The 57,671-nt window shown below is 73.6% G+C and carries 45 protein-coding genes and 3 tRNA genes (1 of these 48 running past the window's edge); 30 read left to right on the plus strand and 18 right to left on the minus strand.

The features are described from left to right. Positions 1–256 precede the first annotated feature (256 nt). Both ABZ659_RS10985 and ABZ659_RS10990 read right to left on the minus strand, forming a co-directional pair. Entirely contained in the window at positions 257–1,099 is an 843-nt protein-coding gene (locus ABZ659_RS10985) for an SMP-30/gluconolactonase/LRE family protein (protein WP_360216354.1), read from the minus strand. After that, complete coding sequence (locus ABZ659_RS10990) at positions 1,096–1,869, minus strand: IclR family transcriptional regulator (RefSeq protein ID WP_360216357.1); 774 nt, start codon at positions 1,867–1,869, stop codon at positions 1,096–1,098. Before ABZ659_RS10990 ends, ABZ659_RS10985 begins: the two co-directional genes overlap by 4 nt. 296 nt (positions 1,870–2,165) lie before the next feature. On the opposite strand from ABZ659_RS10990, the gene ABZ659_RS10995 reads away from it, so the two are divergent. Together ABZ659_RS10995 and ABZ659_RS11000 are read left to right on the plus strand one after the other, a co-directional pair. Then, positions 2,166–2,786: a hypothetical protein gene (locus tag ABZ659_RS10995; protein WP_360216360.1), complete on the plus strand. Its 621-nt coding sequence runs from the start codon at positions 2,166–2,168 to the stop codon at positions 2,784–2,786. A 271-nt stretch (positions 2,787–3,057) separates the two neighbouring features. Further along, a complete protein-coding gene (locus tag ABZ659_RS11000) occupies positions 3,058–3,672 on the plus strand; it encodes a response regulator (RefSeq protein ID WP_360216885.1) in 615 nt (204 codons plus the stop codon). Here the strand turns inward: ABZ659_RS11000 and ABZ659_RS11005 are convergent. Then, the gene (locus ABZ659_RS11005) at positions 3,616–4,485 is read right to left on the minus strand and encodes a hypothetical protein (RefSeq protein WP_360216362.1); all 870 of its coding nucleotides are present in this window, start codon (positions 4,483–4,485) and stop codon (positions 3,616–3,618) included. The genes ABZ659_RS11000 and ABZ659_RS11005 overlap by 57 nt on opposite strands. Before the next feature lie 92 nt (positions 4,486–4,577). Continuing rightward, positions 4,578–4,937: a DoxX family protein gene (locus ABZ659_RS11010; protein WP_360216365.1), complete on the minus strand. Its 360-nt coding sequence runs from the start codon at positions 4,935–4,937 to the stop codon at positions 4,578–4,580. An 82-nt stretch (positions 4,938–5,019) separates the two neighbouring features. Between ABZ659_RS11010 and ABZ659_RS11015 the strand changes: the two genes are divergently transcribed. Genes ABZ659_RS11015 through ABZ659_RS11025 form a run of 3 tightly spaced genes read left to right on the plus strand, consistent with a single transcriptional unit; the run spans position 5,020 to position 8,751 of the window. Then, a complete protein-coding gene (locus ABZ659_RS11015; RefSeq protein ID WP_360216368.1) occupies positions 5,020–5,982 on the plus strand; it encodes a LysR family transcriptional regulator in 963 nt (320 codons plus the stop codon). Further along, positions 5,958–7,415 carry an acyl-CoA synthetase gene (locus ABZ659_RS11020; protein ID WP_360216371.1) on the plus strand — a complete coding sequence of 486 codons (1,458 nt, stop codon included), beginning with the start codon at positions 5,958–5,960 and terminating at the stop codon, positions 7,413–7,415. Before ABZ659_RS11015 ends, ABZ659_RS11020 begins: the two co-directional genes overlap by 25 nt. After that, positions 7,408–8,751, plus strand: coding sequence for a carboxyl transferase domain-containing protein (locus ABZ659_RS11025; protein WP_360216374.1), 1,344 nt, complete (start codon positions 7,408–7,410; stop codon positions 8,749–8,751). The genes ABZ659_RS11020 and ABZ659_RS11025 overlap by 8 nt, the downstream gene beginning before the upstream one ends. 60 nt (positions 8,752–8,811) lie before the next feature. On the opposite strand, the gene ABZ659_RS11030 is transcribed toward ABZ659_RS11025, so the two are convergent. After that, entirely contained in the window at positions 8,812–12,444 is a 3,633-nt protein-coding gene (locus ABZ659_RS11030) for a S8 family serine peptidase (RefSeq protein WP_360216377.1), read from the minus strand. A 236-nt stretch (positions 12,445–12,680) separates the two neighbouring features. Between ABZ659_RS11030 and ABZ659_RS11035 the strand changes: the two genes are divergently transcribed. The 5 genes from ABZ659_RS11035 to ABZ659_RS11055 all read left to right on the plus strand — a co-directional run bounded on the left by ABZ659_RS11035 (position 12,681) and on the right by ABZ659_RS11055 (position 21,627). Further along, positions 12,681–13,052: a CU044_2847 family protein gene (locus tag ABZ659_RS11035; protein WP_360216380.1), complete on the plus strand. Its 372-nt coding sequence runs from the start codon at positions 12,681–12,683 to the stop codon at positions 13,050–13,052. Beyond that, positions 13,049–14,803, plus strand: coding sequence for a trypsin-like peptidase domain-containing protein (locus ABZ659_RS11040; RefSeq protein WP_360216383.1), 1,755 nt, complete (start codon positions 13,049–13,051; stop codon positions 14,801–14,803). Before ABZ659_RS11035 ends, ABZ659_RS11040 begins: the two co-directional genes overlap by 4 nt. 48 nt (positions 14,804–14,851) lie before the next feature. Next, the gene (locus ABZ659_RS11045; RefSeq protein WP_360216386.1) at positions 14,852–15,871 is read left to right on the plus strand and encodes a MoxR family ATPase; all 1,020 of its coding nucleotides are present in this window, start codon (positions 14,852–14,854) and stop codon (positions 15,869–15,871) included. Next, positions 15,861–20,447: an SAV_2336 N-terminal domain-related protein gene (locus ABZ659_RS11050; RefSeq protein ID WP_360216389.1), complete on the plus strand. Its 4,587-nt coding sequence runs from the start codon at positions 15,861–15,863 to the stop codon at positions 20,445–20,447. The genes ABZ659_RS11045 and ABZ659_RS11050 overlap by 11 nt, the downstream gene beginning before the upstream one ends. Positions 20,448–20,586: 139 nt before the next feature. Further along, on the plus strand, positions 20,587–21,627 hold the full coding sequence (locus ABZ659_RS11055) for a rod shape-determining protein (protein WP_360216391.1): 1,041 nt from the start codon (positions 20,587–20,589) through the stop codon (positions 21,625–21,627). Between the two features lie 12 nt (positions 21,628–21,639). Here ABZ659_RS11055 and ABZ659_RS11060 read toward each other — a convergent pair whose 3' ends face one another. Then, complete coding sequence (locus ABZ659_RS11060; protein ID WP_360216394.1) at positions 21,640–22,596, minus strand: anti-sigma factor RsbA family regulatory protein; 957 nt, start codon at positions 22,594–22,596, stop codon at positions 21,640–21,642. Positions 22,597–22,900: 304 nt separating this feature from the next. Here ABZ659_RS11060 and ABZ659_RS11065 point away from each other — a divergent pair, with 304 nt between their 5' ends. Then, positions 22,901–23,593, plus strand: a complete 693-nt coding sequence (locus tag ABZ659_RS11065; protein ID WP_360216397.1) for an ANTAR domain-containing protein — start codon at positions 22,901–22,903, stop codon at positions 23,591–23,593. 51 nt (positions 23,594–23,644) lie between these two features. On the opposite strand, the gene ABZ659_RS11070 is transcribed toward ABZ659_RS11065, so the two are convergent. The 3 genes from ABZ659_RS11070 to ABZ659_RS11080 all read right to left on the minus strand — a co-directional run bounded on the left by ABZ659_RS11070 (position 23,645) and on the right by ABZ659_RS11080 (position 27,944). Next, entirely contained in the window at positions 23,645–25,078 is a 1,434-nt protein-coding gene (locus ABZ659_RS11070; RefSeq protein ID WP_360216400.1) for an SPFH domain-containing protein, read from the minus strand. An 81-nt stretch (positions 25,079–25,159) separates the two neighbouring features. Beyond that, complete coding sequence (locus ABZ659_RS11075; RefSeq protein ID WP_360216403.1) at positions 25,160–25,672, minus strand: hypothetical protein; 513 nt, start codon at positions 25,670–25,672, stop codon at positions 25,160–25,162. 205 nt (positions 25,673–25,877) lie between these two features. Beyond that, positions 25,878–27,944 (minus strand): flotillin family protein, encoded by a 2,067-nt coding sequence (locus ABZ659_RS11080; protein WP_360216888.1) that lies wholly within the window; start codon positions 27,942–27,944, stop codon positions 25,878–25,880. Between the two features lie 228 nt (positions 27,945–28,172). Here ABZ659_RS11080 and ABZ659_RS11085 point away from each other — a divergent pair, with 228 nt between their 5' ends. The 10 genes from ABZ659_RS11085 (at position 28,173) to ABZ659_RS11130 (ending at position 35,890) form a co-directional block, all read left to right on the plus strand. Further along, the gene (locus ABZ659_RS11085) at positions 28,173–29,204 is read left to right on the plus strand and encodes a YihY/virulence factor BrkB family protein (RefSeq protein WP_360216406.1); all 1,032 of its coding nucleotides are present in this window, start codon (positions 28,173–28,175) and stop codon (positions 29,202–29,204) included. Positions 29,205–29,241: 37 nt separating this feature from the next. Further along, positions 29,242–29,685, plus strand: a complete 444-nt coding sequence (locus ABZ659_RS11090; protein WP_360216409.1) for a phage holin family protein — start codon at positions 29,242–29,244, stop codon at positions 29,683–29,685. Then, the gene (locus ABZ659_RS11095; RefSeq protein WP_360216412.1) at positions 29,682–30,149 is read left to right on the plus strand and encodes a DUF3618 domain-containing protein; all 468 of its coding nucleotides are present in this window, start codon (positions 29,682–29,684) and stop codon (positions 30,147–30,149) included. The genes ABZ659_RS11090 and ABZ659_RS11095 overlap by 4 nt, the downstream gene beginning before the upstream one ends. A gap of 4 nt (positions 30,150–30,153) precedes the next feature. Further along, a complete protein-coding gene (locus ABZ659_RS11100; RefSeq protein ID WP_360216415.1) occupies positions 30,154–30,420 on the plus strand; it encodes a DUF4235 domain-containing protein in 267 nt (88 codons plus the stop codon). 166 nt (positions 30,421–30,586) lie between these two features. Next, on the plus strand, positions 30,587–32,164 hold the full coding sequence (locus ABZ659_RS11105; RefSeq protein ID WP_360216418.1) for a molybdopterin-dependent oxidoreductase: 1,578 nt from the start codon (positions 30,587–30,589) through the stop codon (positions 32,162–32,164). Positions 32,165–32,223: 59 nt separating this feature from the next. Then, positions 32,224–32,886 carry a fasciclin domain-containing protein gene (locus ABZ659_RS11110; protein WP_360216421.1) on the plus strand — a complete coding sequence of 221 codons (663 nt, stop codon included), beginning with the start codon at positions 32,224–32,226 and terminating at the stop codon, positions 32,884–32,886. A gap of 70 nt (positions 32,887–32,956) precedes the next feature. After that, positions 32,957–33,541, plus strand: coding sequence for a sigma-70 family RNA polymerase sigma factor (locus ABZ659_RS11115; RefSeq protein ID WP_360216424.1), 585 nt, complete (start codon positions 32,957–32,959; stop codon positions 33,539–33,541). Next, the gene (locus ABZ659_RS11120) at positions 33,538–34,284 is read left to right on the plus strand and encodes an anti-sigma factor (protein WP_360216427.1); all 747 of its coding nucleotides are present in this window, start codon (positions 33,538–33,540) and stop codon (positions 34,282–34,284) included. The genes ABZ659_RS11115 and ABZ659_RS11120 overlap by 4 nt, the downstream gene beginning before the upstream one ends. Positions 34,285–34,381: 97 nt before the next feature. Further along, on the plus strand, positions 34,382–34,978 hold the full coding sequence (locus ABZ659_RS11125; RefSeq protein WP_360216430.1) for a TetR/AcrR family transcriptional regulator: 597 nt from the start codon (positions 34,382–34,384) through the stop codon (positions 34,976–34,978). 93 nt (positions 34,979–35,071) lie between these two features. After that, a complete protein-coding gene (locus ABZ659_RS11130) occupies positions 35,072–35,890 on the plus strand; it encodes a TlpA disulfide reductase family protein (protein ID WP_360216433.1) in 819 nt (272 codons plus the stop codon). Between the two features lie 408 nt (positions 35,891–36,298). Here the strand turns inward: ABZ659_RS11130 and ABZ659_RS11135 are convergent, their stop codons facing one another. From ABZ659_RS11135 to ABZ659_RS11150, 4 genes are read right to left on the minus strand one after another with little or no spacing between them, the layout of a single operon-like run. Continuing rightward, the gene (locus ABZ659_RS11135; RefSeq protein ID WP_360216436.1) at positions 36,299–37,564 is read right to left on the minus strand and encodes a TIGR02679 family protein; all 1,266 of its coding nucleotides are present in this window, start codon (positions 37,562–37,564) and stop codon (positions 36,299–36,301) included. Next, positions 37,561–41,676, minus strand: a complete 4,116-nt coding sequence (locus ABZ659_RS11140; protein WP_360216439.1) for a TIGR02680 family protein — start codon at positions 41,674–41,676, stop codon at positions 37,561–37,563. The genes ABZ659_RS11135 and ABZ659_RS11140 overlap by 4 nt, the downstream gene beginning before the upstream one ends. Further along, on the minus strand, positions 41,673–42,923 hold the full coding sequence (locus tag ABZ659_RS11145; RefSeq protein ID WP_360216442.1) for a TIGR02678 family protein: 1,251 nt from the start codon (positions 42,921–42,923) through the stop codon (positions 41,673–41,675). Before ABZ659_RS11145 ends, ABZ659_RS11140 begins: the two co-directional genes overlap by 4 nt. Then, a complete protein-coding gene (locus ABZ659_RS11150; RefSeq protein WP_360216445.1) occupies positions 42,920–44,602 on the minus strand; it encodes a TIGR02677 family protein in 1,683 nt (560 codons plus the stop codon). Before ABZ659_RS11150 ends, ABZ659_RS11145 begins: the two co-directional genes overlap by 4 nt. A 297-nt stretch (positions 44,603–44,899) precedes the next feature. On the opposite strand from ABZ659_RS11150, the gene ABZ659_RS11155 reads away from it, so the two are divergent. Further along, complete coding sequence (locus ABZ659_RS11155; RefSeq protein ID WP_360216448.1) at positions 44,900–45,115, plus strand: type II toxin-antitoxin system VapB family antitoxin; 216 nt, start codon at positions 44,900–44,902, stop codon at positions 45,113–45,115. Next, positions 45,112–45,525: a PIN domain nuclease gene (locus tag ABZ659_RS11160; protein ID WP_360216451.1), complete on the plus strand. Its 414-nt coding sequence runs from the start codon at positions 45,112–45,114 to the stop codon at positions 45,523–45,525. The genes ABZ659_RS11155 and ABZ659_RS11160 overlap by 4 nt, the downstream gene beginning before the upstream one ends. Before the next feature lie 172 nt (positions 45,526–45,697). Here ABZ659_RS11160 and ABZ659_RS11165 read toward each other — a convergent pair whose 3' ends face one another. Then, a complete protein-coding gene (locus tag ABZ659_RS11165; RefSeq protein ID WP_360216454.1) occupies positions 45,698–46,147 on the minus strand; it encodes a hypothetical protein in 450 nt (149 codons plus the stop codon). Positions 46,148–46,761: 614 nt separating this feature from the next. On the opposite strand from ABZ659_RS11165, the gene ABZ659_RS11170 reads away from it, so the two are divergent. From ABZ659_RS11170 to ABZ659_RS11180, 3 genes are all read left to right on the plus strand, one after another. After that, positions 46,762–49,179: a helicase C-terminal domain-containing protein gene (locus ABZ659_RS11170; protein WP_360216457.1), complete on the plus strand. Its 2,418-nt coding sequence runs from the start codon at positions 46,762–46,764 to the stop codon at positions 49,177–49,179. Between the two features lie 143 nt (positions 49,180–49,322). Beyond that, positions 49,323–49,565, plus strand: coding sequence for a type II toxin-antitoxin system Phd/YefM family antitoxin (locus ABZ659_RS11175; RefSeq protein WP_097222963.1), 243 nt, complete (start codon positions 49,323–49,325; stop codon positions 49,563–49,565). Beyond that, entirely contained in the window at positions 49,562–50,008 is a 447-nt protein-coding gene (locus ABZ659_RS11180; RefSeq protein WP_360216461.1) for a PIN domain-containing protein, read from the plus strand. Before ABZ659_RS11175 ends, ABZ659_RS11180 begins: the two co-directional genes overlap by 4 nt. Positions 50,009–50,415: 407 nt before the next feature. Here the strand turns inward: ABZ659_RS11180 and ABZ659_RS11185 are convergent. The 3 genes from ABZ659_RS11185 to ABZ659_RS11195 all read right to left on the minus strand — a co-directional run bounded on the left by ABZ659_RS11185 (position 50,416) and on the right by ABZ659_RS11195 (position 50,829). Continuing rightward, a tRNA-Ile gene (locus ABZ659_RS11185) sits at positions 50,416–50,489 on the minus strand. A gap of 188 nt (positions 50,490–50,677) precedes the next feature. Then, positions 50,678–50,750, minus strand: a tRNA-Asn gene (locus tag ABZ659_RS11190). 6 nt (positions 50,751–50,756) lie between these two features. Beyond that, positions 50,757–50,829 (minus strand) — tRNA-Asn (locus ABZ659_RS11195). Between the two features lie 147 nt (positions 50,830–50,976). Between ABZ659_RS11195 and ABZ659_RS11200 the strand changes: the two genes are divergently transcribed. From ABZ659_RS11200 to ABZ659_RS11215, 4 genes are all read left to right on the plus strand, one after another. Continuing rightward, positions 50,977–51,282: a YtxH domain-containing protein gene (locus ABZ659_RS11200; RefSeq protein ID WP_360216464.1), complete on the plus strand. Its 306-nt coding sequence runs from the start codon at positions 50,977–50,979 to the stop codon at positions 51,280–51,282. A gap of 48 nt (positions 51,283–51,330) precedes the next feature. After that, a complete protein-coding gene (locus ABZ659_RS11205) occupies positions 51,331–52,785 on the plus strand; it encodes an FGGY family carbohydrate kinase (RefSeq protein ID WP_360216467.1) in 1,455 nt (484 codons plus the stop codon). Positions 52,786–52,902: 117 nt separating this feature from the next. After that, positions 52,903–54,636 carry an ABC transporter ATP-binding protein gene (locus ABZ659_RS11210; protein WP_360216470.1) on the plus strand — a complete coding sequence of 578 codons (1,734 nt, stop codon included), beginning with the start codon at positions 52,903–52,905 and terminating at the stop codon, positions 54,634–54,636. Continuing rightward, complete coding sequence (locus ABZ659_RS11215) at positions 54,636–56,564, plus strand: ABC transporter ATP-binding protein (RefSeq protein WP_360216473.1); 1,929 nt, start codon at positions 54,636–54,638, stop codon at positions 56,562–56,564. The genes ABZ659_RS11210 and ABZ659_RS11215 overlap by 1 nt, the downstream gene beginning before the upstream one ends. 94 nt (positions 56,565–56,658) lie before the next feature. On the opposite strand, the gene ABZ659_RS11220 is transcribed toward ABZ659_RS11215, so the two are convergent. Then, a protein-coding gene (locus ABZ659_RS11220; RefSeq protein WP_360216476.1) for an RNA polymerase sigma factor crosses the window boundary here: on the minus strand, positions 56,659–57,671 show its 3' portion. The gene runs 301 nt beyond the window's last position; only the last 1,013 of its 1,314 coding nucleotides appear in the window; the start codon falls outside the window, past its right edge — the gene reads right to left on this strand; its stop codon occupies positions 56,659–56,661.

Consider the following 57,671-nt stretch of genomic DNA (forward strand, 5'->3'; position numbering starts at 1 on the left):
CTGGAGTTCGTCGTCGTAGCCCGCCAGGCCGAAGTCCCAGGCGTTCCACGTCCATTCGCCCCAGCTGACGGAGACCACGCGGTGGCCGTCCTGGGGCCCGCAGTGGTTCGCGCGGAAAACCCCGCACACCCCGCACCCCACAGCCCGCGCGGTTCCGAGGACGGACACCCCCCGGCGCGGCCCCGACCCACCCCCCGGCAGACAGCGCTACCCCAGCCACCCACCAAACAGCCACAGGCCGCCGCAGGCAGCGTGGTCAGCCCGCGAAGGCGGGTTGGGGGAGGCCCTTGCCCGCACCCGGGGAGACCAGGAGGGAGCCTGCCAAGGGGTGAGGAGAGGTCAGGCCCACGCGGGCCGTGGTGATGTAGAGGTCGGTCAGGTCCGGTCCGCCGAAGGCGCAGGCCGTGACGCGGGGGACGGGGAGAGGGAGGACCTGGTCCAGCTCGCCCGTCGGGCCGTAGCGCCGGATCGCCGCACCGTCCCACAGGGCCACCCACACACAGCCCTCCGCGTCGACCGTCAGGCCGTCCGGGTAGCCCGCGCCCTCCTCGACCTCCACCAGCGGGCGGCGGTTCGTCGCGACGCCGTCCTCGAAGTCGAAGACGTCGATACGGCGGGTCGGGGTGTCGACGTAGTACATCAGCCGCCCGTCCGGGCTCCAGCCCGTGCCGTTGCTGACCGTCACGTCGTCCAGGACCGCCGTCACCGCCCCGTCCCCGCCGAAGCGGCTCAGCGTCCCGCCCCCCACCGCCTCGTCGTACCGCATCGTGCCCGCCCACAACGCCCCGTCCGGCGCCACCGCCGCGTCGTTCCCCCGACGCCCCGGCACCACCTCACGGTGCAGCCACCGGAACCCGTCATCGGGGTCGACCAGCCCCACCCCGTCACGGAGGTTGAGGACCAGCCCTCCACCCACCCGCGGCTTCACCGCACCCACGTGCTGTCCCGTGCGCCGCACCGAACGGGCGCCGGAAACGGGGTCGTACCCGTACACCCGCGACCCCAGGATGTCGATCCACAGCAGGCGGCCCGCCGACGCGTCCCACGTCGGCCCCTCCCCCAGCTGCGCCTCCGCCCGTACCGCCACCTCGTACCTCATGCCACGCTCCGATAGCCGAGCCGCTCCGACAGATCCACGGCGCCCTTGGCGGCGAGGTGCTCCAACTCCACCCGCCGCTCGTCGCTCCAGCGGATCATCGGCACCGAGATGGACAACGCGGCGACGACCCGCCCGGTACGGTCCCGAACGGGCGCGGCCACGCAGGAGACGTCCGGGTTGGACTCCCGGTTCTCCACCGCGATCCCCCGCTGCCTGATCCCGGCCAGGGTCTCGCGCAGATCGACCGGGTCGGTGATGCTGTTCGGAGTCATCGCGACCAGCTCGACCCCGTCGGGGATCCGGGCGGCGAGTTCCGGTTCGGGAAGGGAGGCCAGCAGCATCTTGCCCACCGAGGTGCAGTGCGCCGGAAGCCTGCGGCCCGCCGCGGAGACCATGCGCACGGCGTGCGTGGAGTCCACCTTGGCGATGTAGATGACGTCGGTGCCCTCGAGTATCGCCACGTGCACCGTCTCGTCGCAGGTCTCGGCGACGGAGCGGGCGACCTGCTGCCCCTCGGCCGCGAGGTCGAGCTGTTCGGCGTAGCGGCTGCCGAGCTGGTACGGGCGTACACCGAGCCGGTAGCGGCCGGGCTGGCCGGGGACCGGGGCGATGTACCCGCGGGCGGCGAGCGTGGTGACCAGTTCGTGCACGGTCGTACGCGGCAGTTGCAGCTTGCGCACGATGTCGGGGGCGGACAGCGTGCCGTCCCCGTCCAGGAAGAGCTCAAGGATGTCGAGAGCCCGGGTCACGGCGGGTACGAGGCGTCCCACAGACCGGCACCCCCTTCTGTCAGGTCGAATCGTTCGATATTTCAACAGGTGGTCGGAATAACGAACAGGCTACTCGTGAAGGCTTTGCCGGGGCAATGGCCCCGCGGGCGGCGGGATGCGCTCGCGCCCTTCCCCCTGGCGGCCCACCAGGCGCGGACGACGCACGTCGCCGGGCACGGGCCGCTCCGCCCGGTGCCGCCGTTCCGGGCGGGCGGCCCTCGGTGCGTCGACTCCGTGCCGTTCCTGCCGGACGGCCACCGCCCGCGCCGGCGCCCGCGTGGACGACGATGGGTGCCATGCCACCCCGCTCGAAGCTCCCCCCCAGCCCCTTCACCCCCCTGCAGTTCCAGCTCGTCCTGCTGCGCCGGATGGCCGACCACAACCCGGACCTGGTGGCCGCGGCCCGTCGGGAGCTGGGCGCGTCCCTCACCGACATGCGGGAGGCCAACAAGCGTTGGCAGGCGATGCTGCGCTCCCCGCACGCCCGCGCCGCCGCGACCCGCTACCGCTCGGTCCTCGGCGCCCCCGAGTCCACCGTCCCGCGCCGCGTCGGTGACCTGGACTGCGAGGCCCTGCGGTGGGCGGTCCCCCTCTGGCCCGACCTCCGCTTCGAGATCCTGCTCGCCCCGGGCGGCGCCCTGTGGAACGAGTGGCTGGTCCGCGCCCCCGACGCCCGGCCTCCCGCCCTCCGTTCGCTGGCGGACCTCACCCCCTGGTCCTGCACGGTAGACGAGGCCGCCCGCGCCTTCGCCCCCGCCCGCCCCCTGGAGGGCACCGCGCCCACCCGCTGGGGACTGGCGTTCACGGCACCGGACCAGCGGGGGGTACGGCACCGGGTGACGGCGGAGTTCACCTGGGGCCTGCTCCAGCGGACGGCGGTCAGTGACGCCCCGGAAGCCGCGCGGGACCGCCACTGAGGCTGACGTGGAGGCGTCATGCGCACGCCGTTCCCTGGTCGGGTCGTCGGATCGTCGGATCGTCGGATCCGGATGTCCCAGCCAGGTTGGCGAAGGCGTGCGAGCGGAACGTTCGCCGCGTGTTCGGGGAGCGTAAGGATCGGCGTCACGGGCTGGGCGGCGCCCCTTTCGGCAGAGGGCTCTGACTAGAGTCAACTCCATGCCGGAGCACAGGGGGCTCGTCCTGATCGCCGAGGACGAGCGGCACATCGCCGACGTCCAGCGGCGCTAGCTGAGCCGGGAGGGGTTCGGCGTCCACGTGGAGGCCGACGGCACGGCCGCGCTGGCCGCCGCCCGCAGGCTGCGCCCGGTGGCGATCGTGCTGGACATCGCCCTGCCCGGGATGGACGGCGTGACGGTGTGCCGCAGGCTGCGGGAGGGCGACGACTGGACGCCGGTGGTGTTCGTGACGGCGCGCGACGAGGTGGCCGACCGCATCCTCGGCCTGGAGCTGGGCGCCGACGACTACCTGACGAAGCGCTTCTCGCCGCACGAGCTGGTGGCCCGGGTGAAGAGCGTGCTGCGCCGCACGGCGGGCCCCGGCCAGGACTCCGTACGCCGGGTGGGCCGTCTGACCCTGGACACGTCCCGCCGCACCTTGCACGTCGACGGGGACACGCCGCTGGACCGGTACGCGCCAGGACGGCGAGTCCAGGGGCAATTGGCCCCTTTGGCTCACGCTCCCCTGACCAGCGGGGAAGAAGGGCAGGTGCAACGGGAGGCGGGCGGGCGAGCCATGAGCCGAAGTCACCCATCGCCCCCACGACGAGGACGAGGGCGTCCGGGATCGTCAGGCCTCCGCCAGCACCGCCTCCACCACCCGCCGCGCGGACTCCGGATGCAGTGACAGGAAGAGATTGGGCTCGACCAGTTCCAGTTCCATCAGCCGCGGCTCCCCGTCCTCCCCGTCGACGAGGTCGACCCGCGCGTACGTCAGCCGCTCCGCCCCACCCGGCACACAGCCCAGCGCCCGCTCCGCGAGGGCGAGTTCCGCCGCCGTCGGCTCCCACACCTCCAGCCCGGGATGCGCGACCTTCCGCTCGTCGTACGCCACGCCGGGCGCCAGCACCGGCCCCTTCCGGCTGGCGTGCAGCAGCCGGCCGCCGAAGAACTGCAACGCCCGCTCCCCGCGCACGTCGATGCCCCGCATGTACGGCTGCACCATCGCCGTGAACCCCTCGGCGTGCATCCGCCGCACCTGCCGTACGGCGATGACGTGCTCGTCAGGTGCGTACCGGGCGGCGAACCGCGCCCCCGCCCCGGACGTCGGCTTGACGACGAACTCGGAGTCGACCGGCAGGTCGAAGCCCTCCCCCGGCGCCACGTACCGCGTCGGCACCGTGGGCACACCGGCCGCCGCCAGCTCCCCGAGGTACCGCTTGTCGGTGTTCCAGCGCACGACGTCCACCGGATTCACCAGCCGCGTCGCCTTGCCGCACGCCTCCGCCCACGCCAGGAACTCCTCAGCCCGCCAGCTGTAGTCCCACGTGGACCGGATCAGCGCGAGGTCGAAGCCCTCCCACTCCACCCCCGCCTGGTCCCACGCCACCGCCCGGACCTCCGCCCCGGCGCCCTCCAACGCCGCCACCAGGACCGGCATGTCCCGGTCGACACTGACGTCCGGCCGGGGCCGACAGGTGACGAGCGCTATGCGGGGCACGCGGGGTCCTTCCGTGGGGAGCACGATCGCCCGGGAGCGTAACAAGAGGGGAAGAAATCCTCCGTACGGCGGCCCGCGCCCATCGCCTCTCCCTAGCCGGAAGCCAGAGCCAGCCCCAGAGACGCCCCCGAGAGCGCCCAGTAACCCCCGGGGAACGCGATGTTGCCGTACACCCGCGCGCGTACGTGCGCCACCACCGCCCCGCTGAAGAACACCACGAGCCCCGTCGCCGCCGCGACGCCGACCCACCGGGCGCCCAGGAGCCCCAGCAGGAGCCCCGCCGCCCCCGCGGCCTTGAGCGTGCCGAGCCACGGGAGCCACCCGCGGGGGACGCCGACCTCGGCCGAGTTGGCGAGGACGAACTCCGCCTTCGCGAAGTCCGCGGCGGCGATGGCGGCGTTCGCCGCGATGGTGATGACGGTGATGGTCACGTAGGTGACGGAGACGAGCACGGGAGCCCCTTTCGTCGCTGCGCCGCCAGCCTCGCCGAGCGTCCCCCTCGGCCGCCCATACCTGCGCCTATAACCTGACGGCATGGACGTGGACACCCGGCTGCTGCGCTACTTCGTCGCCGTCGCGGAGGAGGGCACCCTCACCCGTGCCGCGGAGCGCCTGTACGTGTCCCAGCCCGCGCTCACCAAGCAGATCCGGCAGCTGGAGGCCCAGCTCGGCGTCCGGCTGTTCAGCCGATCGCGCAGCGGGATGGCCCTGACCGCACCAGGGCGGACGCTCGCGGGCCGCGTCCCCGCCCTGCTCGCCGACTGGGACCGCGCCCTGCGGGACACCCGTGGCGAGGCCAGCCGGGCCGCACGCGTGCTGCGCGTCGGCTTCCTCGCCAGCGCCGCCAACGAGGCCACCCCGCGCCTCGTCGCGGAGTTCGCCCGGCGCCGACCGGGCTGGCGGGCGGAGATGCGGCAGGCCACCTGGGCTGACCCGAGCGCCGGACTCACCGCCGGCACCGTCGACGTCGCCCTGCTGCGGCTGCCCTTTCCCGGCCAGGACGCCCTGCGCACCTCGGTTCTGTTCACCGAGCCCCGCTGGATCGCCCTGCCCACGGGGCATCCGCTCGCGGACCGGGACCGCGGCCCCCTCGCCTTCCGCGACCTCCTGGACGAGCCCTTCGTCGCCGCCCCGCCCGAGACGGGCCCCTGGCGGGACCACTGGCTGGCCGTCGACGAACGCGACGGGCACCCCGTCCGCGTCGGCGCCGTCACCGACCAGCCGGACGACTGGCTCAACGCCATCGCCAACGGCTACGGCATCGCCCTCGCCCCCGCGTCCGCCGCCCGTTTCTACGCCCGCCCCGGCGTCGTCTACCGCCCCGTCAGCGGCGTCAGCCCCAGCCAGGTCGCCGTCGCCTGGGCGTCCGCAGACGACGCCGACCCCGTCGTCCGGGACTTCGTCCGCTGCTGTACGGACCACGCCGTGAACGACGACGCCACCGCCACCTTCCCTCCCGAGGAGTACGCCGCGTGTCCACCCTCTTCCCGGACCTGACCCGCGTTCCCGCCCCCGACCGGCCCGCCCTCCGCTTCGGCGACCGTTCGCTGACCTACGCGGAACTCGCCGCCGCCAGCGGGGCCGTGGCCGACCGGGTGCGGGACGCCCGGCGGGTCGCCGTATGGGCGACGCCCGCGTTGGAGACCGCCGTCGGGGTCGTGGGCGTGCTGCTCGCCGGGGTCGCCGCCGTGCCGCTCAACCCGAAGTCCGGGGACCGGGAGCTGGGGCACGTTCTCCGCGACAGCGCCCCCGAGGTGGTCCTCGCGGCCCCGGGGGACGAGCTGCCCGGCGCCCTCGCCGGCATCGAGCGGTACGACGTCGACGTATGCGCCCACGGTCGGATCCCCGACGTCCACCGCGGACCCTCCGCCCCCGCCCTCGTCGTCTACACCTCCGGCACCACCGGGCCGCCCAAGGGTGCCGTCATCCCGCGTCGGGCCCTCGTCGCCACCCTCGACGGGCTCGCCGACGCCTGGCAGTGGACCGGCGACGACGTGCTCGTGCACGGGCTGCCCCTGTTCCACGTGCACGGGCTGGTGCTGGGGATCCTGGGGCCGTTGCGGCGGGGCGGTGCCGTCCGGCATCTGGGGCGGTTCAGTACCGAGGGTGTCGCCCGGGAGCTGAACGGCGGCGCCACCATGCTCTTCGGGGTGCCGACCATGTACCACCGCATCGCCGAGGCGCTTCCCGCCGAGCCGGAGCTGGTCAAGGGGCTCACCGGCGCGCGGCTGCTCGTCTCCGGGTCCGCCGCGCTTCCCGTGCACGACCACGAGCGCATCGCCACCGCGACCGGGCGCCGGGTCGTCGAGCGGTACGGCATGACGGAGACGTTGATGAACACCAGCGTGCGGGCCGACGGGGAGGCGCGGGCGGGGACGGTGGGGGTGCCGTTGCCGGGGGTCGAGCTGCGGCTCGTGGAGGAGGACGGGGCGCCCGTCACCTCGTACGACGGGGAGACCGTGGGTGAGGTGCAGGTGCGCGGGGAGAACCTGTTCACCGAGTACCTCAACCGCCCCGACGCCACCGCCGCCGCCTTCACCGCCGACGGCTGGTTCCGCACCGGTGACATGGCCGTGCGGGAGGGCGACGGGTACGTCCGGATCGTCGGGCGCAAGGCCACCGACCTGATCAAGAGCGGGGGGTACAAGATCGGGGCCGGGGAGATCGAGAACGCCCTTCTCGAACACCCCGGTGTGCGCGAGGCCGCCGTCACCGGCGAGGCCGATCCCGATCTCGGCGAGCGGATCGTCGCCTGGGTCGTGCCCGGTGACGCCCACGACCCGCCCGGTCTCGACGAGTTGGCCGGTCACGTCGCCCGTCGCCTCGCCCCGCACAAGCGGCCCCGCGTCCTGCGCTACCTCGACGCCCTGCCCCGCAACGACATGGGGAAGATCATGAAGCGGGCCCTCGGCGGCGATGTCGATGGCTGAGCGGTCCCGTCGGCTCTCCGCGCGGTCCGTCATCCGGCTGCTCAGTGAGGAGTTCAGCCCGTTCCCGGACCGGGGCGACCGGCCGCACGCCCCCGACGGTCCCCTCGCCTGGCCCGGCTACGACGCCTCCCGCGCCCGCGCCGCCGAACGCACCGGCGAGGACGAGTCCGTCGTCTGCGGCACCGCGCTGATCGAGGGCACCCGTGCCGTCCTCGTCGTCTGCGAGTTCGGCTTCCTCGGCGGTTCCCTCGGCGAACGCACCGGCGACCGGCTGGAGTCGGCGTACGCGCACGCCCGTGAGCGGCGGCTGCCCGTCGTCGCGCTCGTCGCCACCGGGGGCAGTCGGATGCAGGAGGGCATGGTCGCGCTGACGCAGTTGCAGCGGGTGGCCCGGGAGTCCGCGCTGACGCGGGCCGCCGGGGTGCCGCAGATCGCCGTCCTGCGGGACCCGGCCACCGGTGGCGGCTGGGCCACCCTCGGCACGGGCGCCGACGTCGTCCTCGCCCTGCCCGGCGCGCAGGTCGGCTTCGCGGGCTCCCGGGTCCGCCCGGCGGACGCCGACCCGGCGGCGTACACGGCGGAGGCGCAGGTCGCGGCGGGCGCTGCCGACGCGGTCGTCACGCCTGAGGCGCTGCGGGGCACGCTCGGGCAGTGGCTCCGGCTGCTCACCTCGTCGCCGACCACCGAACCGGCCCCGCCACCTCGCCCCCTCGGTCTCACCGACCCGCCCGCCACCGGCTGGGACGCCGTCCACCGCGCCCGGCACCCGGACCGGCCCCGCGCGTCCCGCTACCTGGACGCCTACTTCACGCACCGGGTCACCGTCTCCGGCGACCGCTGCGGCGGCACCGACCCCACCGGCATCCTCTGCGGGTTCGGGGAGAGCCGTCACGACGGGCGGACCGTCGCGTACGCCGCCCAGACCGGCACCGCCACCCGCCCGGCCGGCTACCGCACCGCCGCCCGGCTGATCCGCCTCGCGGACCGGCTGGGCGTCCCGGTGCTGACCCTGGTCGACACGCCGGGCGCGGCGAACGACGCGGAGGCGGAGCGGCAGGGGGTGGGCCCGGCGATCGCGGACGTGTTCGCGGCCGTGGCGACCGCCCGGACGCCGGTCACCACCCTGGTGATCGGCGAGGGCGGCTCCGGCGGCGCCCTCGCGCTCGCCGCGCCCGGCCACACCTATGCCGCGCCCGACAGTTACTTCTCCGTCATCGCGCCCGAGCTGGCCGCCGCGATCCTCAAGAGGGGCCCGGAAGACACCGAAGTGACCGCCAACCAGCTGAAGATCACGCCGCGGGACCTCGTCCGGCTCGGGCTGGTCCGCCCCCTCTGAACGGCGCGGACGCCGCCTCCCCGTCCCAGGGAGGCGGCGCTCCACTCCGGGTACCCGGATTCAGCGGATCCCCACCGCCCGGGTCACCTCCTGCGTCACCGCGCCGCCCCGGTCGTCCCGCGCCGACGCCCGCAGGGTGACGTACCCGGAGGCGTCCCTCGGCACCCGCAGCACGCCGCGCCAGGACGGCCCGGAGGCGTCCCGCGACAGTTCCACCTCACGCCAGGTCCGCCCCTCGTCGTACGACACCTCCAGCGTCCCGCCGCCGACCGTCCCCGTGCCGGTCGCGTCACGCACGTACTCCGCCCGCAGCCCGACCGGCAGCCGGGAGCCGCCGCGTACCGTCCCCGCGAGGTCGGTGTCGAGGTCGAAGGCCAGGTTGATCAGGGGGAGGTACGTCTGCCGGTCGTCAGGGGCGGCCGACGACCGGAAGGTCCACTCCGTGTGGCCTTCCGTCGCACGCCCCCAGCGGGCGGCGTCCAGGGCCGTGTCGGTGACCACCCGGTAGGTGTGCTCGTCGGCGGGCGCGTCCCCCACGTACGCCGTCGAGCCGCGCCGCCGGTCGACCAGTTCGCCGTCGAGGTACACCTCCGTGGACTGGGTCATGCCGCTGTCGTCGCTCCACACGTCGCCGAAGCCGGTGTGGTCGGGGCCGGAGTCGCCCCAGCCGGGGACGTTGAACTGGAGCTGGTCGCCGGTGCGCTGCTGGCCCCAGCCCAGGCCGGTGCCGAGCCAGGGGTGCCACACCGGGCGGAACCAGTTCAGCTCGCCGCCGTCCCGGTGGTCGACCAGTCCGCCGCGCTGCTCCAGCGCGCCGTCGGCCGTGCTCACCGACTCGTGCCACCGCTGTCCGGCGCCGGTGGAGACGTAGTCGGTGCGCTCGGCGGGGTAGTCGATCCGCTCGGCGAAGCCGATGCCGAGGGGGAAGGTGTCCGTGATCGAGTAGCGGAACTCGCCGCCCTCGGTCGTCCCGGGCCGCACCGCGTGGAAGCGGACGTCCAGCGCGGCCAGGTCGCGGCGCGGGTCGGGCGCGTAGGTCAGGTCCCGGTCGGGGATGCCGCCGGGGTGCCCGTGGGAGAGGTCGTAGACGTACGGGGTGTCGGGGGTGCCGGTCATGTCCACGGTGCGGGTGGCCCGCAGCCGGGCGGCGTCCGCCGCGTTGACCGTGGCGATCTGGAGCGGGCGGTCGGCGTTGTCGTCGGTGCCCCACCAGGCCATGAGCCGTCCGGGGCGGTCGTCGGTGACGAACAGGGCGCGGGCGCCCGCGTCCTGGGCGGCCTGGGCGAGTGCGGGCGGGGGCGTGCCCTGCGGCAGCCGGGCCAGCACCGCCTTGCCCGCCACGCCGTCCAGCGGGCCGTCCCCGACGTCGACCAGCGGCAGCCGCGTCCGGCCCTCGACCAGCGTGCCGCCGGGCTGGACGACCGCCTCGCCGACGCCCGCCACCCGGAGGAGCGGCTTGCCGAGGCGCCACACCGTGCGGTACTCGAAGTCGCCCTGCTCGACGCGTCCGGTGGGCGCCGCGAAGACGCTGTCGTACGTCAACGGGACCTGGACCGCGCCGAACAGGTCGGAGCCGTGCGCGGCGCGGTCGTACTCCATGAGCAGTTGCCGGGTCTCGGTGCGGCGGCCGACGTCGGCGCTGACCTCGCGGAGGGTGCGGCCGTCGAGGGTGATCTCCAGGTCCCGGTCGACGGTGACCTCGGGCGCGGCGAGGAAGCCGAGGCCGAGCGAGTCGGCGCCGTGGCTGCCGCGTACGTCGAGGAAGGAGGTGAGGCTGTACGTCGCCGGGGCGAGCCGGAGCCTGAGGGTGCCGGAGTCGTCGACGTACGCGGGGAACGGGTCGGCGCCCTCGGTGAGCCGCTGGACGACCAGGTCGGCGGGGGTCGCGGCGCCGTCGCGGTCCTTGACGTGGACGGTGAGCGTGTACCGCTCGTCCTCCTTGACCAGCCCGAACGCGGTGTGCGCGAGCGGTGTGCCGTCGGGGGCCGTGGCGGTGATCCGGCCGCTGGTCCGACCGACCGGGGCGTTGGTGCCGTCGCCGGTGACCGTGGTGGTGGCGGTGGAGTGCGCGGGGACGGTGAGGGCGGTGTCGGCCAGGGTGACGACGCCGGGGGCCGCGCCCTCCGTCGACAGGCGCAGCTCGACCGGTTCGGCGGTGGTGTTGGTGTAGGTGAGGGTGCGGGACACCGGCTCGTTGGAGGCGTACGGCCAGCGGACATAGCCGAGGTCGGCGCTGCCGGTGGCGGTGACCGGGGCGGTCACCGCGTCCGGCACGCTGACCCTGCCCGCGCCCAGCTCGTACACCGACGCGTCGAGTCGCTTCGACGTGGACATCAGCGCGTCCTTGAGCTGGGCGCCGGTCCAGTCGGGGTGCCGTTCGGCGAGGAGGGCGGCGACGCCCGCGACGTGCGGGGTCGCCATGGACGTGCCGCTCAGGGAGGTGTAGTCGCCCTCGCCGCCGGTGAGGCGGGAGCGGGCGGCGAGGATGTCGACGCCGGGGGCCGCGAGGTCGGGCTTGAGGGCGTTGTCGCCGTACCGCGGTCCGCCGCTGGTGAAGTAGGCGGCCTGGTCGGCGGCGTCGACCGCGCCGACGGTGAGCGCGGCGTCGGCGGCGCCCGGGGAGCCGATGGACGACGGGGCGCCCGTGTTGCCCGCCGCGACGACGAACAGCGCGCCGGTCTCAGCGGAGAGGGTGTCGACCGCCCGCGCCATCGGGTCGGTGCCGTCGCTGGGCTCGGTGGAGCCGAGGCTCATCGACACGATGTCCGCGCCGACGTCCCGCGCCGCCCACTCCATCCCGGCGATGATCTGCGACTCGCTGCCCGAGCCCTGGTCGCTGAGCACCTTGCCGACGGCGAGCGTGGCCCCCGGCGCGACGCCCCTCTCCGCGCCGCCGGACGCCGCCCCGCTGCCGCCGACCGTGGAGGCGACGTGCGTGCCGTGGCCGTTGCGGTCGGCGACCTCCTCGCCCTCGACGAAGCTCTCGGCGCGGTCGATCCGTCCGGCGAGGTCGGGGTGGCCCGCGTCGACGCCGGAGTCCAGGACGGCGACGGTGACGCCCTTCCCGGTCAGTCCGGCCTCCCAGGCCGCCGCCGTACCGATCTGCGCGTTGCTCTCCGCCATCGCGGCACGCACCCGGCCGTCGAGCCACACGCCCTCGACCCCGGCCGCCCCCCGCGTGAACCCGCGCCAGAAGTCCCGCCCCTTCGCCGCCGCCACGGCCGCCCCGCGCACACTGGGCAGCGCCCGTTCACGGCGCGCCCCCGGCGGTTCGGCGGCGGCCCGCGCGCCCTTGCCGTAGGTCACGATCAGCGGCAGCTCGGCGGTCCGGGCGTCGGCGAACCCCTGCCGGATCAGCCCGCTGACGTCGAACAGCCGCGCGTCGAGGGTGCCCGCCCGCAGATACGGCAGCGCCTCGTCCGGTACGACGGTGAGGGCGCCGTCCGCCACCTGGGTGCGCACGGCGCCGGTGGCCCCCGGCGGACGCGCCACGGTGACCGTCCGCTTCCCGGCGCCGACCTCGGTGACGGTCACCTGGTCGCCGGTGACGAGGGTGACGGTGCGGGAGTCCGCCGCCGCTGCCGTACGGGGGGTCGTCTCGGCGGCCCCGGACGCCGGGGCCACCGGCGCCAGCGCGACCACGAGCCCCGTCGACAGGAGGATCGCCCCACGTCTGACTGGTCCTGTGTTCATCCACGCCTCTCTTCGTCGAGTCCTCGTCGAACGAGTGCTGCGACGAGTGTCAGGCGGCGTGTGGCGCACGGGACTTGGGGGGCGGTGGCGGATAGGCGCCCTGGCGGGTTTCCGCCAGGGCGGGGGCCGGGAGTGGGACGGTGGCGGTGCCGTCCGGTGAATCCGGTACGCCGTCAAGTGCCGTCCGTAACAATGGGATCCGGCTAGGTCACACACCACGGGGAGCGGTCGCCGCCATGGACGGAATGCTGGAGTTCAGGACCGAGGACGGCGCGCTGGTCGTCGTGGAGGGCGCCGTGGACGGGTCCGGGGCGCGGCTGGTGTCCCGGGGCGGGCGGCCCGCACAGGCGGCGCGCACGTTCGAGGCCGCCTTGGACGGGGTGCGGGCGGCGGCCGAGTCCGCGCTGCGGGTCTTCCGGGACGGCTCGCTGCGGCCCGACTCGGTGGAGCTGGAGTTCGGGGTGAGGCTGAGCGCGGAGACCGGCGCGGTCATCGCCAAGGGGTCGGCGGAGGGGCACCTGCTGGTGCGGCTGAGCTGGTCACCGTCCCCCCGTACGCCGGAGGAGACCGCCGCCCGTACGCCGGAGGAGACCGCCCCCGTCTCATGAGCAGCGCATCCTGGCACGCCCGTATCCACTGCGGGCACGAGGTCGGAGCGGGGTTCCTCATCTCCCCGCGCGCGGTCCTGACCTGCGCCCACGTGGTCCGCGACCGGGACACGGCCGCCGTCACCGTCGCCTTCCCGCACGCCGACGGGCTCGGCGAGCTGACCGCCACCGTCGTCGCGGACGGCGGCTGGGGCGGGCGGGACACCGACCCGGGCGACCTCGCGGTCCTGGAGCTGGAGCGCGCGGTGTCCCTCACCCCGGCCGAGTTCGCGGCGCCCGGTGACGCCTACGGCGACCCGCCGCGCAGGCTCCTCGTGTACGGCTTCCCCGACCACTACGACGAGGGCACCCTCGCCGAGTACCGCGCCACCGCCGAGCAGCGCATCGCGGGCGAGTGGGTCCAGTTGGAGGCGTGGAACGCGCACGGCCAGCCGCTCGCCCCCGGGTTCAGCGGGGCGGCGGCCGTCCTCGCCGACTCCGGCCGCGTCGTCGGGATGGTGTCGGCGGCGGCCGGGGACCCGGGCGTCCGCAACGGCCGGATGCTGCCCGCGCCGGTCATGGCCCGCTACTGGTCCGAGCTGGGCGAGCTGATACCGACCGGCGGGCTCGGACGGGGCGAGAAGCAGGCCCTGCGGCGGCTCGTCGAGGCGGCGGAGCGGGCCGGGGCCGCCTGCGGGCCCGAGCAGCTGTTCCGGGACTCGGTGGATCCGGTGACCGGGCCGCCGGTGCCGCCCGGTGGGTTCCCGTCGCTGTGGGCGGCCGTCTGGTACCTGTGCTGGGAGGTCGAGGACCCGCGCGCGGTGGCACGGTTCGCCGGGCACCTCGCCGACTTCGTGGACGACCCCGCCATCCGGCACGCCCTGCAACGCTGGCGCAGGCGGTACGCCGGGGCCGGGGAACACCCCGCCGGGGAGCGGCGCCCGGCCGGGGCGGCGCCCGGCTCCGCCCCGTGGTCGCCGATCGTGGTGGAGCTGGAGCGCAGCGGGGCGGGGCGGCACCAGGTGCTGGTCGAGGTGTCCGCGTACCGCGACGGCCGCCGCTGGGTGGTCGGGGCGCGCAGTCTGCCCCGGGGCAAGGTGCGGCCGTACGTCCTGGAGCGGGTCGACGAGGCGTTCCACGAACTGCGGCCCGGCGCCCAGGTGCTCATCGCGTTCCTGCTGCCCCGGGAGTGGCTGAACGAGCCGGTGGCGCACTGGCGGCGCGGCAGGGACGATCCCAGCCCGCTGGGGTGTCTGTACCCGCTGGTCGTGGTGGACCGGGAGCGGCGGCACCGGGGCGGGCTGCGGCACGGGCTCGCGCAGAAGTGGGAGCGGCTCGACGCGCGGGAGCGTGCCGAGCTGTACCGCGTCGAGTGCGGCAGCGACGAGGACCAGGGCAAGCTCACCGTCAGACTGTGGGAGGACGGCGAGATGGTCGGTTTCACCGCACCGCCGCGGACCGCCCGGATGAAGCGGCTGTTCGCCGCCGGGCTCAACGGCTCGGTCCCCGTCATGCTGTGGCCGCGCACCGGCTGCGACGCGGGCCACGACGACGGTGAGCGGTGCGCCGGGACCACGTTCCTGGACTCGCTCACCGAGTACCTCGCGGGGCTCGCGCCGTCCGAACTGCCCGCTCACATCCGTACGTTGCGCAAGACGGTGTACCTGTCACCGGATCCCGAACAGCACTGGGCGAAGGACGTCACCCTGCTGTGGGAGGACCCCCGGTGTTTCCCGGAGACACCCGGCCACGCCCGCTCCCCCGTCGGCTGAGCAGCCGTCGTCCGACGCCCCGGGAACCCCGAGCACCGAGGAGAACGCATGTCCCTGTGGCCCGTCTACACCGGCACGGGAGAACCGCACGACGGCATCGCCGAGCTGCCCCCGCCGCCGCCCTGGCGCGACTTCGACGGCGGCCCCGGGCTGCCGACCCCCGCCGAGGACGACGACCGGGCGGCCACCTCCCCCGACCGCAGGCACCGCGCCCGCACCTACCGGGCGACCCCGGACAGCGTCCAGCTGGTCAACGCGGCCCTGTACCTGCGGCGCCCGCTGCTGGTGACGGGGCCGCCGGGAAGCGGGAAGTCGTCCCTCGCCTACGCGGTCGCGCGGGAACTGCGGCTGGGTCCGGTGCTGCGCTGGAACATCACCAGCCGCACCACCCTCCACGACGGCCTCTACCAGTACGACCCCCTGTCCCGCCTCTACGCCGCCGGACACGCCGCCGCCACCCCGGCCGCGCCGCCCCCCGGGACCGACCTCCAGGACCATCTGCGCCTCGGCCCGCTGGGCACGGCGCTGCTGCCGTACCAGCGCCCCCGGGTGCTGCTCGTCGACGAGATCGACAAGAGCGACCTCGACCTCCCCAACGACCTGCTGAACATCCTGGAGGAGGGCCAGTACGAGATCCCGGAGCTGGTCCGCGCCGCCCGGCACACCCCCGAGGCGGAGGTGATGGTCGACGGCACGGACGACCGGGTGACCGTGCGGCGGGGGCGGGTGCGCTGCCGGGCGTTCCCGTTCACCGTCCTCACCAGCAACGGCGAACGCGAGTTCCCGCCCGCCTTCCTGCGCCGCTGCGTCCGGCTCCAGCTGCGCCAGCCCCGCGACGCCCACCTCGTGGAGATCGTCCGCGCGCACCTGGGGGAACCCGACGCCTACGCCCAGACCCTCATCGACCGCTTCCTCGCCCGGGGAGCCGACGGTGAGCTGGCCACCGACCAGTTGCTCAACGCCATCTACCTGGCGGGCGCGGCGGGGCTCGACACCGGCTCCCGTGACGAACTGGCCGAGCAGCTGATGCCGTACCTGAGCCCGACGCCCGACAGCGATGCGTTCTGAGGGGGAGCGGGACGCGGGCGGCGCCGGTCTCGACCGGCTCGCCGGTGTGCTCGCCGAGGCCCGGGGCGGGGTGCCGCCCACGTCCGTGGAGCTGGCGGAGGTGCTCTGGCTGGCCCGGCACACGGCGCCGCTGCCGCCGGAGCCGACGGTCCCCCCGCCGCCCTCGTCGCTGCCGCCGTCCAGCGTGCCGGGCGAGCCCGCGCCGACGCCCGCGCCCCCGGGCCCGCCGCCCGCCGCACCGCCCCCGCCCGCGCCCGCGGGGGAACGCCGCGTCCCCCTGCGGCTGCCCGACCGCGCACCCCCCGAGGCCGCCCCGCTGACCGGCGCCGCCGACACCGCCCCGCACACCCGCCTCCTGGCGCCCGCGCCCCCGATGCTGGCCCGCCCGCTCGCCCTGCAACGCGCCCTGCGCCCCCTCAAGCGCCGGACCCCCTCCCCCGTCCGGCGGGAACTGGACGAGGAGGCCACCGCCCACCGCATCGCCCGGCTCGGCGCCCGCCCCGAGTGGTGGCTGCCGGTGCTCCGGCCCGCCGCCGAACGCTGGCTCGCGCTCCACCTGGTGGAGGACGCCGGGCCGACGATGCCGGTGTGGCGGCCCCTCGTCCGGGAACTGCACGCCGCCCTCGCCCAGTCCGGGGTGTTCCGCACCGTGGAGCTGCACCGCGCGGACGCCGACGGCGGGGTGCGGCCCGGCCTCCACCCGGCCGCCGACGGCCGCACCGTCACCCTGCTGGTCAGCGACTGCATGGGCCCGCAGTGGTGGGAGGGCGCGGCGGGTGCCCGCTGGTACCGCACCCTCCGGTACTGGGCGGAGCACATGCCGCTGGCCGTCGTACAGCCGCTGCCCGAGCGGCTCTGGCGGGACACCGCGCTGCCGACCACGGCGGGGCTGTTCGCCGCCCCGGCACCGGCCGCGCCCACGGCGGCGCTCTCCTTCGCGCCGTACTCCTCCGAACCCGAGCCGGGGGCGCTGGCGGTGCCCGTCCTGGAACCGGCGGCGACCTGGCTGGCGCACTGGTCCGCGCTGGTCGCCGACCCGGGCGCGGCCCGGCTCCCCGGCGCCGCGGCGCTGCTGCCGCGCCGCCCCACGGCCACCTGCCCGGACGACGGCCGGGCGCGCCGGGACGTGACGCGGCTGCCCGCCGGGGAACTGGTCCTGCGGTTCCGCTCGACCGCCTCCGCCGAGGCGTTCCGGCTGGCCGGGCACCTGGCCGTGGGCGAGCCGCATCTGCCGGTGATGCGGCTGGTCCAGGCGGCCGTCGAACCGCACCCGCGTCCGCAGCACCTGGCGGAGGTGATCCTCAGCGGGATGCTCACCAGCACCGGGCCGGGCCGGTACGCCTTCCGGCCGGGCGTCCGCGAGCTGCTGCTGCGCACCCTGCCGCGCACCGCCCGGGGCCGCACCACCGAACTCCTCGCCCGCGTGGGCGCGTTGATCGACGCGCGGGCCGGTGTGACCGCCGGGGAGTTCCGGGCCCTCGCGCCCCGGCAGGGGGGAGCGGGCGAGGCCCACCGGGAGAGCGAGCCGGTGGCCATGGTCCGCGAGGCCAGCGTCCGGCAGCTGTCGGGACCGGCGGCCGAGGGGGAAGTGGTCGCGGGGCGCTACCGGCTGGTGGAGCGGCTCGGGAGCGGCGGCACGCTGTGGCGGGCCGTGGACCCGCGGGGGAAGGGCCGGCCCGTCGTGGTGCAGCGGTTCACCACCCGGGGGGCCCGGGAGGCCGCCGACTTCCTGGCGGCGGCCCGGGCGCTGGACGACCTCCGGGGCAGGCACGTGGTCACCGTCGAGGACTACGGCGTGGACGAGGAGACCGGGGCCGCCTATCTGGTCACCGAGTACGTGGCGGCGAACAGTCTGCGGAGCTTCCTCGCCGCGCACGACGGCAGGCTCCCCGCCGACGTCCTCCTGGACCTGGTTCCCCAACTGGCCTTGGCGCTCGGGTCCGTACACGCCGGGAAGGTGTCGCACGGCGCCCTCTCGTCGTCGTACGTCATGCTCAGTGAGCGCGGCCCGGTCCTGAGCCGGTTCTCGCTGCGCCCGCACACCGCGGCGAGCCGCCGGGCCGACCTTGCGGCGCTCGGCCGTCTCCTCCGGGAGACGGGGCGCGGCACCTCCTTGCGCGAGCACGTGCGCTCCGAGTTCCAGACGGCCGTCAACGGTCTGCTCTCCGGGAGCGAGCCACTCCAGCGGGACGGTCTGGAACGGCTGACCAGGCTGAGCCCGCCCGACCGGGCTCCGGTCCAGTTCTTCTTCCTCGGTCCGCTGCGGATCTATCGCGACGGGGAGCCCCTCGCCCCCGTCTCCGGCCGGGCGCAGGCCATGCTGTGGATGCTGCTGCGGCAGCCGGGGCGGCGGGTCCCGGACGGCGAACTCGCCGCGGGCCTGTGGGGGGACCAGCCGCCGAAGGACACCCACGGGACGCTGGCGGCGTACGCCTCCCGGATCCGCCGCGCCGTGGGCGACGACGTCCTGGTGCGCGAAGGCGACGGCTACACCGTGCCCCCGGACCGGGCCGACGTCGACGTGCTGCGCTGCGAGGAGTACCTCAGGGCCGCGACCGACGCGCGGCGGGAACATGGGCTTGATCTCGTCGAGTACGCCCTCGGCCCGTGGTGGGACGGTCCCCTGGACGGCGTACCGGGTCCCGCGGCGGCAGCGGACCGGGACCGCCTGCACCGCCTGCACCGCACCCTGCGCGCCCTGCGCGCGGAGCTGCGTCTGGAGCTGGGGCGGGTCGAGGAAGCCCTGGACGACCTCGCCTCACTCGTCCGCGAAGCCCCCACCGACGAGGACGTCCGACGCCTCCACATGCGCGCGCTGTTCCGGCGGGAACACGCCGTCGCCGCCGTCGAGAGCTACGAGGACTTCCTGGCGTCCGGCGGCACACCGGGCACGGACACCCGGCGGCTGTACCAGGAACTGCGCGCGGCCGTCGAGCCTGGCGAGAGGACCGCCCCGGCGCACACCGCGGTGCTCGTCGAACTCGCCGACCCCGAGCACGAGGACACCCGGCTGGCCCTCGGCCGCGCGGTCAACCGGCTGATCGACGTCAGCGGCCTCACGGCGCTGGACTGCGAGCTGTCGTCCAGGCCGGACGGGTACGAGGTCCTGGTGCGGACGGAGTCCGCCGCCAAGCGGCTCCTGACCGCCACCGTGCGGCGGTTGGCGGACGCGGTCGCGGAGCTGGTGCCCGGCGTGCCCCGGCTGGTGGTGACGTTCCGGCCCGCCCGCGCGCGCCCCGAGAGGGACCGGGACGTGCTGCGCCGAGTCCTCGACACCCACGGGGCGGACGCCGTGGTCGGCGTCACCCATGAACTGCACACCGAGCTCTCCCCTCTGGAGCACGTCGGCCTGCGCATCGACACGTCGCCGCCCACCTTCTGGTACACGCTGCTGTACGTGCCGGTGGCCGCCTCGGACGGCGGCCCGGAGCACCCGGTGCGCGGCCCCCGGCCCCTGCCCGCCGAGGAGGTGGCCAGGGAGTTGGCCGGGGAGCCGCCCTCCCCCGGCCCGCACCGGGTCGTCGTCTACGTCCGCCCCGACGGCACGGCGACCCTGGACGGCCCCGGCGGCGCGACAGCGCCCGGCTGGCACTACTACGACGTCAGCCTCGTCGAGCGCAGCGTCTTCGTCAGCCGCAGCCCCCGCACCTGGGCGGCGGTACGGGTCGTCGACCCGGTCGAGGCCGTGCGCCACTCCGTCGGGGACCTCCCGGCGCGGCTCGCCGAGCGGCTGGACGAGGAGAGCGGCCGACTGCCGAGCCCGCTGGACGTGGAGAAGCTCGAACGCCGCCTGCTGCGCTGGAAGCTGCCCGGCTACGCGGTCCGGTGGCTGATCTCACCGTCCGCGGTGCCACGCCGGAGCACCGTGCGGTCCGACCTCGTCGAGACGCTCACCACCGCCGAGTGCTTCCTGCTGGGCTTCGACGGCACCCTGGTGGACCTCTACCCCACCACCCGGGCCTCCCGGGCGGCGGTCCGGGAGCTGACCTCGCTGGTCACCGACCTCCAGCAGCCGGGCGAGGTGGTGGTCGGGGTGCCGCTGCTGGCCGGAATGCCGCTCCGGGAGGACGGGACGCACCCCGTGGACGTCCTGCGTGCCGTCGTCCGCCACCCCCGCCTCGCCCACCCCCTGGCCGAACGTCTCGCCGCCCTCGAAACCCAGGCCCTGGACACCGCGCGCCCCGTCGACGGCGCCTACCGGCTCATCCACGCCCTGAAGCGGTCGGGCCTCCCGGTCTCCGTCGTGTCGGACGCGGACCCGCGGGTGATCGCGGCCTACCTGAGGAGCCGTTCGCTCGACGAGCACACCGGGATCCTGGGCCGTGGCCGCCCGTACCGCCTGCTGCCGGACCCCGACGTCCTCCGGCGTGCCCTGCTCCCCACCCGGACGCCCCCGCGGCACGCGGTCCTGATCGGCTCGACCCATGTGGAACTGGCCGCCGCCCGGGACCTCGGGGTGCCGTTCGTCGGACACGCGGCCGATGAGCGGGCCCGGGCCGCGCTGGTGGCCGCCGGTGCGGTGCTCGCGGTGCCGAGCCTGGCGGACCTGGCGGACGTCGTCCGGCGGCGGCGGTGACCGCGCCCGCCCCACACCACCCGGTCAGCGGCACCCCGCCCGGCCCCCTCCAACAGGCGCCCTCGGTACCGCCTGCCCACCATGCGAAGAGGGACCGCCACCAAGCAGCCCACGGTCTGCGCCCTCGGGAGGAACTGCGATGACCGCCAGTCTGGAGCAGCTGCGCCGCTGCCACTTCGCCGTCGACCTGGGCGCCGCCCGCACCCGTGTCTATGTGAAGGGCTCCGGACTGGTCGTCGACCAGCCGTCCGTCGCCGCCGTGAACACCCGGACCGGCGCGCTGATCGCGGTGGGTGAGTTCGCGGAGCGGATGACGGGCCGCACCCCCAGCTACATCCGGGTCGTCCGGCCGGTGTCGGGCGGCACGGTCGTCGACATCGAGATGGCCCAGCGGATGCTGCGGCACCTGCTCGGTGACAAGGTGCGCCGCGCGCTGCGCCGCAAGCCCCGGCTGCGGGCGGCCTGCTGCACCCCGCACGACGCGGACCCGCTGGCGCAGCGCGCGGCGATCGAGACACTGGTGGGGCTCGGGGCGCGGCGGGTGGAGCTGGTGGACACGCTGATCGCCGCCGCGGTGGGCTGCGGGCTGCCGGTGGAGCAGCCGGAGGCGACGATGGTGCTGGTGTGCGGGGCGGCGACGACGCAGGTCGCGGTGTTGTCGCTGGGCGCGATCGTGACGGCCGAGCGGATCCCGGTGGGCGGGGAGGCCGTGGACCACGCGATCGTGCAGCACCTGCGGCTCGAACACGAGCTGATCCTGCCGAGCCAGTCGGTACGGCCGCTCACCCTCGCCCTGTCCGGCAACGGCCTCACCCCGCAGGGCCCGGCGTCCACGGAGATCCACGGCCGCGACGTCGCCACCGGCCTGGCGCGCAGTGTGCGGGTGGAGACGGCGGCCGTGCGGGACGCCATCCAGACGCCGCTGACGGCCGTCCTCGACGGTATCGGCAAGGTGCTGCGGGACTGTCCGCCCGATCTGGTGGCCGACCTCGCCGACCGCGGGATCATGATGGTCGGCGGCAGCGCGCTGCTGCCCGGCTTCGACCAGATGCTGCGGCAGGCCACCGGAATGCCGGTGCACATCGCGGAACGGCCGGACGTGTGCGCCGTACAGGGGCTGGGTTACATGCTGGAGGGGCGGATCCAGCCGCTGGCGCTCGATCCGCTCAGCACCGACTGAACCGGCGCCCCGTCAGCCGCGGGTGAACCAGCACCGTACCGTCGTCCCCCGCTCGTCCGTGTGGACGCGTACGAGGTCGGCGACCAGGTTGACCAGGAGGAGCCCCCGGCCGCCGCGCTGGTCGCGGGGGGCGGGGCGGCGTCCGGCCAGCGGGTCGGTGAGGTGTCCGCCGTCGTGTACCTCGCAGACCACCTGGCCGTCCTCCGCCCACAGCCGCACCCGGCCCGAGCCGCTGCCGTGCACCACGCTGTTGGTCGTCAGCTCGGCGGTGACCAGCGCCAGGTCCTCCAGGCGGGTGCCGGTCAGCCCGAGCCGGGCCGCCTCGGCGGTGGCGAGGTGCCGGGTGCGGGACAGCGAGGCCGAGTCGAAGGCGAGGTCCCGGGCGCCCGGCACCGGCGGCAGCGGCTGGTTGTAGCGGGCGACGACGCCGTCGGGGTCGTAGGCGGCGCTGGGTTCCTCGCGTCCGGCGCGGATGACGGTGGGGTGGGTGGCGCGGGCGTCGGTGAGGACGTGGTCGTCGAGGCCGCGGACGTCGTAGGGGCACAGGACGGTCGCCGCCCGGCCCGCGAACGCGGCGTTGATCAGCGCCTCGTGCTGGGCGCACGCCGGGTACTCCGTGGGGGTGCGGCCCGTCCAGATCGGCTCGCCGATGATCCGCACCCGGTCGCCGGGCGGCTGGGCGTCGGCGAACGCGCGTAGCACTCCGGGAATGATCCGCCCGGGGTTGCGTCCGGCCTGGCACATGTCCAGCATCAGGACGGCGTCGGCGGCGTCCTCCAGGGCGTCCCGCAGCAGGGCGAGGTGGGCGCCGGGCACCGCCACGGCCACCGGCTCCCCGGCCGCCAGCCCGTCCCGGACGAAGGGCACCGTGGCCGCGAGGTACTCCCCCGGGCCGCCGTAGAAGAGGGCCGGGTGGCCGAAGGCGGCGGGCGGGGCGGACGACTCCTCGGGTTCGGTCACCGCAGTCATGACATCGCCACCTCGATCGCCGACGGGTCCCGCGCCGAGAGGCCGGGCCGGGTCATCCGTTCACACCTTTCCTGGGAGCGCTCAGACGATGCTCGTACCCGTCCGGGCCACCGTCAATCAGTCGTCGTCGCCGCCGGACGCGCGGTGTCCGGGTGTACCGCGACGGGCAGCGGGCAGGCGCACGCCAACGGGCGTCCTCCCCCCGTTGCCCACCCCCGCAGAGAGGCGGCAGGCACACGGCACGCGGCAGCAGGACGACTTGGACGGCGCGGAAGAAGGCGGTGACATGACCTCAACGGCACCCATGCCTACGGCATCACTCGGGCGGCGGAGCACCCTCGTCGTCGCCTGCCACACGGACGGGGGCCGAGCCGTGCTCACCACGCGCGGCGAGCTCGTGCACGGCTGTACCGACGCCCTGACCACGGCGCTGGACGGCCTCCCGACCGGCCTGTCCCGGATCGACGCGGACATGTCCGGGGTGGTCTTCATGGACACCGGGGGCCTGGACTTCCTCAAGGCGCTGCGGGACCACGGGGAGCGGTTGCTGGTCCCGGTCACGGCCCGGCACTGGAACGGCCAGCCGCGGCGGATACTGGAGCTCGCGGGCCTGGACACCACCGACCCGCTGCGCTCCCCGCCCCGCCCCGCCACGCCGCAGACCCCGAGGCCCTGCGCACCGGCGCCCGTGCCGTCGGCGGTGGCGCTGGAGCGCGCCGAGCAGTTGCACAGCCTGCGCGAGGAGATCGAGCAGCTGCGGTTCGCCATCGCGTCCCGGCCGGTGATCGACCAGGCCCGCGGCATCCTGATGGCCACCCACGGCTGCAGCTCCGACCAGGCGTGGGAGGTCCTGCGCGAGGCGTCGCAGCTCTCCAACACCAAGCTGCGCGCCGTCGCCGCCTCGGTCACCGCCAGCACGGAGCACCCGGACGGCCCGCCGCTCCCGGCGGAGCTGCGGGAGGCCCTGCGTACGGCCCTGAAGCGGTGGCTGAGCTGAGAACGGCCCCGGGGACGGTCGCCGTCCCCGGGGCCGCTGGCGGGTGGCCGGTCAGCCGGTGATCTCGATCTTCCCGTTGGCGTTGGCCTCGGCGGCGGGCGCGGGCGCGTCGTCACCGGTGCGCTGGGTGATGCCCTTCAGGAGCTGGGCGAGGTCGACGCCCGTGGTGGCGTTGAGGAGTTCCACGCCCTGGGCGACGTTGTCGGCGACGGTGCGGGAGAGCTGGCTGGCACCGTCGGTGGAGATGACGGTCATCTTCTCGACGGCGCTCAGCGGCTCGGACGCCTTGGCGACGACCTGCGGCAGCACCTCGACGAGCATCTGGAGCACCGCCGCGTCGCCGTACTGCGCGAACGCGTCGGCCTTCTTGCGCATGGCCTCCGCCTCGGCGGACCCCTTGGCGCCGATCGCCGCGGCCTCGGCCTCACCCTCGATGCGGACGGCCTCGGCGAGCGCGGCGCGCTGCGCCTTCTCGCCCTCACCGGTCAGGCGGGCCCGGTCGGCGGCTGCCTCGGCCTCCTTGACCAGGCCGATCCTGCGGGCCTCGGCCTCCTGCTCGGCCTGGTAGCGGGCGGCGTCGGCGGGCTTGCGGACCTTGGTGTCCAGCTCACGGTCGGTGAGGGCGGCCTGCCGCTCGGCGACCTTCTCCTGCTCGGCGAGGACCTCCTGGCGGCGGGCGGCCTCGGCGAGCGGTCCGGCGGCGTCGGCTCGGGCGGCGGCCTCGTCGGTCTCGGCCTTGATCTCGGCCTGCCGCAGCGCGAACGTCCGCTGGGCGACGGCGATCTCCTCCTCGGCCTTCAGCCGCGCCTGCTCGGCGGCCCGGCGGGCGACGGCCTCGGCGATGTCGGCCTCCTGCCTGGCGCGGGCGGCCTCGGGACGGCCGAGGTCCTCCAGGTAGGAGCCCTCGGTGGTGATGTCCTGGATCTGGAAGGCGTCGAGGACCAGGCCCTGCCCGGACAGGCTGGCCTCGGCCTCCTCGGCGACCTGCCCGGCGAAGGCGGCGCGGTCGCGGATGACGTCCTCCACGGACATCCGGCCGACGATCGCGCGCAGCGCGCCGGAGAGCACTTCCTGGGTGAAGCCGACGATGCCGTCCTGCTGGACGAGGAACCGCTGGGCGGCGGCCCGGATGGCGTCCTCGGTGCCGCCGACCTTCACGATGGCGACGCCTTCGAGATGGGCCTTGATGCCGCGCAGCGTGACCGCGCCCCGCACCGCCACGGGGATGTGCCGGGAGGACAGGTCGAGGGTGAACTTCTGCTGCACGAACGGGACGACGAAGACGCCGCCGCCGACGACGACCTTCTGCCCGCTGTTGTCGGTGAAGATCCGGCCGGTCTCGGGGTCGGTGGACTTCTTGCCGCGCCGCCCGGTGACGATGAACGCCTCGCTCGGCCCGGCCACCTTGTAGCGGGTGACGACGACGAGGGCGAGCAGGACGAGGAGTACGACGACTCCGATGACGGCGATGGTGACTGAACTCATGGTGGTTCCCCTCAGCCCTCCCCGGGGGACGGCGATTGACAAGGGTGAAGCGTGGAGTGGAAACGGGAGGGTCGACCGGGGTCAGCGTTCGACCTGGCGCACCGCGACCGCGGTATGGGAGAGCGTCTCGGCGACCCACACCTCGGTGCCGCGGGCCAGCGGCACCGGGCTCTTCGCGGCGAGCTTCACGGTCTGGCCCGCGAGGCGCACCAGCACCTCGCCGTAGCCGTCGGCCGGGATGGCGGTCACGACGGACCCGGCGACCCCGATCAGGTCGCCGCCGCTGGGCGCCGTACCGGAGCGGTCGTTCATCAGCGCGCGGCTGAGCCGGTAGGCGAGCCAGCCGGTGAGGAGCCCGGCGGGGATGCCGACGGCGGTGGCCGCGAGGGCGCCCAGGCCGGTGCCGCCCATGACGATCGCGCCGGTGAAGCCGAGCATGGCGACGAATCCGGCGATGACGGGCAGGGACAGCAGTCCGTCGAGGAAGCCGTCGAGTCCGAAGCCGTCGAGGAGTCCTTCGAGGATGCCGTCGAAGACCAGGGACAGGACGAGGAGGACGACCCCCACGATGCCGAGACCCAGAAACCAGGTCATCCGCCCCACCGCCTTTCCCGCTCCCCCGTGGCGCCCGTCACCCCTGTTGACGAACAGATGCTCGCAGGTGGTTCCAGGACGGCGCACTGCGTCCTTCCGGCAACGTACGCCTTCCGAACTTGCTTGCCTGCCGTCCCTGCTGGTGGCCGGGGTCGTCGACCCCCGTGCGTCGACCCCGGCCGGTCGGTGCGGCGTACGCGGTCCGTCAGTCCCGGTGTACGCCGTTCAGGGCTCCGCTCAGCGCGCCGTTCAGGCCGGTCAGCGGCAGGTCGGCGAGGCCGAGCTGACCGGCCTTGTCGAGCAGCTCCCGGACCTGGCCGGAGTGCTCGCCGGCGCCGTTCATCAGCTTCAGCAGCAGCGCCGACACGGTCATGTCCCGCACGTCGGAGGTGGAGACGGACCCGAGGATCCGCCCGAGGTCGTCGGTGAAGCTGGCGGTGCCGTCCAGCCAGGGCCCGGCCAGCGCCCGCGCGGTGTCGGAGTTCCGGACGAACCCGTCCACGCTCTTCCCGAGCGCGATGGACGACATCAGCCGGTCGAAGAAGACGGACTCGCCGCCGACGATGTTGATGTCCGCGCCCTCCAGACCGGTCGCGAGGACCGTCGCCTGCGCCTCGGCGACCTGCCGCTGCACGTCGAGCCCGGCGAGCCGGATGTCCTTCTCCGCCTCCAGGCGCAGCCGGTACTCCTCGTGCCCGCGGGACGCCTCGTCCAGGGCGGCCATCGCGGCGGCCTTCTCGGTGAGCCCGGCGGCCTCCGCCTTCAGCCTGCCGCTGATGGCCTCGGCGTCGGCGAGCGCCTTGAGCCGGGCGCCCTCGGCCTCCGCCCGCAGCCGTGCCTCGGTGGCCTCGGCCTCGGCGCGGCCCACCTTCTCGAGGACCTCGGCCTCCTTGTCCCGTACCTGCACCGCGGCCAGCCCCTCGGCGGCGGACTCGGCCTGGACGCCCTCGGCGAGCCGCAGCCTGGCGCGGGCGTCGAGGTCGGCGGACTTCAGCCGGGCCTCGGCGAGCGTCAGCTCCTCGGCGGCGCGGTGGGTGGCGGCCTGCTCGGCGGCCTCGGCGGCCTTGATGTCCTTGACCAGCTTCTGCTGCGCCTCCGCCTCGGCGGCGATGATGACGGCCTGCCGCTCCCGCTCGGCCTCCTCCACGGCCCGCAGCCGCTTGATGGACTCCTCCTGCTCGGCGACGGTGCGGTCCACGGCGACGCGCTCCCGGATGACCTCGGCGATGTCCCGCTTCTCCGCCTCGACCTCCTTGGACGCGGCGATCCGGGTCAGCTCGGTCTCCCGGTCGCGGGCGATGACCTCCAGGACGCGGTCCTTCTCGATGCGCTCGTTCTCGATGGCGATGACCCGCTCGCGGTTCTTCGCGGCGACGGCGACCTCACGGGCCTGGTTCTCGCGCTGCACGCCGAGCTGCTCCTCGGTGCGCAGGAAGGCGCTCTGCGCGCGCAGCCGCTCCTCCTCCACGACCCGCGCGGTCTCGGCCTCCTCACGGGCGCGTACGGTCTCGATCTCCCGGCGCTGCTTGGTCTCCGCGTCCGCCTGCCGCCGCTCCAGCTCCAGGATGGCCTCGCGGGCGTCGACGTTCTGCCGGGTGATCTCCTTCTCCTCGTGGCGCTGGAACTCGTTGGTGCGCACGTGCTCCACGGCGGTCAGCTCGGTGATCTTGCGGATGCCCTGGGCGTCGAGGACGTTGGCGGGGTCGAGCTGGGTGAGCGGCGTCTGCTCCAGGTAGTCGATCGCCGCGTCCTCCAGGTGGTAGCCGTTGAGGTCGACGCCGATGACCTCGATGATCCGGTACCGCAGCTCCTCGCGCTTGGTGTAGAGGTCGGTGAAGTCGAGCTGCTTGCCGACGGTCTTCAGCGCCTCGGAGAACTTGGCGTGGAACAGCTCCTGCAACGTCTCCCGGTCGCTGGCCCGGGCGGTGCCGACGGCCTGCGCGACCTTGACGACGTCCTCGACGGTCTTGTTGACCCGCACGAAGAACGAGATCCGGATGTCGGCGCGGATGTTGTCGCGGCAGATCAGCCCCTCCCGCCCGGCCCGGGTGATCTCGATGGTCTTCACCGAGATGTCCATGACCTCGGCCTTGTGCAGCACCGGCAGCACGACCTGCCCGGTGAAGGTCACGTCGACCTTGCGCATCTTGGAGACGATCAGCGCCTTGCCCTGTTCGACCTTGCGGAACAGCCGGGAGACGAGCACCAGCAGCAGCACGGCGGCGACGAGGGCGACGACGAGCACGCCGATGCCCAGGGTCATGGCATCCATGAGGAAGTCCTTGAAGTCGGTGAAAAGGGGGACGCTGCCGGTGTCCGGCATGAGAAACGCCCCTCGCGTTCTCGCGCCCCCATCCTGACCCAGGTCTCATGACTGCCGCATTGCCGACTCCCGGCAGTCTTGGCCCGTCGAGGAGTGCCGGACGACGCACACGCACCCCACCCCGTACCGCTTCACCACGCTTACATAAAACACCTGAAACCGGGATACCCGGCCGCCATGGCCAAACTCCACCTGCCAGGACGAAAGCATAACGCCGCGGAACCGGCCCCCGGGCCGGGACCCGAGGTGGAGCGTGACGCCCCGAGCGCACCCACGAAACTGTCGAAGGGCTCCTGGCGCGCGGTGCTGAAGGGCACCCTGCGGGAGTTCAAGGACGACGAGCTGACGGACCGCGCGGCGGCACTGACGTACTACGCGGTGCTCGCGCTGTTCCCGGCGCTGCTGGTCCTGGTGTCGCTGCTCGGCCTGGCCGGGAAGTCGACCACGGACAAGGTGCTGGAGAACATCGACCAGTTCGCGCCCGGCGCGGTCCGCGACATCCTCACCAACGCGGTCCAGCAGCTCCAGAACAACTCCGGCGTCGGCTCGATCATGGCGATCGTCGGTCTGGTGCTGGCGGTGTGGTCGGCGTCCGGCTACGTCGCGGCGTTCATCCGCACCTCCAACGCCGTCTACGACATGCCCGAGGGCCGCCCGGTCTGGAAGGTCCTGCCGGTCCGCTTCCTGCTGACCCTCTCCCTGCTGGTCCTGGCCGTCGTCACCGCGCTGATCGTGGTCCTCACCGGCAGCATGGCCGACCGGGTCGGGGACGCCCTCGGTATCGGGGACACGGCGCTGACCGTGTGGTCGATCGCCAAGTGGCCGGTCCTCGTCGTCCTGGTCACCCTGATGATCGCGCTCCTGTACTGGGCGAGTCCCAACGCCAAGGTGAAGGGCTGGCGCTGGATCACCCCGGGCAGCTTCCTCGCCCTGGTCATCTGGCTGGTCGCCTCCGCCGGGTTCGCGATCTACGTCGCCAACTTCGCCTCGTACAACAAGACCTACGGCACCATGGCGGGCGTCATCGTCTTCCTGGTGTGGCTGTGGATCACCAACCTGGCGATCCTGCTGGGCCTGGAGTTCGACGCCGAGACCGCGCGTCAACGGGCCGTCGAGGGCGGCCACCCAGCGGACGCGGAGCCGTACACCCAGCCACGCGACACGGCCAAGTGGGACGAGACGGACCGCCGCCGCCTGAACGAACCCTGACCCCGCCCCGCTCACACCGGCTCACACAGGAGAACCCATGTCGACTCAGCAGGCACCCCGTTTCACCGAAGTCTCCCAGAACGGCCACCACCGCTCCCACGAACAGCCCGTCGGCGAGCTGGTGCAGCAGGCGTCCCGGCAGCTCAGCGAGCTGGTGCGCAGCGAGATGCAGCTGGCCCGCGCGGAGATGGCCCAGAAGGGCAGGCGCTACGGCAAGGGCGGCGGACTCTTCGGCGGCGCCGGGCTCGTCAGCTTCCTGATGCTCCAGGCGGGGGTCGCCGCCGCGATCGCCGGACTGGCCGTACCGCTGCCGGTGTGGGCCGCCGCGCTGATCGTGACCGGGGCGCTCGGCCTGATCGCCGCGGTGCTGGCCGTGACCGGGAAGGCGCAGTTCAAGAAGGCCTCGCCCGCCGCGCCGGAACAGACCATCGCCAACGTCAAGGCGGACGTGGCCGAGATCAAGGGGAGCGCGCACCGATGAGCGGACAGACCAGCACCGAGGAACTGCGGGCCCAGATCGAGCACACCCGCGAGGAACTGGGCCACACCGTGGAGGCCCTGGCCCACAAGACCGACGTCAAGGCCCGCGCCCGGAAGAAGGCGGAGGAGGTCAAGCAGCAGGCGGGCGACCACCGCGCCGCGCTCACCGGAACGGCCGTCACGGCCCTGGGCGTCATCGCCGCGGTCGTCTGGCTGACCTGGCGACCGGAGAAGTCCGGGAAGTTCGGGAAGACCGGGAAGTTCGGGAAGACCGGATGGACCGAGGAGGCCGCGCGGGCCGTCAGGACCGCGAAGACTGTGAAGACCGGGCAGGTCGGGCAGGTCGGGAAGGTCGGAAAGACCGCTTGGGCCGAGGAGGCCGCGCGGGCCGTGAGGACCGCCAAGAACGGGAAGGTCGGGCAGGTCGGGCAGGTCGGGAAGACCGGCTGGACCGGAAGGAAGTGACCCGGTGAAAGCCTCCAAGCTCGCCTACAAGCCGGTCGGCCTGGCCCTGGGCGCCCTCAGCGGCGTGCTCGCGGGCGCCCTGTTCAAGCAGTCCTGGAAGGTCCTCGGCCACGACGAGGACGCCCCCGACGCCACCGACGAGGAACGCACCTGGCGCGAGGTCGTCGTCGCCGCGGTCCTCCAGGGCGCGCTCTTCGCGGGCATCAAGGCGGTCGTCGACCGCGGCGGCGCGGCCGCGACCCGCCGCCTGACGGGAACCTGGCCGGGCTGAGCCCCCCGGCCCCGCCCCGGCCCGCCGCCGGGCCACCGCCCGGCCGCCGGAGGTACGCGTGACGGTATATCCGTAGCCCGGACCTGCGCGGATTGGTCCACGGCACACTTTTCATCCGATCGGGTGCCGGACCAATCCGCACCCCGTCCGGCGCCGGATTCCCCACGTGACGGACGACGACAGGACTACGCGCACCCCCCGCCGCTGGGCTCGCCGGGCGCTGGCCGCCCTCAGCGGCCTGCTCGCCGGGTGCACCGCCCTGGCCGTCGCCGAACTGGTGGCGGCGTGGGTGAGGCCGCAGGCCGGTCCGGTCGTCGCGGTCGGCGGCGCGGCGATCGACCGCACGCCCGCCGCGGTGAAGGACTGGGCGATCCGCACCTTCGGCACCAACGACAAACTGGTCCTCCAGCTCGGCATCCTCACCGCCCTCGGACTCCTCGCGGTGGCGCTGGGCCTCCTCGGACTCCGCTACCGCTACGCCGGTCCCGCCGGGGTCCTGCTCCTGGGCGCCGTGGGAGCCGTCGCCGCGACCAGCCGCCCGGACTCCACCGGCCCCGCCGACGCGCTCCCGTCCCTGGTGGGCGCGGTAGCCGCCGCGCTGGTCCTCTACGCCCTTCTCGGCTGCCTACGCCCCACCCCCGCACCCCCGACCTCCTGGGACCGGCGCCGGTTCCTGACCGCGGCGACCGCCGTGGCCGCCGCGTCGGCCGGTGCCGGGCTCGGAGGCCGCGCCCTGAACGGCGACCGCGGCCGGGACGCGGCGGCCTCCCGCGCGAACGTCGTCCTCCCGCCCCCCGCCTCCCCGGCCCGCCCGGTCCCCAAGGGCGCCCGGCTACGACTCGGCGGCGTCAGCCCCTTCCTCACCCCGAACGAGGACTTCTACCGCGTGGACACCGCCCTGGTGGTGCCCAAGGTGGACGCCACCGCCTGGCGCCTGCGCGTCCACGGCAAGGGAGTCACCAGGCCCGCCACCCTCACCTTCGACGACCTGCTGCGCCGCGAACTGGTCGAGCGGGACATCACGCTCACCTGCGTCTCCAACGAGGTCGGCGGCCCGTACGTCGGCAACGCCCGCTGGATCGGCGTACGCCTGGCCGACCTGCTCGCCGACTGCGGTGTGCGACCGCCGTCCCGGGGCGGCCCGGCCGACCAGCTGGTGGCGCGCTCGGTGGACGGCATGACGCTCGGCAGCCCCGTCGAGGACGTGCTGGACGGCCGTGACGCCCTGCTCGCCGTCGGCATGAACGGCCAGCCGCTCCCCTTCGAGCACGGCTTCCCCGTCCGCATGGTCGTCCCGGGCCTGTACGGCTACGTCTCCGCCTGCAAGTGGATCGAGGACATCGAACTCACCACGTTCGACGACTACGACACCTACTGGGTCAAGCGGGACTGGGCGCGGCGGGCCCCGATCAAGACGCAGTCCCGGATCGACACCCCGAAGCCCTTCGCGCGGCCGGAGGCGGGGACCGTCATGGTCGCCGGAGTCGCCTGGGCCCAGCACCGCGGCATCGACAAGGTCGAGATCCGCGTCGACGACGGCCCCTGGCAGCCGGCCCGGCTCGCCGCCGAGGACTCCCGCGACACCTGGCGGCAGTGGTCCTTCCCCTGGCGGGCCACCAAGGGCGGCCACACCCTCACCGTCCGTGCCACGGACGGCTCCGGTGCGGTGCAGACCGAGCGACGCGCCCGGACCATCCCCGACGGCGCCAGCGGCTGGCACTCGGTGGTGGTCACCGTCGACTGAACCCTCGCACCCCGACCCCTGTCCCCTTCCCTAACAAACCCCTCAGGAGAGACCAGATCATGAACACCCGTATCCGCCGTATCGCCATCGCCGTGACCGCGTCCGCCGTCCTGCCGCTGGGCCTCGCCGCCTGCTCGGACGACGGCGGCGACTCCGCCACCTCGGACTCTGCGAGCAGCGCGACGTCCGCCCCGGCCGCGGCGTCCGACGCGGGCGAGGACGCCGCGGGCGAGACCGCGGCCATGGACGAGCCGTTCGGCCCGGCCTGCGCGTCCGTCCCCGAGGACGGCGCGGGTTCCTTCGACGGGATGGCCCAGGACCCGGTCGCCACCGCCGCCTCCAACAACCCGGCGCTGTCCACGCTGGTGACCGCGGTGCAGAAGGCCGGGCTGGTCGACACCCTCAACAACGCCGAGAACATCACGGTGTTCGCGCCCACCAACGACGCCTTCGCGAAGATCCCGGAGGCCGACCTGGACAAGGTCCTCAACGACAAGGAGCAGCTGACGAAGATCCTCACCTACCACGTCGTCGGGCAGAAGCTGGCCCCGGCCGACCTGGAGAACGGCTCCTTCGACACGCTGGAGAAGTCCCGGCTGACCACCTCCGGCTCGGCCGAGGAGTACAAGGTCAACGACTCCGCCAACGTGGTCTGCGGCAACGTCAGGACGGCCAACGCCAACGTCTACATCATCGACACTGTCCTGATGCCCGAGAGCTGACGAGTACGCCGGTCCGCCGGGCGCCCCCCGGCGGACCTCCCCTCCTCCCTTGAGCCCCAGGACGGAACCCGTGCAAGAGCCGATCTTCCTTGGCACCCCACCGCCCCGGCGGCCGGACCTCGAAACGCTGGTGCACGAGGTGGCCCGCGGCGACACGGACGCCTTCGCCGCCCTCTACGACGCCGTCGCCCCCGCCGTCCTGGGGGTGGTCCGCGCGGTGCTGCGCGATCTGGCGCAGTCCGAGGAGGTCGCCCAGGACGTCCTGGTGGAGGTGTGGCGTACCGCCCCCCGCTACCGCCCCGACCTGGGTTCCGTCACCAACTGGGTGCTCACCCTCGCCCACCGGCGCGCCATCGACCGGGTCCGCTCCGCGGAGGCGTCCGCGGCCCGCGACCACCGGGCCGCGGCGCTGGACCAGACACCCGAGTACGACGAGGTGAGCGAGGAGGTCGAGCACCGCCTCGAACACGAGCAGGTACGCCGCTGCATGCGCACCCTGACGGAGCTGCAACGCCAGTCGGTCACCCTCGCCTACTACCGGGGACTCACGTACCGCGAGGTCGCCGAACAACTGTCCGTCCCGCTGGGCACGGTCAAGACCCGTCTGCGCGACGGCCTGATCCGGCTGCGCGACTGCCTGGGAGTGAGCGCATGAACACCAAGGCCGACCCGCACACCCTCACCGGCGCCTACGCCCTGCACGCGCTGCCCGACGACGAACGCGCCCTGTTCGAGCAGCACCTGACGGCGTGCGCGGCCTGCCGGGACGAGGTGGCCGAGTTCACCGCCACCGCCGCCCGCCTCGCCGCCGCGGTCGCGGTGAGCCCCGCGAGCACCTCCAGGTCACAGGTCCTCCACCGCATCCGCACGGTCCGCCAGGCCACCCCCGTCCCCCGGCTCCGCACACCGTCCACGACCCTGCGCCGCCGGCTCCCCCGCCTCGCGCTGGCCGCCTGCCTGGCGGCGGCGACGGCGTTCGGCGGCATCGCGGTGTGGCAGCACGACCGCGCCGAGGACGCCACCACCCGGGCCCGGGAGGCACGCGGCCAACTGGACGACTTCCTCGCCGTCATGGGCGCCCCGGACGCCGAAACGCACTCGACCCGCCTGCCGGACGGCTCCCGCACCACGGTCGTCGTCTCCGCGAGCCGCGACCAGGCGGTCCTCCTCACGGACCTGCCGGCGCCCCCACCGGGCAAGGTCTACCAGGCGTGGTACCAGGTGGACGGCGACATGCGTCCGGCGGGCCTGGCGGCCACCGCTCCCGACACCGGCCAGGCCGTCATCCTCAAGGGCTCACCCAACGCGGCCTCGGCCGTGGGCCTCACCGTCGAACCAGCGGGCGGCTCCACCCACCCCACGTCCGAACCGGTCGCGCTGCTCAGCCTGCCGACCTGAGCCCGCTGGAGGGAACGACCACCGCACCCCGCCCTTCGCTTGACTGACCGGTCAACAATCTGCTAGATATTTGACCGGTCAGTCAAGTGGAGGGTTGATGACGAACGACACCCGCACCCGCCTCGTACGGACGGCGCGCGCGCTGATCCACGGTTCGTCGTTCGCCGAGGTCGGCATCGGGGACCTGTGCCGCGAGGCGGGGGTGCACCGCGGCAGCCTGTACCACTTCTTCCCCTCCAAGGAGGCCGTCGGCCTCGCCGTGCTCGACGCGAACTGGGAACTCCTCAAGGCGCTCCTGGACGAGGCGTTCGACAGCGAGGCCCCGCCACTGGAGCGGATCGACGCCTTCGTCGGCGGATTCGCCGGAATGCTGACCGCGGCCCGGGACCAGATGGGCGCCGTCCCGGGCTGCCCCATCGGCAACCTCGCCCTCGAACTGTCCGGACGTCCCGGTGAGGCGTCGGCCAGGATCGCGGAGATCCTGACGGCATGGCAGCGGTACTTCCGCGACGCCGTCGCCGAGGCCGTACTCGAAGGGCACGTCCCCGCGGAAGTCGACCCCGACGCGGCGGCACTGCGCGCCCTGTCCTACCTCCAGGGCGTCACCCTCATGGCCAAGGCATACGACAGACCCACGCTCGTCGCCGAGTCCAGGACGACGATCCGCACCTTGGTCCAGGCCCCCACCCCCTGAGCCCACCCATCCCCACGCGGGACTCCACTCTCCCCTGCCCATCGACTTGACCGAACGGTCAATCAAACAGCCGGACGCTCCCAAGGAGACACCTTGACCCCGCACCGTCCCCCACGGCACCCCGCCCCGGACTACCGCTTCGAACGCTTCAGCACCCGCCTGCTGATCGACGACATGACGTTCGGCCGCGACGCCCCCGGCCCCGGCAGCCGTCTGCCGGAGTTCGACCTGCCCACCCTGGACGGCGACCGGTTCGCCTCGCACGCCTTGGGCCCACGACCGGTGCTCATGGTCTTCGGATCACGCACCTGCCCCGTCACCGAGAGCGCCGTGCCCGTACTCAAGCGACTCCACGCCCGCTTCGGCGAGCAGGTCCGCTTCGTCCTGGTCAACACCCGCGAGGCGCACCCCGGACAGACGATCCGCCAGCCGACCACCGCCGCCGAGAAGTACCGGCACGCCCAGCGGTTGCGCCACCACCACGGCATCCCCTTCGAGGTCGCGGTCGACGACATCGAAGGCACCCTGCACCGCGCCCTCACCCCGAAGCCGAACTCCGCCTACCTCGTCGACCCGACCGGAACCATCACCTTCCGCGCCCACTGGGCCAACGACGAGACGGCCCTGCGGCAAGCCCTGGAACAGACGGCGTCCGGAAGTGCCGTACCCGGCCGCAGCAGGGCCATGGCAGGACCCCTGCTCCGCGCCGTCGGACACCTCCCGGGCATCGTCACCGCCGCCGGAAGCAGAACCGGCCACGACGTCTGGCGCGCGGCACCCCCACTCGCGGTCCTCGGCGCACTCTCACGCCTCTTCCCCCACCTCCCCACGGACCGACGGGGCCCCGCCGCCGCGACCGCCGCCCTGATCGTCTGCGCGGTGACGGCGGGCCTACTGGCGGCACTGCTCTGACACCGGCACGAGCAGTGATCCGAACAGGGTGCGTGAACAGGCGAGCACGGCTTCGGCGTCAGTGAGCGCCGCGGAGCTGCGGCGACGGGTTCGGGCTGGCGAGCCCGCGGCACCGGAGCGGGAAGCGAAGCCTGTCACCGCCGCCCGCGCGGGAACGCCGTCGAGACGCCGCGGGCGCACGTCGAGCGACCACGGTCACGTCGCGCCCGTCGACCTCACCCGTCGGCCGCGCCGACTGTGACGAACCCCCGGAACCGGGCGACGCCCGACCGTCTTTCAGGTGTCGTCTCCCTCGTGGGGTCCGTCGGTGACGGTACCGGGACGGCTCGCGCGCTGCCGCCGCGTTCGGCGCTCGTCCCCCGTCTGCCCGGCCGTGGTGGGCCGAAGGCCCTGCCCGAGCGCCCGGGGTCAGGGCGCGAGGTCGGCCAGCAGGTCCCCGAGCACCGCCTCCTCCTCGACCCGCACGCCGAGTTCGGTGAGGGCTGGGCGGAGTTCGCGGTCCCATGGGGCGGTGGCGGGTGTGCCGGTCAGGGGCGGGGCGAGCGGGGTGGCGGCGGCCGCGGCGCGGTAGTCGGCGGCCGTGTAGCGCCAGGGGCGCCAGGGGACGCGACGGAGCAGGGCGGTAGCGATGCGCAGGCCGCCCCAGTCGAAGTCGCCGTGGTAGAGCAGTGTGCTCCCGTGGGTGTGCAGGTGACGCAGCAGGGTGAGGGCGGCGGCCGAGGGCTGGCCCTGGAGGCAGACAAGGGGCGGGCTTACGGCGCCCAGGCTGTCGGCCGCGGCGCCGAGGACGGCGGGGTTCTCGCACACGTGGACTGCCGCGGGAGCCGTACGCGGGGGGAGGTGGGCGAGCTGGCGCAGTGTCAGGACGGCCGGCTCCCCGGTGCCCGCCGCCCAGTCGAGCGGGGGCGTGCCGCGCAGGCCCAGGGTGAGGACGGTGGAGGACAGGGCGTCCTTGAGGAGGCCCGCCGAGGCCCAGGCCTCACGGCGCCACTCGGCTCCGGTGCCGTCCGGGAAGCCGGTCAGGGCGCGGACGCCGGACAGGACGAGGGTCGCGAGCGGGGTGCCGTCGTCGAGGGCGTGGGCGTCGCCGAACGCGTCGGCGGCGAAGACGGGCAGGGACACGGCAGGCTCGGCCGGCAGGCGGCGCAGGGCCTCGGCCATGTCGTCCAGCAGCCTCTTCGCAGCCTGCGGAGTGCGGGCGAGCCTGCGGACGAGTCCGTCGCCGCGCAACCGGTCAGCCCAGGGGGCCAGTTCGGGTCTGACGGCACGGGTCAAGGTGTCGAGCGGGGCGTAGGCCTCCCGCCAGGCGTGTTCCTCCTGCTCGCGTACCTCGGCGAGGCGGGGGACGGGCCCGGTGAGGGCGGTGACGGCGGCGGCCAGGCCGTCGGGGCCGGCGCCGGAGCGGCGCAGGACGGCGTCCACCGCGTCGAGGCGTATGCGCAGTGAGCGTCCGGCGCCCGGGGCGCGGCCCAGCAGGCGTTCGGCGGCCTCGCGCTGTGCGGGAGTGGGGTCGGACAGGGTGACGGGTCCGGTGAGGGGTTCGTCCCGGGCCATGCGGCGGCGTACCCGGTCGACGAACCAGGCGAGTTCGGGGCCGCCGAGGAGGCGGGCCAGGCGGTCGCGGTCGCGGGGCGACGAGGCCCCGCCAGGCGGCGTGCTCGTGTTCTCGGTCACGCCCACAGGCCGTCCTGGTGCTCCGGAGCGGACGCGGCGGTCTGCGCGGGGAGGGTCATCAGCCCATGGCCGGGGTCGCTGCCCCGCAGCCGATGCGCGCCGTCCCACTCCCAGCGGGTCACCAGGACCGCCGGGATCTCGTCGACGCGGGAGAGCTGGGCGATGGCGATGCCCGGAACCTGCGGGTAGCAGGCCCATTCGCGTTCGGAGGTCATCACCACGTCCAGGTCGAAGGCGTGCAGCAGGCCCAGGCACTTGGCGCGGGAGTCGTCGTCGACGCCGGCGAAGGCCTCGTCCAGGGCGACCAGGCGGGGAGCGTGCGGTACGGCGGTGGCGTAGTGCGAGGAGGCCGCGGCGAACAGCGGTACCGAGACGGCGAGGACGCGTTCGCCGCCGGAGGCGGGTCCGGTGGCCGGGACCCATGTGCCGTGCTGGTGGCGTTCGATGCCGAACTCGTGCCAGGCCCGGTAGTCGAGGGCCGCGGTGAGCACCTCCAGCCAGCTGCCCGCCGTGTCCTCGGACTGCCGGCGGGCGATCTCGGCCTGCAGGAACTCGCCGACCGCCGCCCGGTCCCCGGGTGTCCAGGCGTCGGCGGACTGGCGCAGCCGCTCACGGGCCTGGGAGAGCCCCGCCGGCGCCTTGCGCGAGGGCCGCCAGAGCAGCCGCAGCCTCATGCCGGTGGAGGTGGGCCGCTCCTTGAGTTCCGCGTTCATGGCCCGCACCTGGCGCTCGGCGGCGCCGATCAGTTCCTGCAGGGTGCCGGCGACCTCGGTGATCAGGTGTGTTTCGAGGATCTCCCGTTCGTGCGCGGACAGGATGCGGGTCAGCTCGGCCACTTCCGCGGCGAGGGCCTCGGCGAGCTCGGGGACGGCGCGCTCGCGACCCTGGTAGACGATCTCGACGACCATGCCGTCCTCGACCATCCGGGCGGAGGCGCTGTGGCCGCCACGGGACAGGGCGTCCTGGAGTTTCTTGTACTCCTCGCTGAGCCGCTTCTGCACGCGCTCCCAGGCGCCGTCGGAGTCGTCGGTCCCGGACAGTTCGGCCTCGATCGCGCGGGCCAGCGCCACGGCCGGGGTGGCGGCCCACGGACCGGCGTCCAGGGGCGGTACGGCCACCTCGGGCAGGGCGACGGCCAGCAGCCCGGTGCCCGCGAAACGCTGGAGCGCGGCGATGGCCTCGGCGCGGGCCTCGGTCGCCTCGTGGACGTCCACTTCCAGGCGTTCGATGTGCCCGAGTGCCAGGTGGGCGCGCCGGTCGGCGGCCGTGTGGTCCTCGCGTGCCCGGCGCTGCTCGCGCTCGCAGGCGGCCAGCGCCCGAGCGGTCTCGGCGAGGCGCCGCTCCAGCTCCGCGACGGCGGCGCCGACGGTGGAGCGCAGGGTGGCCTGACGCTCGTCCGCGGCAGCCGCGAGGCGGGCCGACTCCTCGGCGCGCTCGGCCAGTTCGGCCACTCTGGCGCCTGCCCGTCCAGCCTCGGCGCGTTCGTCGGCGACGGCCCGCGTCGCGTCGGCGCGCTCGCGCAGCGCGGGCCACAGGGCGGCGAGGACGGCGGTGTAGTCGGCCAGCGCCTGGCGGACGGCGGTCAGGCCGGCCCGGTCGGCGGGCAGGTTCACCGCGGCGGCCGAGTCGTCGCGTTCGGTGGCGGCCTCGGCCTCCTGCCGGGTCACCTCGGCGAGGGCGGCGGCGCTCTCGTCGCGGCGGGCTCGGGCGCGGTGGGCGGCGTCCGCGGCCGCGGCGGCGAGGGCGTGCGCGTGGCGCAGCCCGGCGTCGTCGGGGACGCCGGCCAGTTCGGCGTCCAGGGTGCTCCGGCGCCGGGCGACCGTGGCACGCTCCGCTTCGAGGCGGCCCGTGTCCCCGTCCAGGGCCGCGAGCTCACCGCGCAAGGCGGCGATCCGGGCCCGGCGCGCCTCCTCGCGGGCGCCCTCGCCGACGTAGGTGGCTGCCGGTTTCCGCCAGCTGCCGGTCAGCGCGCCGACGCGGAAGCGGCCGTCCGCCGCCACCCAGGTGTCCCCGCCGGAGCCCAGGCCCACGCGGGCGAGCAGGCTGGCCACCATCTGCTCGCCCACGGCCGTCGATGGGAGTACCCCCTCTGGGGGAGGGTCGCCGTGGCCCACGGCGGGGCGCAGCACGTCCGCGAGAGTCGGCCCGCCCAGGGGAGCACCCGGCGCGAGCAGCGTGTCGTGTCCGTCCGCGTGCACGGCGGTGCCGTCCGGGCGCACCCAGGCGTCCAGCAGCCCGGAGGCCTCCAGCGCCGCCTCCAGGCCCGCACGTTCCGCGGCGGTGACGTGGTCGCGGAAGTCGACCAGCCGCCACAGGGGAGCCCCCGGGGCCTGGTCGCGGACTCCGGGCGTACGGGTGTGAGGCGCCGCGGGCCACCGCTGGCCGCCCGCCTCCAGACTGGCGAGCTCCCGCTCGGCCTCGGCACGCCGGGTCTGGAGTCCGGCCAGCTCCTGCCCCAGGGCGGCGGCCCGGTCGGCCAGGTGCGCCGCCCGCGCGCGGTGCGCCGCACCGGCCTCCTCCCGTGACGGGTACGGTCCCTGCAGGTGCGTCACCCAGTCCTGCAGACCGTCCAGCAGCCCGGCGGGATCAGCGACGGCCAGCTCCTCGCAGGTGTCCAGGTGGGCGCGGACGGCGGCGACGAGATCCGCACCCGCCGCGTCCGCGCTCTCCGCCGCCTCGGCTTGCCGCCGCGCGGTGTGGCCGGCCTCGGTCTCCGCCTCGTCCAGGCGGCGGGCGGCGGCGCGCCGTTCGGCGGCGGCCTGGTCGGCTCGGGCAGCCAGCTCCTCCACGTGGTCGATGGTGCGCCGTCTGCGGGCCACCGACTCCTCGGCGGCGCGTCGCAGTTCGGCCTCTGGCACGCCGTCGGTGCGCGGCTCGCCGTCGAGACGGGCCGCGGCTGCCGCGCCCCGCTCACGGGCCAGCATGTCCGCGACCTGCTCCTCGGCCGCCGCGAGCCGCCGCTCGGCCGTCCGAAGGCGGCCCAGCGCCCGAGTGTGCGCCTCGGCCGCCTGCCGCCGGTCCGCCTCGGTGCGGGCCAGCTCCCCCGCGGTGCGGCGGGCGTCGGCCGCCGCCTGCTCCAGTTCGCGGGCGCTGCGCATCTCGGGGCCTTCGCGCAGCGCCGCGTCCTGCGCCTTCAGACGGGTGGCGGTCTCCTCCAGCTGGGCCGTCCGCTCGGCCGCCGCCGCACGGTCCCGCTCGGCCCCCTCCCGCTCGGCGCGGGCCTGGGCGAGGTCGCGGTGCAGCTGTTCGTAGCGGGCGTGCTCGCTGCGGGGCAGCCGGGCCCTGCGGCGGGTGGCGACGCGGGCGTAACGCCGGTAGTGGTCGAGGAAGGCGGAGGCCGCGCGCTCCGCCTCGGCGGCCGCCCGCAGCTCCTCCTTCTCCTCGTCCAGGGAGCGGAACGCCTCGGCCACATCCGCGATCACCGCCTGGTCCATCGGCGGCAGCGCCTCGGTCAGCGCGCGGGACAGCGCCGCCTCGTTGGGACGCTTGGACAGCTGCGGCTGACGCAGCTGGACGAGCAGGTCGACGAGGGCGGCGTAGCGCCGCTCGCCGAGCCCGAACAGTGCCTCGTCCACCGCCCTGCGGTACGCCGTGGCCGTCTCGTACACCATGCCGTGCCCGGCGACCGCCTCGGCGAGCCGGTCACGCGACAGCGCGGTGCCGGTCGCGTCGAGCAGGCTGAGGTCCAGGCCGACGCGCTGGTCGGTGACCGCGTACCAGTGGCGGGCGATGCCTCGGCCCGCCACGGCTTTGAGTCCGCAGGCGAGGGTGCGGAAACGGGCCTGTCCGGTGTCCTCGTCCACGCGGCCGAACTCGATCCAGGTGTAGCCGAGCCGCTCGGGGTGCGGGTGCTCGCCGCCGAGCAGCAGGTTCCACTCCATGCGCTTGCCCGGGTCGGCGTCGGGCTCCACCCGGCGCGCCGACAGGTCGCCGTCCAGCAGGAACGGGAGGGTGAGGGCGAGCACCTTGGACTTGCCGGTGCCGTTGTTGCCGCGCAGCAGCAGGCGGCCGTCGCGGAACCAGAACTCCTCGGTGTCGTAGTAGAAGAGGTCGACCAGGCCGACGCGCAGTGGCCGCCACCGGCCGGGCGCGGGCTGGGGAAGGGCGGTCACGGCTGGGGGGCCTTTCGCTGGGCGTCGCGGGGGGTCTTACGGGACGTGCGGTCTCCCGGTTCCGCTACGACGGTCTCTCCGACCGCGTACCGCGCGAGCGCGGGCAGCGGGGCCGCGCCTCCGGGAGTGCGGGTCGCCAGTCCGAGCGCGGTCAGCTTGGCCAGCGCCTGCTCGACCAGCTCTCCTTCGGCGCCGGGCTGCTTGGCGCTCTTGGACCAGTACCCGCCGTGCTCGGCGGCCAGTTCCCGTACCCGGCGCTCCAGTTCGCCCCGGCTCACCTCGCCGTCCGCGGCGGCGAGGTGCTCGGCGAGCAGCAGGGTGACGTGCCCGTGGGTGCCCTGCTCCGGCATACGTACGTCGGTGAGGTCGTCCAAGGGGTCGACCATGGCGATGCCCTCGGCCCGTACCTCGGCGACCAGGCCGGTCAGTTCGGTGATCCGCGCGGTGAGGAAGGCGCGCTGGCGGGTCAGGTAGGCCAGCTCGTCGTCGGTCAGCTCGTCGTAGTACAGCACCGGGTCGTCGAGGAGGCGGCGGGTCAGCGTCTGGCGGATGGCGCGGAACCGCAGTTCGTCGCTGTCCAGGGCACTCTCCGCGGTGAGTGCGGCCAGCCGCTCCTCGAAGCCGTCGGCGGTGATCATCGACGGACCGTGGCGGGCGGCGAGCAGCCCGGCGAGAACCCGGCGCTCCACGTCGTACAGCACGTCGCCCGACCCGCTGACGTAGGCGTCCTCGTCCCCGGCGACCCGCCGCAGCACCCCGTACCGCAGCAGCAGCCGTACGACGGCGGCGAGGTCGAGGCGCTCGTCGCGCCGCTCCAGCGTGAACTCCAGCCCTGCGGCGGCGAGATGGGGGTCGGCGGCGTCCAGCACCACCTGCTCGGCGAGACGGCCGAGCGCGATCTGCGCCTCGCCGCGTTCCAGCGCGGCCAGCGCCAGGCACAGCAGCACGTAGCGGCGGCGGCTGAACGGCGCACCGGCGCGGGACGCCTCGCGCGCCGGGTGGGTCGGGTCGGCCAGGGTGCCGGGCGTCCTGCGCAGCCGGGCGGCCTCGGCGTCCACCCGCAGCGACCAGCCGGTGTTGCGGTCGAACCAGTCGCGCAGTTCAGCGGCGTGCTGTCGCACCAGGCGGTGGGCGTCGGCACGCGGACCGCGGGCGAGCAGCAGCGGCTCCTTCAGCAGGGCGCGGGCGGCCTTGTGGAACTCGGCGGTACGCCGACCGTCGAGCACCTCGCCCAGGGGCGTGGTCACCGGTGGAGTCTCCTTTCGACGGGCCTCGCGAGGCTCGGGGCGGGATGCCGGTGAGTGCCGGGACGACCGCCCGGGTTGGTCATCGTGCCTCCCGCACCGCGGTGCTCGGTGCTCAGGCTGAAGTCGATGATCTCGACCGTGTGGTCGGGCCCCCGGAACACCCCGCCCGGCGTGCGGATCTCCGCGGTCGTGCCGTCGTCCAGGGCGGTGAGCCGGACCTCCATCGTGCCGTCGTTGCTGGTCGCCTCGGTCGTCGTGACGCCGGGCCGCCACGTGGCGAGGGCGTCGCCGAGCAGTCCCAGGAACAGGCGGAAGGCCACCGGGTCGAGTTCTCCCAGCTCGGACAGCCGGGTGGTGCCGTCGGTCGCCAGCCGGGCGCGGGCGGCGGCGATCTCCTCCGCCTGCTGGGCGGCGATCTCCGCCAGCCGCCGCCGCTGTTCGGACCGGTCCTGCACGCGGCGCGGCTTGCCGCGCCGCTCGTAGCTCCCCGTGCGGCGCAGCTGCGGGCTGATCCGCAGCGGCTCGGCCTCGGCCCACGGGACCGACGCGGCCACCGGACGGGCGGCGCGCTCGGCGAGGGTGTCGGCGTCGACGGTGAGGTGGCGGGCGGGATAGAGCCCGAAGGCCGCGCGCCACAGCCGGTGCCGTGCCTCGTCGTCGGGGGCCTCGGCGAACCAGCGGGCCAGGGTGCGGAAGTCCGCGGACCGGTCCGAGCGTCCGGCCCGGCGCTCGTTCAGCTGCCGTACGACAGCGAGGAGCTGGGGGATCGCCCCCAGCGCGCGTCCGCGCAGCAGCCGTGCCTGCGACTCGCGGCCGTCCGCCGACACGAACCAGGCCGCGAGTCCCTCCCACTTCGCCGCCCACCGCTCGTGCGCCCGCGCCTCGGCGGTCTCCGCCTCGTCCGGAGCGGCGTCCCCCGCCTCCCGGGCCGCCGCCAGCCGCAGCAGCACGCCGACGCCGCCCTGCTCCTCCAGCTCGCCGATGAGCCGTGCGATCCGTCCGCCGAGGGTGATCAGGTCCTGGATGAACCGCTCCAGGTACTGGATCAGCCGGTCCTTGTAGGCGAGGAACACCTCCACCTCGACACCGTGCAGGTCGATGGTGCGCTGCAGCGAGCCCATGAACGCCCGCGCGTTCTCGGCCAGTGCCTCGAACCGGCTGGTCAGCGCGGACAGCGCCAGGTGCGCCTTGGCCGCGTCCGGCTCGCCCTCCTCCTGCTCGGCGGCGAGCACCAGCAGGGCTCGCAACTGCGTCACGATGTCGTGCAGTGCCACCGCCTGCAGCGCGCCGCGCCGCCCCAGCGCCTCGTCGTACGCCGACAGCGCCCGCTCGGCGGCCTCGCCTGCCCGGGTGAGCTGGTAGATGAAGCGTTTACGGTAGAAGTCCTCGACCGCGGTGACCCGGGAGGTGTCCGGGTCCGCCCGCAGATTGCCCCACTCCACGAGGCTGTCCAGCGCCTTGACCACGGCGTCCAGGTCGGTGGGCCGGTGCTCCCGGTCCAGCGCCGCGTGCACCTCCTCAGGCCGCAGATGCACGGCGAACCGCTCCTTGGCCGCCATGAACACGCCCATCACCTGACGGTAGAGGGCGGTGTGGGGCACGGTGAGGTGCGCGAAAGGTGCGTAGGAGGCGGGCTCGGTGGACTCGACGGGATGGGGTTCGGCAGGCTGTGACGTCATCGTCCTGCGATTCTCCCTAACGCATACCCCCTCACGGCAACCGTGGCCAGACATTCACGCAGGGTGTGCGTGCGCCGTGGGCCCCGGGGCGCCCAAGCCCCGGGTTCGGTAGCGGTGGCGACTGCCGCCACAACCCGGGAGCCCCCCTCGCTGTGCGCGAGCTCCTGCTCTCGGACCTCGTCCGGTCTCGCCTTCCGGCCAAGAAGCCCGCCGATCAGGACCAGACTGGAGCCCGACCCTCGATATACAGTGGAGCAGGTATACTGATATACATCGCCGTATACACAGGGAGTCGCAGTGAGCCGAACCGTCATCGACCTCGACGACGAGGCACTGGAGGCAGCCGCCAGGGAACTCGGCACCACCACCAAGCGCGACACGATCAACACTGCCCTGCGCGAGGTCACCGCTCGCTACCGGCGCCTGCGCGCACTCGAGGACTCCCGGCAACTGGTGGCCGACGGAGCCCTGGACATCGACATCCTCCTGGACAAGAGCCAGTACCGGCCGTGACCGTCGCCGACTACCTCATCGACACCTCCGCCCTCGCCCGCGTCCTTCTCGCCCAGAACACGGCCGAGTGGGACGACAGGATCGCCGCCGGCCTCGTCGCGATCTGCGACCTCACTGAACTTGAGGTTCTCTACTCCGCCCGCTCTTCCGCGGACCGCGCTCAACTGAAGGCGGCACTCGACGCCCACTACGTTTGGTGTCCGATGCCGGACGGCGTCTACCGCCGCTCCCGCGTGGTCCAGGAGCAGCTCACCGCGAAGGGCGAACACCGCAGCGCGGGCCCGGTCGACCTCCTGGTCGCAGCCGCCGCCGAAGAAGCGGGCCTCACCCTGCTCCACTACGACCGCGACTTCGAAACCATCGCCCGGACCACGGGACAGCCAGTACGCACGATCGACCTCAGACAGTGATCCTTTTCCAACCTGACCTGGAAGCGTGGTCAAGGACGAGGACCGGTCCCGACGATCGCTGCGGCGCGGTCGGCGCTGCGGCAGACCCCCATCTGGTGGCCCTGAATCCGGTGCCCCATGTCGCACACCCATGTGCGTGAGGTGACGGGGGGCGGGCGCTCGCGGCGCGGGCTCAGTCCTGGAGCCTCATCCCCTCGGCCGAGCTGAGGCCCTCTTCCGGGTCGGCACGGAACGTCGCCGTCCACGTCGTGGGCGGGCAGGACGTGCCGTTGGGGTGCTGTTCCGTCAGGCTGGCGCGGGTGCTGTCCTGCACGACCGTGGCGCCGCTCCGCACGGAGGTCACGGTGAGCCGCACCGGCACGGTGGACGCGCCGATGTCGTCGGGGAGGCGGACCGACAGTGAGGCGAACGGGTCGGCGGGGCGGCCCGATGTCCGCTCCTCGCAGGTGCCGTCCACGCAGAGCCGGATCCTCGCCGCGTCCCGGCCGCCGAAGTCGGCGGGCCGCCAGACGGCGGAGACCTGCGAGTCCGCGTCGGCCCGGGTGCAGGGCGCGTCCTGGCCGAGGAGTGAGCATCCGGTCAGGGCCGCCGCCAGCAACGAGGTGAGGAGGGCACGGCGCATGTCGTCAGTACCTCGCTACTGGGCCGGGGGTGGCGTTGGTGGCCGGGGTCAGCGCGGGTTGAGAACCGTCGCTGCTGTCGGTGGTGTACGCCCGGGGGCCGCCGGAAGAACTTTGATCAACCAGGGCAACCAGCAGAATGACTGGTCAAACGTTTCTTCGACCACAGTGCGTGGTGGGGCGGTGGGACTCGAACCCACGGCCGACGGATTATGAGTCCTTGCGGGTGTTTCGCTCCCGTCCGGATTCCTCCCCTTACCTTCCTGTTTATGCAGGTCACAAGGGTGGCGGCCGCCGCTTCCTGCTCCGGTCTTCCTGATCGTTACCGGTCCTTCCGTCCACTACGTGTCCACTACGGGCCCACCATGCAGCCCTCCGCACGGCTACGGTTCCCTCTCGCCTTTCACAACCGACCCCTCTCCGGCTCCTCCACCTGCCACACGGCGACGACTTTGTGTGGGGAGAGAGACCCGGTGCGGCCCTGTCCGCGAATCTCTGACGACGGCCACGCGGCACCCGCCGGATGCGCCATGCTTGGAGGCCGTACGGCACGGCGCGTCTCGCCCAGCCTGTGGGTGCGAAGCGTGGCGTTTCCCTCAACGAGGTGCACTGATCAGTGAAGTCCGGTAAGTCGACCCTCGCAGCATGGCTCCACCGCCTCAGCGCCGAACACTTGGAGCGGGTACTCGCGGCACGGCCGGACGCCGTGTCCCCGCCGGAGCCCCGCTCGGTCAGCGAACTGGCCGAACGCCTGCAACGCCCGGGCTCGGTCGCGCTCGCGCTGCCCCGGCTCCCGCTGCCTGCCCTGCAGACAGCCGAGGCACTGGCGGCACTGGGTGCGCCGGCCTCTCGGGACGTCCTGGCCGACCTGCTGGACGCGACGGAGGGCCGGGCCGCACGCGGTCTGGAAACGGCGCTCCAGACGCTGTCCACGCATGCGCTGGTCTGGCCGGACCGCGAGGGAGCACTGCGCATGGCCGCGCCCCTGCGGCAGGCGTGGGACACGCCGCTCGGACTGGACCAGCCGCTGGCGGCGCTGTCGAAGGACACGACCTCCGAGGAGTTGCGCCGCATGCTCACAGCTCTGGGCGTGAGGCCTCCCGGCACCAAACCGCAGCGCCTCGCGTCGCTCGTGGAGCACCACAGCGACCCGGCACGTGTCGCCGCGGTGGTAGCCCAGGCACCGGCCGACACCCGGAAACTGCTGAAACGCAGGGCGGACCCCGCGTACCGACCCCAGGCATTCGTTCTCTTCGGGAGCCAGCCCGCTTCTGAACCGGGTGCGCGCTGGGCGCTGGAGCGGGGGCTGCTGGTCCAGCATCGATACGGCTACGGCCCCGCACGGATGCCAGCCGAGGTGGCGCTCGCGCTGCGCGGACCAGGCTGGCATCCTCCGTTCGACCCCGCGCCGCCCGTCACACCCCTGGTACCCGTCTCCCAGGCGGAAGTCGACAGTGAGGCGTCCGCCGCGGCCACGGCGTTCGCCGCCCACGCCGCCTCGGTCCTGTCGGTGTGTGCGACGGCTCCGCCCGCCCGGCTGAAGTCCGGCGGCGTCGGAGCACGCGAACTGGCCAGGATCGGCAAGGCAGCACGCTGCGAGGAGACCGTCGTACGTCTCACCCTCGAGACGGCGTACGAAGCCGGTCTCATGGCCCGTGACGGCGACCGGGTCGCGACGACGGACACCTACGACACCTGGGCCGAGTCGGAACCCGCAGAGCGGCTTCCGGTATTGCTGCACGCCTGGTGGACACTTGGGCTCACCCCCTCGCAGGCCCGCGACAACGACAACAAGGTGCTGCCCGCCCTGGCCGGGACCCCGTCCTGCGCCGGCTGTCTCCAGGCCCGGAAGGGACTGCTCACCGCCGCTTCCCGGCTTCCGGCCGGGCAAGGCGCGAAGAACGCAGCCGAACTGGGTCCTCTTGCCCACTGGTCACGGCCACTCGCCGAGGTGCTGCCACAGGACGCGATGCCGTTCGCCACCGTGATCCGGGAGGCGGAGGTGCTCGGTGTCCTCGCTCGCGGTGCGCTGTCCCCGATCGGCGCCGCTCTGCCGGCCGACAGCACCGAGGAACTGGCCGCCGCCTGCCACCGCTTGCTTCCCGCCGCCACCGCGACGGCCCGCTTCGGCAGCGACCTGACCGCTGTCGTCACCGGCACGCCCGCCGCGCGGCTGGTCACGCTGCTGGACTCGGTCGCCGACCGAGAGACCAGCGGCACGGCCTCGCTGTGGCGGTTCAGCCCGGCGAGCGTCCGCCGCGCCCTGGACGCCGGACATCGCCCGGACTCCATCGAGGCCGACTTGGGTGCCGTCGCCGCGGGCCCGCTGCCCCAGCCCCTGTCCTACCTGATCACGGACACGGCACGCAGCCACGGCCGGATCCGCATCGCCTCGGCCGGCTGCGTCATCCACGGCGAGGAACCCGCCCTCCTCACCGAGATCGCCGCCCACCGCAAACTCTCCAGACTGGGCCTGCGGCACCTTGCCCCGACGGTCCTCGTCAGCCGCACCCCGCTGGAGAAAACCCTCGCCGCACTGCGGACCGAGGGATACTCGCCGGTCGCGGAGACAGCCGACGGAACCGTGCGCGTCGAACGACCCCGCAGCCCCCGGGCGACCGCACCGGTACCGCCCCCGCGCAGAGCGGTCAGCGGGCCCGGCACACCATCCCGCACGACCGCCACCCCGAAGCGGGCCGAGCTGGCCGCGCTGGCCACCCGACTCGCGGGCGCCCCACTGACCCATCCCGCCCCCGACCCCTGCAACGGCATCCCCTTCGCCACCGATACCGAAGAAATCATCGCCGGATACGCGACCCAGATCCCCCACGCCGATGTCCGCCAACTCGCCCACGCCGTCGACAGTGGGACGGCGGTCACCATCGAGTACGTCGCCACCACGGGCAGCCGCACGATCCGCACCATCAGCAGCCTCGACCTCGACCCTCCGTATCTGTACGCCTGGTGTCATCTACGCGATGCGGAGCGGGTGTTCACCCTGTCGCGGATCCACGCGGTGATGCCCCCGGCATAACGCCCGGGCGATGGGCCCGGACGTGCGGGGCGGCCGTACCCATCCCGGAGGGTCGTCGGCACTCGCGTTCCGGCCGCTCCGCTGGGATACCGAATGAGCGGCACCGTCCGTCACCGACAGCCTAGAGTAGTAACATGTACTACATGGAAACCACTGCCCGCGAGTTCAATCAGAAGTCCTCGCAGATCCTTGCCGCCGCGGCCCGTGGCGAGACCGTCACGGTCACCAAGAACGGCACCCCGGTGGCTCGGGTCGTACCGATAAGCGACACCGACATCCCCCCGTACCCGACCGACCCCATGGGGGACCTCGACCTGCCCGACCTCGGCCTGCCCGATCTCACCGACGACGAGATCGAGGACACGCTCAAGGGGATGGGCGCGTGACCCTGGTCGCCATCGCCGACACCAACGGCCTGTACCGCCTGCTCGACCCGAACCTCACCGGCCATCAGGAGCACAGGAAGGCACTGGCAGCGACCAGCCACCTGATCATCTCTCCCCTGGTTCTGGCCGAGCTGGACTACCTGATCGCGACACGCGCCGGAGCCCGCAAAGCTCTGGCGGCGGCCCGGTTCATCGAACGCAACGTAGCGACGCGCCGATTCGAGGTGCCGCCTGTCAGCACGCACCTGAGTGCGGCGATCGCGGTCGCAGAGGGGTATGCCGACGCCGACGGCGGCAAAGGCATCGGACTGACCGACGCCATGAACGTCGCCCTGGCCGCCGCCTACCGCACCGACGCCCTGCTCACCACCGACCATCACTTCCGCATGGTCCGCCCCCTGACCGGCCATCCCGCCTTCCGGCTCCTACCCGACGACCTGTAGCCCGCACCGCTGGCGCGACCCCCAGCACCAGCCGATCACGTCGGTACGGCGTGCTCCTGGCACAGCCGCTTCCGTCAGTCGCGGCGAAGACAGTCGGCCAGCGTGAACTCGGACAACCGCCCCGACGATCCTCTTCCTCCTCGAACCGGCCATGCCGCTCTCCGACCAGCTCCACGCCCTCGCGTCCACTGTGCGTCCACTGGATCTTGGATCGCAGAGCCGCCAGGCGGCCTCCAGTGCACCCGAACGCTCGCGTCACTGCAGGTCAGAGCCCTGCCAAGATCAGACAGGCGATCCCCCTGCAGCTTCGGACCGTACGCCTGACCAGCGGATTCCGTCCGTTCAGACCGAGTTGACGTTGCAACACCTCAGAAGGGACGTTTCCGCAGGTCAGAGACCTGCGCAGGTGGGGCGGGTGGGACTCGAACCCACGGCCGACGGATTATGAGTCCGCTGCTCTAACCGGCTGAGCTACCGCCCCATAGCGGCGTGTCGCGTACATGTGTGCGCGCCGTCTGCCGCAGCATAGCCGCTCATACGATCTCCTGCTCCGGATGGTCGGCTTACCGCGGTGCCTTCGTGACCATGAGGACTCCGGTGTGCCGCGGCCGGTTCCCGGGTGGGGGACCGGGCATGAAAAAGGACCCCGAAGGGTCCTCGTTCCGGCTGCTCCCCCGACTGGACTCGAACCAGTAACCTGCCGGTTAACAGCCGGCTGCTCTGCCAATTGAGCTACGGAGGACCGAAGCTCCCCCGACTGGACTCGAACCAGTAACCTGCCGGTTAACAGCCGGCTGCTCTGCCAATTGAGCTACGGAGGAATGCCTCGCTGCATCGAACGTACCTACCTGGGTATTCGCCAGGGGGCGCGCGCTCGCTGCGACACATACATTAGCGCAAGCGGGGGGGTGCTCCGCCAATCGGTTCCCCGCAGGTACTCGTCTAGCAAGCCAGGAAGGGTGGCCGTCATGCGCTACCGGCTCACGTTCGTCGTCGGACTCGCTCTGGGTTACGTGCTGGGCACGCGGGCCGGGCGCGAGCGCTACGAGCAGTTGAGGAAGTCGGCACGGCAGATCAGCCAGAACCCCGCCGTCCGGAACTCCGCCGAGACCGCCGCGCAGCAGGGGCGGCAGTTCGCGGGCAAGGCGTACCACGTGGTCAGCGACCGGGTCGGGGACCGGATGCCGGACTCGGTGGCGCAGCGGGTGCGGTCGCTGCGGGAGCGGAACTCCAACGGCGGTGGGGCGGACGAGTGGGGGACCAGCAACACCTGAGGCGCCCGGCCGCGCCGTCACCGGGTTCCGTGCGGCAGAATTTCGGCCATGGGGATAGTCGCCGGGTTGGACAGTGCGCCCGATTTCACTCGTATCGTCGTCTGCGACACGGACACGGGGGCCGTGCTCAGGCAGGGATACGCGCCACACCCGTTCGACGAGGCCGAGGGCGGTGGGCGGCCCTCGGACGTCGATCCGCAGGCGTGGCTGCTGTCCCTCGGGGAGGCCGCCGGGGGCGGGCTGCTGGAGGGCGTACAGGCCATCGGCGTGTCCGCGCAGCAGAACGCCCTGGTCCCGCTGGACGCGCAGGGCGCCACCGTGCGGCCCGCGCTGGTCGGCGGGGACAAGCGGGCGCAGGTCGCGGCGGCCGACCTGGTGGACGCGCTCGGGGGGCGTGAGGCGTGGGCGCAGGCGGTGGGGTGTGTGCCGCAGGCCGCGCAGCCGGTGACCAAGCTGCGCTGGCTGGCCCGCGCCGAGCCGGAGAACGCCGCGCGGGTCGCCGTACTGATGCAGGCGCACGACTGGCTGGTGTGGCAGTTGCTGGGGCGGCCGGTCAGGAGGACCACTGATCGGGGTGGGGCTTCCGGGACCGGGTACTGGTCCGCGGCGACGGGGGGCTACCGGTCCGACCTCGTGGAGCTGGCGCTCGGGCATCAGGCGATGCTGCCGGAGGTCATCGGGCCCGCTGATGCCGCCGGTACGACGCCGGAGGGGCTGCTGATCAGCGCCGGGACCGGGGAGACCATGGCCGCCGCGTTCGGGCTCGGGATCGGGCTCGGGGACGCCGTGGTGTCGCTGGGGGCGTCCGGGTCGGTGATGGCCGTCCATCCCGAGGCGCTGCACGACCAGAGCGGCATGATCACCTCCCTCGCCGACGCCACCGGGATGCACCTGCCGGTCGTCACCACCCTGAACGCCGTACGCACCCTGCGCGGCACCGCCGAGCTGCTCGGGCTGCCCGACCTGGAGAGCCTGTCCGAGCTGGCGATGAAGTCGACGCCGGGTGCGCACGGGCTGGTGCTGCTGCCCTACCTGGAAGGGGAGCGGACGCCCAGCCTGCCGCACACCGCGGGCACCCTCGCCGGGCTGCGGCGGGAGTCGATGCGGCCGGAGCACCTGGCGCGGGCCGCGTTCGAGGGGATGCTGTGCGGGCTCGCGGACGCGCTGGACGTGCTGCGTGGGCGGGGCGTGGAGGTGCGGCGGGTGTTCCTGCTGGGGGCCGCCGCCGAGCTGCCCGCCGTGCAGTCCGCGGCGCCCGCGATCTTCGGGGCGCAGGTCCTCGTACCGCAGCCCGCCGACTACGGGGCGATCGGGGCGGCGCGGCAGGCGGCGTGGGCGCTCGGGGCGTCCCGGGGGACGCTCGACCCGCGCACCCCGCCGAGGTGGCAGGGGCCCGCGGGGCAGGTGCTCGAACCCGGGGAGGAGCTGGCCGTGGGGCAGGCGGTGCGGCAGCAGTTCGTGTCCGTGCGGGAGCAGACCCACCCGGGCGCGTTCCGCTCGTAAAGGCGAAGTCCGTCGCGCTCTCGGGTTAATCAGTTGAGGTAACACCGGTGGAGTGTTCGACGATAGGGGCCAGGGGCAACCAACCGCCCCGTCGTCGTCGACTCCGAGAGAAGCAGCGTGCTCATACGACTTCTGCGGACCTATCTCAGGCCCTACCGAAAACCCATCGCCCTGCTGGTCCTCCTCCAGTTCCTCCAGACCTGCGCCACCCTGTACCTGCCCACGCTGAACGCGGACATCATCGACAACGGTGTCGTGCGGGGCGACACCGGCTACATCCTGTCCTACGGCGCCCTGATGATCGGCATCTCGCTGGCGCAGGTCGTCACCAACGTGGGGGCCGTGTACTACGGCGCCCGCACCGCGTCGGCGCTCGGCCGGGACGTGCGGGGGGACGTCTTCGACCGGGTGCAGTCGTTCTCCGCGCGTGAGGTCGGTCACTTCGGGGCGCCGTCGCTGATCACCCGTACGACGAACGACGTCCAGCAGGTGCAGATGCTGGCGCTGATGACGTTCACGCTGATGGTGTCCGCGCCCATCATGTGCGTGGGCGGCATCATCCTGGCGCTCGGTCTGGACGTGCCGCTGTCCGGGGTCCTGGTCGCGGTCGTGCCGGTGCTCGGCGTCTGCGTGACGCTGATCGTACGGGCGCTGCGGCCGCTGTTCCGGGCGATGCAGGAGCGCCTGGACACCGTGAACCGGGTGCTGCGCGAGCAGATCACGGGCAACCGCGTGATCCGCGCCTTCGTCCGCGACGCGTACGAGCAGCAGCGCTTCCGCAAGGCCAACACCGACCTGACCGACATGGCGCTGGGCACCGGCAACCTGCTCGCGCTGATGTTCCCCATCGTGATGACGGTGGTGAACCTGTCGTCGGTCGCCGTGGTGTGGTTCGGCGCGCACCGGATCGACAGCGGCGGGATGCAGATCGGCGATCTGACCGCGTTCCTCGCCTATCTGATGCAGATCGTGATGTCCGTGATGATGGCCACCTTCATGTTCATGATGGTGCCGCGCGCGGAGGTGTGCGCCGAGCGCGTGCAGGAGGTGCTGGACACCGAGTCCAGCGTCGTCCCGCCGATCGCGCCGGTCACGGAGCTGCGGCGGCACGGCCACCTGGAGCTGCGCGGCGCGGGCTTCCGCTACCCGGGGGCGGAGGAGCCGGTGCTGAAGTCGGTCGACCTGGTCGCCCGGCCCGGGGAGACGACCGCCGTCATCGGCTCCACCGGCAGCGGCAAGTCCACCCTGCTCGGCCTGGTGCCCCGGCTGTTCGACGCCACCGAGGGCGATGTCTTCGTGGACGGGGTCGACGTCCGCACCCTCCGGCAGGACCTGCTCGCGCGGACCGTCGGACTCGTGCCGCAGAAGCCGTACCTGTTCGCCGGGACCGTCGCCACGAACCTGCGGTACGGCAATCCCGACGCCACCGACGAGGAGCTGTGGCACGCGCTGGAGGTGGCGCAGGCCCGGGAGTTCGTGGAGCGGCTGGAGAACGGGCTCGACTCCCCCGTCGCGCAGGGCGGCACCAACGTCTCCGGTGGTCAGCGGCAGCGGCTCGCCATTGCCCGCACCCTCGTCCAGCGGCCGGAGATCTACCTCTTCGACGACTCCTTCTCCGCCCTCGACTACGCCACCGACGCCGCGCTGCGGGAGGCGCTGGCCCGGGAGACGGCGGAGGCGACCGTCGTCATCGTCGCCCAGCGGGTCGCGACCATCAGGGACGCGGACCGGATCGTCGTACTCGACGAGGGACGGGTGGTCGGCACCGGCCGCCACCACGAGCTGATGGCGGACAACGAGACCTACCGGGAGATCGTGCTCTCCCAGCTGACGGAAGCGGAGGCAGCCTGATGGCCGGGCCCATGGGGCGCATGATGGCCGGGGGCGGCCCCGACAGCCATTCGATGGACTTCAAGGGGTCGGGCAAACGGCTCGTCGCCCAGTTCCGGCCCGAGCGGGTCACCGTGGGCGTGCTGGTGCTGTGCGTGGTGCTGAGCGTCGGCCTGTCGGTCGTCGGGCCGAAGATCCTGGGGCGGGCGACCGACCTGGTCTTCGCCGGGATCGTCGGACGGCAGTTCCCCGCCGGGGAGTCCAAGGCGGAGGTCCTGGACGCCATGCGGGAGCGCGGCGACGGGCAGATCGCCGACATGCTCCGCTCCACCGCGTTCACCCCCGGCGAGGGCATCGACTTCGGCGCGGTCGGTGACGTGCTGCTGCTCGCGCTCGGCGTGTTCGTCGGCGCCGGGCTGCTGATGGCCGTGGCGACGCGGCTGGTGAACCGGGCCGTCAACCGGACCATGTACCGGCTGCGGGAGGACGTGCAGGCGAAGCTGTCGCGGCTGCCGCTGTCGTACTTCGACAAGCGGCAGCGCGGTGAGGTGCTCTCCCGCGCCACCAACGACATCGACAACATCGGGCAGACCCTCCAGCAGTCGATGGGGCAGCTCATCAACAGCGTGCTGACCATCATCGGCGTGCTGGCGATGATGTTCTGGCTCTCCTGGATCCTGGCGCTCGTGGCGCTGGTGACCGTGCCGCTGTCGTTCGTGATCGCGACGCGCGTCGGCAAGCGGTCGCAGCCGCACTTCGTCGCGCAGTGGCGGACCACCGGCAAGCTGAACGCCCACATCGAGGAGATGTACACCGGGCACACCCTGGTGAAGGTGTTCGGGCGGCAGGAGGAGTCGGCGCGGCAGTTCGCCGAGCACAACGAGGAGCTGTACGAGGCCGGGTTCCGGGCGCAGTTCAACAGCGGGATGATGCAGCCGCTGATGATGTTCGTCTCGAACATCAACTACGTGCTCGTCGCGGTCGTGGGCGGGCTGCGGGTCGCGTCAGGGGCGCTGTCCATCGGCGACGTGCAGGCGTTCATCCAGTACTCCCGGCAGTTCTCCATGCCGCTGACGCAGGTCGCGTCCATGGCGAACCTGGTGCAGTCCGGGGTCGCCTCCGCCGAGCGGGTCTTCGAACTCCTCGACGCGGAGGAGCAGTCCGCGGACCCGGTGCAGAGCGTACGTCCGACGGAGGTGCGGGGGCGGGTCGCGCTGGAGGGGGTGTCCTTCCGGTACGACCCCGAGAAGCCGCTGATCGAGGACCTCACCCTGTCCGTCGAACCCGGGCAGACCGTCGCCATCGTCGGCCCGACCGGCGCGGGCAAGACCACGCTGGTCAACCTGCTCATGCGGTTCTACGAGGTGTCCGGCGGGCGGATCACCCTCGACGGGGTCGACATCGCGGGCATGTCCCGGGACGAGCTGCGCGCCGGGATCGGCATGGTCCTCCAGGACACCTGGCTGTTCGGCGGCACCATCGCGGAGAACATCGCGTACGGGGCCGCCGGGAAGGTGACCCGCGGGGAGATCGAGGAGGCGGCCCGGGCGGCGCACGCGGACCGGTTCGTCCGGACGCTGCCGGACGGGTACGACACCGTGATCGACGACGAGGGGAGTGGGGTCAGCGCGGGTGAGAAGCAGCTGATCACGATCGCTCGGGCGTTCCTCTCCGATCCGGTGATCCTGGTGCTGGACGAGGCGACGTCGTCCGTGGACACGCGGACCGAGGTGTTGATCCAGAAGGCGATGGCGAAGCTCGCCCACGGGCGGACGTCGTTCGTGATCGCGCATCGGTTGTCGACCATCCGGGACGCGGACACGATTCTGGTGATGGAGAACGGGGCGATCGTGGAGCAGGGGGCGCATGACGTGTTGCTGGCGTCCGGTGGCGCGTACGCGCGGCTCTACCAGGCTCAGTTCGCGTCGGCTGTGGCTGAGGTGGACTGAGCCGGGGCTGGGTGGGTGCGCTCGCCCGCGCCGGCGGGTGCCGCTGTCGTCGGGGCGGGAGCCGCCCCAACGGCACGACCGCCCGCGGCTCACGTTAGTCCAAGTAGCCCCTCAGCTGGTCCGCGAAAGCGTGGTCTCTCAGTTTGTTGAGGGTCTTGGACTCGATCTGGCGGATGCGTTCCCGGGTGACGCCGAAGATGCGGCCTATCTCCTCCAGGGTGCGGGGGCGGCCGTCGGCGAGGCCGTAGCGGAGTTGGACGACCTTGCGTTCGCGTTCCCCGAGGGTGGAGAGGACCGCCTCCAGGTGCTCCTTGAGGAGGAGGAACGCGGCGGACTCGACGGGGCTCGCGGCGTCGCCGTCCTCGATGAGGTCGCCGAGGGCCACGTCGTCCTCCTCGCCCACGGGGGCGTGCAGGGACACCGGTTCCTGTGCGAGCCGCAGCACCTCGCTGACCCGTTCCGGGGGCAGGTCGAGGTGGGCGGCGACCTCCGCCGGGGTGGGTTCGTAGCCGCGTTCCTGGAGCATCCGGCGCTGGACGCGGACGACGCGGTTGATGAGTTCGACGACGTGCACCGGGACGCGGATGGTGCGGGCCTGGTCGGCGAGGGCGCGGGACATGGCCTGGCGGATCCACCAGGTGGCGTACGTGGAGAACTTGTAGCCGCGGGCGTAGTCGAACTTCTCGACGGCGCGGATGAGGCCCAGGTTGCCCTCCTGGACCAGGTCGAGCATGGTCAGGCCGCGGCCGACGTACCGTTTGGCGACCGAGACGACCAGCCGCAGGTTCGCCTCGATCAGACGGCGTTTGGCCATCCGGCCCCTCACGACGAGCCGGTCCAGGTCGAGGGCGAGCTGGTCGTCCAGGGTGTGCGTGTTGCCCAGCTTCTCCTCGGCGAAGAGCCCGGCCTCGACACGGCGGGCCAGCTCGACCTCCTCGGCGGCGCTGAGCAGCGGGATGCGGCCGATCTCGCGCAGGTACTGGCGGAACAGGTCCGACGAGGGGCCGCCGGTGTCGAGGCGCGTGGGTACGGCCACCGGTTCGGCCACCGACTCGGCCACCGACTCGGCCTCGGGCTTCGGGTCCGGCTCTGTGTCGGGCTCCGTCT

Origin of the sequence: Streptomyces sp. NPDC006997, from assembly GCF_040635175.1 — a bacterium.
Classification (GTDB): Bacteria; Actinomycetota; Actinomycetes; order Streptomycetales; family Streptomycetaceae; genus Streptomyces.

What these genes read in the sequence shown, in the direction of transcription:
- ABZ659_RS10985 (WP_360216354.1), bottom strand. Translation starts at nt 1,099, where the DNA reads ATGAGGTACGAGGTGGCGGTACGGGCGGAGGCGCAGCTGGGGGAGGGG.
- ABZ659_RS10995 (WP_360216360.1), top strand. Translation starts at nt 2,166, where the DNA reads ATGCCACCCCGCTCGAAGCTCCCCCCCAGCCCCTTCACCCCCCTGCAG.
- ABZ659_RS11015 (WP_360216368.1), top strand. Translation starts at nt 5,020, where the DNA reads ATGGACGTGGACACCCGGCTGCTGCGCTACTTCGTCGCCGTCGCGGAG.
- ABZ659_RS11025 (WP_360216374.1), top strand. Translation starts at nt 7,408, where the DNA reads ATGGCTGAGCGGTCCCGTCGGCTCTCCGCGCGGTCCGTCATCCGGCTG.
- ABZ659_RS11030 (WP_360216377.1), bottom strand. Translation starts at nt 12,444, where the DNA reads ATGAACACAGGACCAGTCAGACGTGGGGCGATCCTCCTGTCGACGGGG.
- ABZ659_RS11035 (WP_360216380.1), top strand. Translation starts at nt 12,681, where the DNA reads ATGGACGGAATGCTGGAGTTCAGGACCGAGGACGGCGCGCTGGTCGTC.
- ABZ659_RS11040 (WP_360216383.1), top strand. Translation starts at nt 13,049, where the DNA reads ATGAGCAGCGCATCCTGGCACGCCCGTATCCACTGCGGGCACGAGGTC.
- ABZ659_RS11045 (WP_360216386.1), top strand. Translation starts at nt 14,852, where the DNA reads ATGTCCCTGTGGCCCGTCTACACCGGCACGGGAGAACCGCACGACGGC.
- ABZ659_RS11050 (WP_360216389.1), top strand. Translation starts at nt 15,861, where the DNA reads ATGCGTTCTGAGGGGGAGCGGGACGCGGGCGGCGCCGGTCTCGACCGG.
- ABZ659_RS11055 (WP_360216391.1), top strand. Translation starts at nt 20,587, where the DNA reads ATGACCGCCAGTCTGGAGCAGCTGCGCCGCTGCCACTTCGCCGTCGAC.
- ABZ659_RS11060 (WP_360216394.1), bottom strand. Translation starts at nt 22,596, where the DNA reads ATGACTGCGGTGACCGAACCCGAGGAGTCGTCCGCCCCGCCCGCCGCC.
- ABZ659_RS11065 (WP_360216397.1), top strand. Translation starts at nt 22,901, where the DNA reads ATGCCTACGGCATCACTCGGGCGGCGGAGCACCCTCGTCGTCGCCTGC.
- ABZ659_RS11070 (WP_360216400.1), bottom strand. Translation starts at nt 25,078, where the DNA reads ATGAGTTCAGTCACCATCGCCGTCATCGGAGTCGTCGTACTCCTCGTC.
- ABZ659_RS11075 (WP_360216403.1), bottom strand. Translation starts at nt 25,672, where the DNA reads ATGACCTGGTTTCTGGGTCTCGGCATCGTGGGGGTCGTCCTCCTCGTC.
- ABZ659_RS11080 (WP_360216888.1), bottom strand. Translation starts at nt 27,944, where the DNA reads ATGGATGCCATGACCCTGGGCATCGGCGTGCTCGTCGTCGCCCTCGTC.
- ABZ659_RS11085 (WP_360216406.1), top strand. Translation starts at nt 28,173, where the DNA reads ATGGCCAAACTCCACCTGCCAGGACGAAAGCATAACGCCGCGGAACCG.
- ABZ659_RS11090 (WP_360216409.1), top strand. Translation starts at nt 29,242, where the DNA reads ATGTCGACTCAGCAGGCACCCCGTTTCACCGAAGTCTCCCAGAACGGC.
- ABZ659_RS11095 (WP_360216412.1), top strand. Translation starts at nt 29,682, where the DNA reads ATGAGCGGACAGACCAGCACCGAGGAACTGCGGGCCCAGATCGAGCAC.
- ABZ659_RS11110 (WP_360216421.1), top strand. Translation starts at nt 32,224, where the DNA reads ATGAACACCCGTATCCGCCGTATCGCCATCGCCGTGACCGCGTCCGCC.
- ABZ659_RS11120 (WP_360216427.1), top strand. Translation starts at nt 33,538, where the DNA reads ATGAACACCAAGGCCGACCCGCACACCCTCACCGGCGCCTACGCCCTG.
- ABZ659_RS11125 (WP_360216430.1), top strand. Translation starts at nt 34,382, where the DNA reads ATGACGAACGACACCCGCACCCGCCTCGTACGGACGGCGCGCGCGCTG.
- ABZ659_RS11150 (WP_360216445.1), bottom strand. Translation starts at nt 44,602, where the DNA reads ATGACGTCACAGCCTGCCGAACCCCATCCCGTCGAGTCCACCGAGCCC.
- ABZ659_RS11165 (WP_360216454.1), bottom strand. Translation starts at nt 46,147, where the DNA reads ATGCGCCGTGCCCTCCTCACCTCGTTGCTGGCGGCGGCCCTGACCGGA.
- ABZ659_RS11175 (WP_097222963.1), top strand. Translation starts at nt 49,323, where the DNA reads ATGGAAACCACTGCCCGCGAGTTCAATCAGAAGTCCTCGCAGATCCTT.
- ABZ659_RS11200 (WP_360216464.1), top strand. Translation starts at nt 50,977, where the DNA reads ATGCGCTACCGGCTCACGTTCGTCGTCGGACTCGCTCTGGGTTACGTG.
- ABZ659_RS11205 (WP_360216467.1), top strand. Translation starts at nt 51,331, where the DNA reads ATGGGGATAGTCGCCGGGTTGGACAGTGCGCCCGATTTCACTCGTATC.
- ABZ659_RS11215 (WP_360216473.1), top strand. Translation starts at nt 54,636, where the DNA reads ATGGCCGGGCCCATGGGGCGCATGATGGCCGGGGGCGGCCCCGACAGC.